Annotated in this window: 54 protein-coding genes and 1 pseudogene (1 of these 55 running past the window's edge); 8 read left to right on the top strand and 47 right to left on the bottom strand. The window is 69.1% G+C overall.

Annotated elements, in window-relative coordinates:
• The 7 genes from acs to DN771_RS23855 form a co-directional block, all read right to left on the bottom strand.
• On the bottom strand, positions 1-580 hold the 5' end (the start) of the coding sequence (acs, locus tag DN771_RS23885) for an acetate--CoA ligase (protein WP_117000087.1). It extends 1,391 nt beyond the left edge of the window; the window shows 580 of its 1,971 coding nt (coding positions 1-580); it begins with the start codon at positions 578-580; the stop codon falls past the left edge of the window.
• Between the two features lie 95 nt (positions 581-675).
• Complete coding sequence (locus DN771_RS23880; protein WP_162942341.1) at positions 676-1,737, bottom strand: SAM-dependent methyltransferase; 1,062 nt, start codon at positions 1,735-1,737, stop codon at positions 676-678.
• Positions 1,738-1,824: 87 nt separating this feature from the next.
• Positions 1,825-3,045, bottom strand: coding sequence for an ABC transporter substrate-binding protein (locus DN771_RS23875; protein ID WP_117000085.1), 1,221 nt, complete (start codon positions 3,043-3,045; stop codon positions 1,825-1,827).
• A 157-nt stretch (positions 3,046-3,202) separates the two neighbouring features.
• Complete coding sequence (locus DN771_RS23870) at positions 3,203-4,054, bottom strand: ABC transporter permease (RefSeq protein ID WP_117000084.1); 852 nt, start codon at positions 4,052-4,054, stop codon at positions 3,203-3,205.
• Positions 4,054-4,905, bottom strand: a complete 852-nt coding sequence (locus DN771_RS23865; protein WP_205528744.1) for an ABC transporter ATP-binding protein — start codon at positions 4,903-4,905, stop codon at positions 4,054-4,056. The genes DN771_RS23870 and DN771_RS23865 overlap by 1 nt, the downstream gene beginning before the upstream one ends.
• A complete protein-coding gene (locus tag DN771_RS23860; protein WP_117000082.1) occupies positions 4,905-5,873 on the bottom strand; it encodes an ROK family protein in 969 nt (322 codons plus the stop codon). Before DN771_RS23860 ends, DN771_RS23865 begins: the two co-directional genes overlap by 1 nt.
• A gap of 76 nt (positions 5,874-5,949) precedes the next feature.
• Positions 5,950-6,765, bottom strand: coding sequence for a phytanoyl-CoA dioxygenase family protein (locus DN771_RS23855; protein ID WP_117000081.1), 816 nt, complete (start codon positions 6,763-6,765; stop codon positions 5,950-5,952).
• A gap of 129 nt (positions 6,766-6,894) precedes the next feature.
• On the opposite strand from DN771_RS23855, the gene DN771_RS23850 reads away from it, so the two are divergent.
• Positions 6,895-7,299 carry an RpiB/LacA/LacB family sugar-phosphate isomerase gene (locus DN771_RS23850; RefSeq protein ID WP_117000080.1) on the top strand — a complete coding sequence of 135 codons (405 nt, stop codon included), beginning with the start codon at positions 6,895-6,897 and terminating at the stop codon, positions 7,297-7,299.
• A gap of 51 nt (positions 7,300-7,350) precedes the next feature.
• Here DN771_RS23850 and DN771_RS23845 read toward each other — a convergent pair whose 3' ends face one another.
• The 12 genes from DN771_RS23845 to DN771_RS23795 are packed head-to-tail and all read right to left on the bottom strand — an operon-like array spanning position 7,351 to position 18,423.
• A complete protein-coding gene (locus DN771_RS23845; protein ID WP_117000079.1) occupies positions 7,351-8,895 on the bottom strand; it encodes an NADH-quinone oxidoreductase subunit N in 1,545 nt (514 codons plus the stop codon).
• Complete coding sequence (locus DN771_RS23840; RefSeq protein WP_117000078.1) at positions 8,895-10,535, bottom strand: complex I subunit 4 family protein; 1,641 nt, start codon at positions 10,533-10,535, stop codon at positions 8,895-8,897. The genes DN771_RS23845 and DN771_RS23840 overlap by 1 nt, the downstream gene beginning before the upstream one ends.
• A gap of 13 nt (positions 10,536-10,548) precedes the next feature.
• Entirely contained in the window at positions 10,549-12,966 is a 2,418-nt protein-coding gene (locus DN771_RS23835) for an NADH-quinone oxidoreductase subunit 5 family protein (protein WP_117000077.1), read from the bottom strand.
• A 4-nt stretch (positions 12,967-12,970) separates the two neighbouring features.
• Positions 12,971-13,270: an NADH-quinone oxidoreductase subunit NuoK gene (gene nuoK / locus DN771_RS23830; protein WP_117000076.1), complete on the bottom strand. Its 300-nt coding sequence runs from the start codon at positions 13,268-13,270 to the stop codon at positions 12,971-12,973.
• A 3-nt stretch (positions 13,271-13,273) separates the two neighbouring features.
• Positions 13,274-13,804 (bottom strand): NADH-quinone oxidoreductase subunit J family protein, encoded by a 531-nt coding sequence (locus DN771_RS23825; RefSeq protein ID WP_117000075.1) that lies wholly within the window; start codon positions 13,802-13,804, stop codon positions 13,274-13,276.
• A complete protein-coding gene (locus DN771_RS30750) occupies positions 13,801-13,935 on the bottom strand; it encodes a hypothetical protein (protein ID WP_276113998.1) in 135 nt (44 codons plus the stop codon). The genes DN771_RS23825 and DN771_RS30750 overlap by 4 nt, the downstream gene beginning before the upstream one ends.
• Positions 13,935-14,429 (bottom strand): NuoI/complex I 23 kDa subunit family protein, encoded by a 495-nt coding sequence (locus tag DN771_RS23820; RefSeq protein WP_117000074.1) that lies wholly within the window; start codon positions 14,427-14,429, stop codon positions 13,935-13,937. The genes DN771_RS30750 and DN771_RS23820 overlap by 1 nt, the downstream gene beginning before the upstream one ends.
• A 2-nt stretch (positions 14,430-14,431) precedes the next feature.
• Complete coding sequence (locus DN771_RS23815; RefSeq protein WP_227462461.1) at positions 14,432-15,469, bottom strand: complex I subunit 1/NuoH family protein; 1,038 nt, start codon at positions 15,467-15,469, stop codon at positions 14,432-14,434.
• 17 nt (positions 15,470-15,486) lie between these two features.
• Positions 15,487-16,662 carry an NADH-quinone oxidoreductase subunit D gene (locus DN771_RS23810; RefSeq protein ID WP_117000072.1) on the bottom strand — a complete coding sequence of 392 codons (1,176 nt, stop codon included), beginning with the start codon at positions 16,660-16,662 and terminating at the stop codon, positions 15,487-15,489.
• Positions 16,659-17,516 (bottom strand): NADH-quinone oxidoreductase subunit C, encoded by an 858-nt coding sequence (locus tag DN771_RS23805; protein WP_117000071.1) that lies wholly within the window; start codon positions 17,514-17,516, stop codon positions 16,659-16,661. Before DN771_RS23805 ends, DN771_RS23810 begins: the two co-directional genes overlap by 4 nt.
• Positions 17,513-18,043 (bottom strand): NADH-quinone oxidoreductase subunit B, encoded by a 531-nt coding sequence (locus DN771_RS23800; RefSeq protein ID WP_117000070.1) that lies wholly within the window; start codon positions 18,041-18,043, stop codon positions 17,513-17,515. Before DN771_RS23800 ends, DN771_RS23805 begins: the two co-directional genes overlap by 4 nt.
• A gap of 14 nt (positions 18,044-18,057) precedes the next feature.
• Positions 18,058-18,423, bottom strand: a complete 366-nt coding sequence (locus DN771_RS23795) for an NADH-quinone oxidoreductase subunit A (protein WP_117000069.1) — start codon at positions 18,421-18,423, stop codon at positions 18,058-18,060.
• Positions 18,424-18,583: 160 nt separating this feature from the next.
• Between DN771_RS23795 and DN771_RS23790 the strand changes: the two genes are divergently transcribed.
• Positions 18,584-19,810 carry a threonine ammonia-lyase gene (locus DN771_RS23790; protein WP_117000068.1) on the top strand — a complete coding sequence of 409 codons (1,227 nt, stop codon included), beginning with the start codon at positions 18,584-18,586 and terminating at the stop codon, positions 19,808-19,810.
• A 57-nt stretch (positions 19,811-19,867) separates the two neighbouring features.
• Complete coding sequence (locus DN771_RS23785) at positions 19,868-20,794, top strand: acyl-ACP desaturase (protein WP_117000067.1); 927 nt, start codon at positions 19,868-19,870, stop codon at positions 20,792-20,794.
• 51 nt (positions 20,795-20,845) lie between these two features.
• Here the strand turns inward: DN771_RS23785 and DN771_RS23780 are convergent, their stop codons facing one another.
• Together DN771_RS23780 and DN771_RS23775 are read right to left on the bottom strand one after the other, a co-directional pair.
• On the bottom strand, positions 20,846-23,443 hold the full coding sequence (locus DN771_RS23780) for a glycoside hydrolase family 65 protein (RefSeq protein WP_117000066.1): 2,598 nt from the start codon (positions 23,441-23,443) through the stop codon (positions 20,846-20,848).
• Positions 23,440-24,252 (bottom strand): HAD-IA family hydrolase, encoded by an 813-nt coding sequence (locus tag DN771_RS23775; protein ID WP_117000065.1) that lies wholly within the window; start codon positions 24,250-24,252, stop codon positions 23,440-23,442. The genes DN771_RS23780 and DN771_RS23775 overlap by 4 nt, the downstream gene beginning before the upstream one ends.
• Positions 24,253-24,387: 135 nt before the next feature.
• On the opposite strand from DN771_RS23775, the gene DN771_RS23770 reads away from it, so the two are divergent.
• Positions 24,388-26,262: a hypothetical protein gene (locus DN771_RS23770; RefSeq protein ID WP_117000064.1), complete on the top strand. Its 1,875-nt coding sequence runs from the start codon at positions 24,388-24,390 to the stop codon at positions 26,260-26,262.
• Between the two features lie 63 nt (positions 26,263-26,325).
• Here the strand turns inward: DN771_RS23770 and DN771_RS23765 are convergent, their stop codons facing one another.
• Positions 26,326-26,631, bottom strand: coding sequence for a winged helix-turn-helix transcriptional regulator (locus DN771_RS23765; RefSeq protein ID WP_205528745.1), 306 nt, complete (start codon positions 26,629-26,631; stop codon positions 26,326-26,328).
• A 191-nt stretch (positions 26,632-26,822) separates the two neighbouring features.
• Between DN771_RS23765 and DN771_RS23760 the strand changes: the two genes are divergently transcribed.
• Positions 26,823-27,701 (top strand): NAD(P)-dependent oxidoreductase, encoded by an 879-nt coding sequence (locus tag DN771_RS23760; protein ID WP_117000062.1) that lies wholly within the window; start codon positions 26,823-26,825, stop codon positions 27,699-27,701.
• Between the two features lie 17 nt (positions 27,702-27,718).
• Entirely contained in the window at positions 27,719-28,612 is an 894-nt protein-coding gene (locus tag DN771_RS23755) for an NAD(P)-dependent oxidoreductase (RefSeq protein WP_117000061.1), read from the top strand.
• Between the two features lie 39 nt (positions 28,613-28,651).
• Here the strand turns inward: DN771_RS23755 and deoC are convergent, their stop codons facing one another.
• The 3 genes from deoC to DN771_RS29795 are packed head-to-tail and all read right to left on the bottom strand — an operon-like array spanning position 28,652 to position 30,860.
• Positions 28,652-29,383 carry a deoxyribose-phosphate aldolase gene (deoC, locus tag DN771_RS23750; RefSeq protein WP_117000060.1) on the bottom strand — a complete coding sequence of 244 codons (732 nt, stop codon included), beginning with the start codon at positions 29,381-29,383 and terminating at the stop codon, positions 28,652-28,654.
• Positions 29,384-29,400: 17 nt separating this feature from the next.
• Complete coding sequence (locus DN771_RS23745) at positions 29,401-30,666, bottom strand: DUF445 domain-containing protein (RefSeq protein WP_117000059.1); 1,266 nt, start codon at positions 30,664-30,666, stop codon at positions 29,401-29,403.
• 44 nt (positions 30,667-30,710) lie between these two features.
• Positions 30,711-30,860, bottom strand: coding sequence for a hypothetical protein (locus DN771_RS29795; protein WP_162942340.1), 150 nt, complete (start codon positions 30,858-30,860; stop codon positions 30,711-30,713).
• A 287-nt stretch (positions 30,861-31,147) separates the two neighbouring features.
• Between DN771_RS29795 and DN771_RS23740 the strand changes: the two genes are divergently transcribed.
• Together DN771_RS23740 and DN771_RS23735 are read left to right on the top strand one after the other, a co-directional pair.
• Entirely contained in the window at positions 31,148-31,780 is a 633-nt protein-coding gene (locus DN771_RS23740; RefSeq protein WP_117000058.1) for a hypothetical protein, read from the top strand.
• Positions 31,781-31,885: 105 nt separating this feature from the next.
• Positions 31,886-32,998, top strand: a complete 1,113-nt coding sequence (locus DN771_RS23735) for a hypothetical protein (RefSeq protein ID WP_117000057.1) — start codon at positions 31,886-31,888, stop codon at positions 32,996-32,998.
• A gap of 26 nt (positions 32,999-33,024) precedes the next feature.
• Here the strand turns inward: DN771_RS23735 and DN771_RS23730 are convergent, their stop codons facing one another.
• The 22 genes and pseudogenes from DN771_RS23730 to DN771_RS23625 form a co-directional block, all read right to left on the bottom strand.
• Positions 33,025-34,554: an NADH-quinone oxidoreductase subunit N gene (locus DN771_RS23730; RefSeq protein WP_117000056.1), complete on the bottom strand. Its 1,530-nt coding sequence runs from the start codon at positions 34,552-34,554 to the stop codon at positions 33,025-33,027.
• On the bottom strand, positions 34,554-36,170 hold the full coding sequence (locus DN771_RS23725) for an NADH-quinone oxidoreductase subunit M (RefSeq protein ID WP_117000055.1): 1,617 nt from the start codon (positions 36,168-36,170) through the stop codon (positions 34,554-34,556). The genes DN771_RS23730 and DN771_RS23725 overlap by 1 nt, the downstream gene beginning before the upstream one ends.
• Before the next feature lie 172 nt (positions 36,171-36,342).
• On the bottom strand, positions 36,343-38,376 hold the full coding sequence (gene nuoL, locus DN771_RS23720; RefSeq protein WP_117000054.1) for an NADH-quinone oxidoreductase subunit L: 2,034 nt from the start codon (positions 38,374-38,376) through the stop codon (positions 36,343-36,345).
• Between the two features lie 207 nt (positions 38,377-38,583).
• Positions 38,584-38,922 carry an NADH-quinone oxidoreductase subunit NuoK gene (gene nuoK, locus DN771_RS23715; protein ID WP_117000053.1) on the bottom strand — a complete coding sequence of 113 codons (339 nt, stop codon included), beginning with the start codon at positions 38,920-38,922 and terminating at the stop codon, positions 38,584-38,586.
• The gene (locus tag DN771_RS23710; protein ID WP_117000052.1) at positions 38,919-39,509 is read right to left on the bottom strand and encodes an NADH-quinone oxidoreductase subunit J family protein; all 591 of its coding nucleotides are present in this window, start codon (positions 39,507-39,509) and stop codon (positions 38,919-38,921) included. The genes nuoK (DN771_RS23715) and DN771_RS23710 overlap by 4 nt, the downstream gene beginning before the upstream one ends.
• Positions 39,506-40,177 (bottom strand): NuoI/complex I 23 kDa subunit family protein, encoded by a 672-nt coding sequence (locus tag DN771_RS23705; RefSeq protein WP_117000051.1) that lies wholly within the window; start codon positions 40,175-40,177, stop codon positions 39,506-39,508. Before DN771_RS23705 ends, DN771_RS23710 begins: the two co-directional genes overlap by 4 nt.
• A 136-nt stretch (positions 40,178-40,313) precedes the next feature.
• Positions 40,314-41,528 carry an NADH-quinone oxidoreductase subunit NuoH gene (gene nuoH, locus DN771_RS23700; protein WP_117000050.1) on the bottom strand — a complete coding sequence of 405 codons (1,215 nt, stop codon included), beginning with the start codon at positions 41,526-41,528 and terminating at the stop codon, positions 40,314-40,316.
• A gap of 85 nt (positions 41,529-41,613) precedes the next feature.
• The gene (gene nuoG / locus DN771_RS23695; protein ID WP_162942339.1) at positions 41,614-44,034 is read right to left on the bottom strand and encodes an NADH-quinone oxidoreductase subunit NuoG; all 2,421 of its coding nucleotides are present in this window, start codon (positions 44,032-44,034) and stop codon (positions 41,614-41,616) included.
• Entirely contained in the window at positions 44,031-45,455 is a 1,425-nt protein-coding gene (locus tag DN771_RS23690; RefSeq protein WP_117000048.1) for a complex I 51 kDa subunit family protein, read from the bottom strand. The genes nuoG and DN771_RS23690 overlap by 4 nt, the downstream gene beginning before the upstream one ends.
• Positions 45,456-45,537: 82 nt before the next feature.
• A complete protein-coding gene (locus tag DN771_RS23685; RefSeq protein ID WP_117000047.1) occupies positions 45,538-46,161 on the bottom strand; it encodes an NADH-quinone oxidoreductase subunit NuoE family protein in 624 nt (207 codons plus the stop codon).
• Positions 46,158-47,435, bottom strand: coding sequence for a hypothetical protein (locus tag DN771_RS29790; RefSeq protein ID WP_162942338.1), 1,278 nt, complete (start codon positions 47,433-47,435; stop codon positions 46,158-46,160). Before DN771_RS29790 ends, DN771_RS23685 begins: the two co-directional genes overlap by 4 nt.
• Complete coding sequence (gene nuoD / locus DN771_RS23675; RefSeq protein WP_117000046.1) at positions 47,432-48,769, bottom strand: NADH dehydrogenase (quinone) subunit D; 1,338 nt, start codon at positions 48,767-48,769, stop codon at positions 47,432-47,434. The genes DN771_RS29790 and nuoD overlap by 4 nt, the downstream gene beginning before the upstream one ends.
• Positions 48,769-49,308 carry an NADH-quinone oxidoreductase subunit C gene (locus tag DN771_RS30745; protein WP_117000045.1) on the bottom strand — a complete coding sequence of 180 codons (540 nt, stop codon included), beginning with the start codon at positions 49,306-49,308 and terminating at the stop codon, positions 48,769-48,771. Before DN771_RS30745 ends, nuoD begins: the two co-directional genes overlap by 1 nt.
• A gap of 216 nt (positions 49,309-49,524) precedes the next feature.
• Positions 49,525-49,957, bottom strand: a pseudogene (locus DN771_RS23665) (NADH-quinone oxidoreductase subunit B); the annotation flags it as partial.
• 47 nt (positions 49,958-50,004) lie between these two features.
• Positions 50,005-50,469 (bottom strand): NADH-quinone oxidoreductase subunit A, encoded by a 465-nt coding sequence (locus DN771_RS23660; RefSeq protein WP_193615407.1) that lies wholly within the window; start codon positions 50,467-50,469, stop codon positions 50,005-50,007.
• Positions 50,470-50,477: 8 nt separating this feature from the next.
• Positions 50,478-51,299 carry a hypothetical protein gene (locus tag DN771_RS23655; protein ID WP_117000043.1) on the bottom strand — a complete coding sequence of 274 codons (822 nt, stop codon included), beginning with the start codon at positions 51,297-51,299 and terminating at the stop codon, positions 50,478-50,480.
• On the bottom strand, positions 51,299-52,360 hold the full coding sequence (locus DN771_RS23650) for a c-type cytochrome (RefSeq protein WP_162942336.1): 1,062 nt from the start codon (positions 52,358-52,360) through the stop codon (positions 51,299-51,301). The genes DN771_RS23655 and DN771_RS23650 overlap by 1 nt, the downstream gene beginning before the upstream one ends.
• A 225-nt stretch (positions 52,361-52,585) precedes the next feature.
• Positions 52,586-53,497 (bottom strand): Rieske (2Fe-2S) protein, encoded by a 912-nt coding sequence (locus tag DN771_RS30170; RefSeq protein WP_205528743.1) that lies wholly within the window; start codon positions 53,495-53,497, stop codon positions 52,586-52,588.
• A gap of 21 nt (positions 53,498-53,518) precedes the next feature.
• Entirely contained in the window at positions 53,519-54,346 is an 828-nt protein-coding gene (locus DN771_RS23640) for a cytochrome b family protein (protein WP_117000041.1), read from the bottom strand.
• Positions 54,347-54,365: 19 nt separating this feature from the next.
• Positions 54,366-55,094, bottom strand: a complete 729-nt coding sequence (gene extP / locus DN771_RS23635; RefSeq protein ID WP_420810937.1) for a selenite/tellurite reduction operon b-type cytochrome ExtP — start codon at positions 55,092-55,094, stop codon at positions 54,366-54,368.
• A 62-nt stretch (positions 55,095-55,156) separates the two neighbouring features.
• Entirely contained in the window at positions 55,157-55,570 is a 414-nt protein-coding gene (locus DN771_RS23630; protein ID WP_117000039.1) for a 4Fe-4S binding protein, read from the bottom strand.
• A gap of 130 nt (positions 55,571-55,700) precedes the next feature.
• Positions 55,701-56,183: a hypothetical protein gene (locus tag DN771_RS23625; protein WP_162942335.1), complete on the bottom strand. Its 483-nt coding sequence runs from the start codon at positions 56,181-56,183 to the stop codon at positions 55,701-55,703.
• Positions 56,184-56,897: the final 714 nt, after the last annotated feature.

Genomic DNA, 56,897 nt, shown 5'->3' with positions numbered 1-56,897 from the left:
CGGCGGTGATCAGCACCTTGGCCTCGGCGTCGTCGATGCGATCGGCGAGCGCCTGCGACGAGAAGCCGCCGAACACCACGCTGTGCGGTGCACCGATCCGGGCGCAGGCGAGCATGGCGATGGCCGCCTCGGGAATCATCGGCAGGTAGATGTTGACCCGGTCACCCTTCTCGACACCGAGCCCCTTCAGGGCGTTGGCGAAACGCTGCACCTCGGCCAGCAGGTCTGCGTACGTGATCGTCCGGGTGTCGCCCGGCTCGCCCTCGAAATGGATGGCCACGCGATCGCCGAGACCGGCCGCGACGTGACGGTCGAGGCAGTTGGCCGCAACGTTGAGCTTTCCGCCGACGAACCACTTGGCGTAGGGCAACTGCCAGTCGAGGACCGTGGTCCACTCGGTGTCCCAATCCAACAGCTCGGCAGCCTGGCGAGCCCAGAACGCCTCGTCGTCCTCGGCGGCCTCGTCGTACAGCGACGTGTCGACGGTGAGCGCGTCGGCCTTGATCCGCTCGGTGGGCGGAAACGTCCTGCGCTCGTCGGCGAGTGCGTGGAGTGTCTGTCCCGTGCTGTCGTCGGCCATGGGGCGATCGTAGATCGTGCCGATGCGCCCTTCCCCACCTGACCCCGACCCGACCTGACGGTTGTTGCCTTGGCACCAGCCGTCAGGTCGGGGCGTCAGCGATGGGAGGACCACTCGAGGACGAGGAAGCCGCCGAGGCCGGCGGGGTCGAGGAGGGCCTCGGCCTCGCGGACCCGGCTGCGCATGCGGAGGGCGGCGAGCCCACCCGTCGCCGCGTCGGCCTGCCACTCCGCCCGCCCTTCGGCGACGAGATCGTCGATGCCGTGGAGCTGGAGGAACTGCGACTGGGTACGCACGACGTCGGGCTCGGGAAGCTGATCGACGGCCACGTCGGACGTGATGTCCTGGCTGCCCGGCTGGGCCAGGTAGTGGCCGCCACGGTCGTGGCCGCGGTACGTGCGCAGCCAGTCCCGCCACGGGAGCAGGGCCAGCTCGGCCGTCGTCGAACGGGCGTAGTCGATGGCGAGCACGGAGCCTCTGATCAGCTGCCGCGCCGAGTCGATCCACGCCCGGGCGTCGTCCTGCAACGGGGCCCGTGCACCGTGAGTCGGGTGGGCGGGCAGGACGGTCGGCACGGGATCGAGCGGCGCCGACAGCACCTCCACGAACGCCGGGCCGGCATCGGCGCCCGTGCCGGCACTGAGGGCGACGAACGCCTCCCGCCAGGCGCCGTCGAACACGACGAGGCGGATCGGGAGGTTGTCGAGCAGTTCGTTGGCGATGACGACGCCGTCGACCCGGCCGTCCGGGAGGGCGGCGACGGACTCGACGCCGTCGGGGTGGAGGGCCCGCTGCGACGACGACACCTCCACGGCGACGTAGCGCAGGGCGGCCGCGCACGCGGGTGCGGCGGCGAGGATGGAGCGGGCGAGGGTACCCGGCCCGGCGCCGGCCTCGATCACGGTGAACGGGTCGGGGGTCCCGAGCGCCCGCCACTGGGCGTCGATCCAGCGGGCGACAACGGCACCGAACAACGGCCCGACCTCGGGCGAGGTGATGAAGTCGCCGCGCCGCCCGGCCCGCCCCTCGCCGTCGTAGAAGCCTCCCGGCCCGTAGAGCGCGAGGCGTTGGAACTCGGAGAACGGGATCGCCCCGCCGGCGTCGGCGATCGCGTCGGCGATCACGGCCGTCGCGCCGTTGGTGCTGGCCGCCTGCATCCCCGGCGACGGTAGCGGGGCGGCCGGGCAGCGGCGCGATGCGCCTGGACCGCACATCGCGCGGTCCAGGCTCATCGAGGGCTCACGTCAGTCGGGCCAGACGACCTCACCGTTCTCGTCGTAGAGCGAGGCGGCGAGCTCGGCGTCGAAGTACTCGCCGAACTCGGGGGCGCCGTCGGGCCACACACCGGCGTCCACGTAGGCGTCGTACTCGGCCTGGAACAGGTCGGGGTCGATGAGGCCGATCGGGTCGCCCTCGGGCGTGCCGGCGATGACCTCGGCACTCTCGGCCTGCCAGCGGAACGTCTCGCCTTCGAGGACGAGGTAGTTCTGGTTGCCGGCCGCCTCGATCGCCTCGAAGGCGACCTGCGCCGCGGCCTCGGGATCGGCGATGGCGTCGGCCATACCCTGCAGGCTGGCCCGGATGAAGTCCTCGACGGCCGTCGGGTGCTCCTCGGCGAACGAGGCCGAGGTGTAGAGGATGCCGAACGTGCCGGGGATGTCGAAGTCGACCGGGTCGAAGATGTTGTAGGCGATGCCCTGGGCGTCGAGCTGGCCGGGCTCGTTCGACTTGTACACGGGCAGGGCGTCGATGCCGCTTTCGAGATGCACCACGGGGTCGAAGCCGTCGAGCAGCACCTCGTCGTAGTCGCTGCCCCGCTCGAGGCCGGCACCGGCGAGCATCGCCACCACCGACGGGGGCAGGTCGCCCTTGACGCCGACGGTGCTGCCCTCGAGCTCTTCGAGGGTGGTGGCGCCGCCGTCGGGGGTGATCAACGCCTCGATCGGCGTCTTGCCGTAGTCGACGAGGGCGAGGAACTCGGCGCCCTCTGCGGTGTTGTTGAGGATCTCCGTGTAGCTCCCGGCGGCCGAGAACTGCCCCTCACCGGCGGCGATCAGGGTGTAGTTGGCGGTGGAGAAGCTGGGCACCATGTCGACGTCGAGGCAGAGCGCCTCGAAGTAGCCGTTGGCGTCGGCGACGACCACATCGACGATGCCGGCCGCGGCGGCGAAGTCGAAGCTCGACAGGTACGTGATCGTCCCGGCGGCCTCGTTCTCGGCGCACCGCTCGTCGGAGATCGTGATGCCGGAGGCACCGGACGTGCCGTCGGGACCCGACCCCTCCGCCGACACGGTGGCGTCGGACACGGTGGCGTCGGACACGGTGGCGTCGGACGCGGTGGCGTCGGACACGGTGTCGGGTGGCGCCGACGCCGCTGCGGTGCCGGCCGCGGTCGTGGCGACGGCCACGCCGGCAATGGCGAGACGGGCGGCAAGCTTGCGGCGCCCGACGTGCTGCTTGGTCATTCGATGCTCCTGCTGGTGACGGCGGCCGGGCCGCTGGCTGGGTGGCTGGGCTGGGTGGCTGGGGTGGGTGGCTGGGGTGGGTGGATGGATGGATGGGCGCTGGGATGGTGGGCTGGCGAGAAGATCTGACAGTAAACGGTGACCGCCGGGCGGCGCGTCAGCGACGCTGACTGGCGTGCCAGTGCAGCGCCGCCCGTTCGGCGACGGACAGGAGGAACGTGGCGACGGCGCCGATGAAGGCGAGGACGAAGACGCACCCCCACACCTGGTCGATGCCGCGGAATCCGCGGGACTGGGCGGTCTTGAGGGCGAAGCCGAGGCCGCCCTTGACCAGTCCGAAGAACTCGCCGAGCACGGCGCCGATGAGGGCCAGGCCGACCGAGATGCGGGCGGCGGCGAACAGGTTGGGCAGGGCCGACGGCACACGGAGGCGCCAGAACACCTCGCTCCTGCCGGCGTCCACGGAGTGGGCGAGCTCGAGCAGCAGCGGGTCGACCGAACGCAGGCCCGACACGAGGTTGACGAGGAACGGCACGAAGCACACGACCGTGGTGATGACGATGATCGAGCGGAACCCGGTGCCGACCCACAGGACCACCGCCGGCGCGTAGGCGATGATCGGCGTCACCTGGATCAGCACGGCGATGGGCATGACGGCGCGGTCGATGAAGCGGGACAGCGCCATCGCCGTGGCCAGCGGTATGGCGAGGAGCATCGCCAGCATGAACCCGACGAACGCCTCCCACAGCGTGGTACGCGAATGCCGGGCGTAGAACCCGGGGTCGCTGGCGATGTGGCGCAGGATCCGCCACGGCGCCGGCAACTTGTAGGCCTCGATCGAGAAGATCTCGACCACCAACTGCCACGCCCCGAGGAACACGACGAGACCGACGAGCGGGGCGATCCCCAAGATGATGCTCGCCCGCGACATCCGCGACGGCCCGCGGCGCACGGTGATCTCGTCGATCGCGTCGTCCTCGAGCGCCGGCACGACCGGCTCGTCCACCATCACGTCGGACGATCCTCGATCGCCGGACCATCCCGCCTCCCCGCCGGCGCGTGGGCGCCGCGCAGCTCGGCGCGCAGCTCGCTGACGTAGTGGTGGAACGCGTCGGTGTCTTCGATCGCGGGTACCCGCGGCCGCGGCAGGTCGATGTCGTGGACCGCCTGAATGCGACCCGGGTGGGCGGCCATCACCACGACGCGGTCGCTGAGGATGACTGCCTCGGTCACGCTGTGGGTGACGAACACGACCGTGCCCCGGCGCTGCGTCCAGAGATCGAGCAGGAGGTACCGCATGTCGGCCCGGGTGATCTCGTCGAGCGCGGCGAACGGCTCGTCCATGAGCAGGATCGGCGCACCGAGGGCGAACGCTCGCACCAGCGACGCTCGCTGCTGCATGCCGCCCGACATCTCGTGCGGGTACGCGTGCACGAACCGGTCGAGACCGACGGTGTGGATGAGGGCCTCGATCTCGGCGTCGGGCATCGGTGGCGGGCCGGCACGGCGATGCATGTCGGAGAGGAACCGGACGTTGGCCTTGAGCGTCTTCCAGGGCACGAGGGCCGGGGCCTGGGGCACGAGTCCGAACGTCTTGGTGCCGCGGGCGGCCGCCGGCGTGGTGCCGCCGATGGTGACCGTGCCTCCGCTGACGTCGTGGAGACCGCCGATGATGCGCAGCAGCGTGCTCTTGCCGCAGCCGCTCGGGCCGAGCAGGCTGACGAACTCGCCGTCGGCGATGTCGAGCGAAACGCCGCGCAGCGCCTCGATCTCCTGCCCGCGGCGGCTGAAGGTCTTGTCGACATCGGTGACGCGGATCATCTCCGTCCGCGCCTCCGCCCACTCCGCCGATGCTTGCACTAGCCCCTACTCTCCCATGGCTGGGGCGTGACCGCCACGGAAACTCCGGGCGACGCCGACGGCACGTGAGCGGCGGATTGGGCGACGGCGACCGTCCCCAGGGGCCCGGCGTCGTGGCCGAGGGCGGCGGGGCGGACGAGGCTGGCGATGCCGTCGTCGTCGAGACCGGCGACGTATCCGGCGAGGTTGCGGGCCACGGCGTCGCGGATGCCCTCGACGAGGTCGGCCCGGCCGGCGCCGACGCCACCACCCAGGACGATCCGCTGCGGCGAGACCGTCAGCGTCAGGGACGTGACGAGCTCGCCGAGCTCGGCGACGACGTCGCGCCAGACGGGGTGGTCGGGCGCGAGCGCTTCGGCCGGCGTGCCGGTCCTCGCCGCGATGGCCGGCCCCGATGCCAGCCCTTCGATGCAGTCGCCGTGGTACGGACACGTGCCGGAGAACGTGTCGTCCCCGCGTCGCCGCACCCGGAGGTGACCGGCTTCGGGATGCACCAGCCCGTGCACAGGCCGGCCGCCGGCGACGATGCCGACGCCGACGCCCGTGCCGATGGTGATGTACACGTGGTCGGTGCATCCCCGGGAGGCCCCCCACCGGCCCTCGGCGAGGGCCGCGGCGGCGACGTCCGTCTCGAACGCGACCGGCACACCGAAGCCGGAGAATGGTCCCACGACGTCGACGTCGGACCAGCCGGCCTTCGGGGTCGTGGTGACGTGGCCGTAGTCGTCCCGGCCGGGGTCCAGCCCGACCGGTCCGAAGCTGCCGATGCCGATCGCCTCCGGCGCCCGGTCGGCGGCGAACCATCCGGTGACGCGCTCGACGAGGGCGCCGAGCGTGGACCCGGGTTCGGTGGTGGGAACTCGCAGGCGATCGAGGATGCGGTCACCGCGGGCGAGCACGGCGATCGCTTTGGTCCCTCCCAGCTCCACACCGACCACGGTGGGGCCGGTCTCGGCGTCATCGTTCACGCCGGTAGTACATCACGCCCGGGCGGCGTTGCGACACGCCACCGATCCGGGCACCGTTCGGCGAGTACGTCCGGAGTCAGGTGGTCTGGCCGTCCACGCCGACCGTGTCGAGCACGTCGGCGGCGTCGTTGTGGCTGTGAGTGAAGCCGAGCTGCCGTTCGATGGCCACCGTCTCGGTGGAACGGCAGGCGACGATGTACGCCCGCCGGTAGCCGGCGGTGTGGTTGCCGCCGGATCCGTGCATGACCCGCTCGTTGTGCACGGTGCAATCACCGCGCCTGATCGGCACCGGCACGACGACGTCGTCGGCGCGCAGCGTGGTGCCGAGGGCGTGCGATTCGGCCCGGCCGGCGCGCACGGGCTCGTGCCGCCGCAGCGAGGGCTCGTGGTTCGTCGCCGGCACGAACCGCATGCAGCCGTTGGCCTCGGTCGAGTCGTCGACCGCCAACCAGATCGTCGCCGTCCTCGTGTCGGGGGTGTCGGGCCAGTACGCCATGTCCTGATGCCAGGCGAACACGGCGTCGTCCTTGTACGGCTGCTTGGCGAGCAGCTGGTCGTAGTCGATCTCCATGCCTGGCCCCTGGAGCTGCTCGGCCACCTGCAGGGAGCGCTGTTCGAGGACGTTGCCCTGCCAGTCCGGGTGGTAGCGACGGGGCAGCATGACGTTGACGATGGAGTAGTCCTCCGGCGCCCGCCCATAGTCCCCCGCCATGTCGCAGTAGTCCTTGCCCGGCACCTCGATCTCGCGTCGGAGGAATCGGTCGTAGACGACCGCGATCTCGGCCACCTCGTCCTCGGTGAGCAGCCCGACGAGGTGCACGTAGCCGTCGCGGCGGAAACGCTCACGCTCCTGGTCGGAGACGATGTACCGACCCTCCACCAACTCGCCCATGTGCACCTCTCTGTGACGGACCGGAGCGTGAGATTACCGCCACCGGTCGAGAGCGGTCATCCGCGCTCTCCGTGTGCCGGCCGAGGTTCGACGACGTTCGGCGAGCGCCGGCGGCGCGAGACTGAGGCCGTGCGCATCGCCTTCGGGACCGACGAGTCGACGGAGTTGACGGCCGAGATCATCGGCAGCCTGGCCACGCAGGGTCACGATGTCGCCGTGCTCGCCGACGGCGACAGCTGGCCAGATGTCGGGCGACGCGTCGGCGAGTCGGTGGCGGCGGGCTCGGCCGACGTCGGCATCGTGTGCTGCTACACCGGCACCGGGGTGTCGATCGCCGCCAACAAGGTGCCCGGCGTGCGTGCCGCGCTGTGCGGTGACGCCGAGACGGCCCGCGGCGCTCGGCTCTGGAACGACGCCAACGTGCTCGCCCTCAGCCTGCGCCTCACGTCGTCACAGGTGGCGAAGGAGATCCTCGAGGCGTTCCTCACCACGCCCGTCGACGACGACGAGCGCGCCACCATCGACCGGGTCTGAGCGCTGTCGCAGGGGTAACAGATGGTGCCTGGCACCATCTGTTACCGGGACTCAGGGGGTGATGGCGGCGAGGGCGCCGGTGAGGTCGTCGAGATCGGCGAAGCGCATCACCAGGCCGGGCAGCACACCGAGCAGCAGCGTGCCGATGCCGCAGATCGCCAGCGCCGCGCCCACCGGGGCCGGCGTGCGGATCGGCGTCGTGTCGCCGTCGGGGACCGGCGCCATCCAGATCTGCCGCATCACCCGCAGGTAGTACGCGGCGGCGATCGCCGTGTTGACGGCGGCGATGGCCGCCATCGCGTACGCCGAGCCGGTGTCGGCGTCGATGACGGCGCGGAAGGCGTTGAACTTGGCGATCCAGCCGCCCATCGGCGGGATGCCGGTGAGCGAGGCGAGGAAGATCGTCATCGCCACGGCGAGGCCGGGGGCGTAGCCGATCAGCCCGCCGTAGGACGAGATCTCGCCGCTGCGGGTCTTGCGGGCGACGGCGATGACCACGGCGAAGGCGCCGAGGTTCGTGAAGCCGTAGATCAGCAGGTAGACGACGACGGCCTTCATGACCGACTCGCCGGCGTCGCCCGAGTTGGCGAATGCCAGGGGCATGAGGATGAACCCGCCCTGGCTGACGCTGGAGTAGGCGAGCATGCGGACGATGTTCGTCTGGCGCAGGGCGACGAGGTTGCCGATCGTCATCGTGAGCGCGGCCATCACCCAGATGAGCGGCCCGTACACGCCGTCGGCCGTGGGGAAGGCGATGAAGATCACCAGCAGCAGGGCCACGAAGCCGGCCGCCTTCGAGGACACCGACAGGAACGCTGTGACAGGGGTCGGCGCGCCCTCGTAGGTATCGGGGGCCCAGGTGTGGAACGGCACGGCAGAGACCTTGAAGGCGAAGCCGGCGACGACGAAGGCGACGGCGATCACCTGGAGGCCGTTGATGCCGCCGCTGGCGTCGGCGAGGGACTGGCCGATGTCGACGAGCCGGGTCGACCCGGTGGTGCCGTAGAGCAGGCTCATGCCGTAGAGCAGCACGCCCGACGCGAACACGCCGAGTAGGTAGTACTTCACGCCGGCCTCGTTGCTCTTGACATCGCGCTTGCGCCACGCCGCCAGCATGTAGGCCGGGATCGACAGCAGTTCGAGGGCGATGAACACGCTGACGAGGTCTCGGCTCGACGTCATCATCACCATGCCGAGCACGCTGCACAGCAACAGCACGTAGTACTCGCCCTGGTAGTAGCCCCCTTCCTCGAGCTCGTTCTGGCTGAGCAGGACGACCACGTAGGCGGCGAGGAGGAACAGTGCCTTGAGGATGAGGCTGAAGTCGTCGATGACGTAGCGGCCGTCGAACAGCGCCCGGGCCCCCTCGTCGCTCACGGCGAGCGTGACGAGCGGGATCGCCGCGCCGAGCAGGACGAAACCGGTGAGGCTGGCCGTCGCCCACTTGCGGGCCTCGTCGACGAGGAGATCGCTCGCCAGCACGATGTTGATGCCGACGATCAGGACGATCTCGGGCGCGATGGCGTGCCAATCGACGGGTGGCGACTTCCAGTCGCCGCCCGCGGCCAGCAGTGAGGACAGGACGGAGGCGGACATCAGCGGCTCAGGAAGTAGTCCTTGAGGTGGCCGACGATGTTCTCGCTGGCGGGATCGAAGAGCTTGAACAGCGCCTGCGGGTAGACGCCGAACGCCACGATGAGGGCGAGCACCGGCAGCCAGGCGATCCACTCGACGACCGTGACGTCGCCGATCTCCTCGTCGTCGTGGCCGTGCGCGGCGGGGTCGGCGTCGACGGCAGGGTTGACGGCGGCGCCGACGGCGTGGGTGACGTGCGGCGTGCCGTGCGCATCGGCGTGACCGTCACCGTCGGGCTCGCCGAAGTAGGCCCGCTGGTAGAGCCACAGCAGGTAGGCGGCGGCGAACACCGTGCCGAGGGCAGCGACGATCATCAGCGACCGGAACAAGGCCTTGGACAGATCGGCTTCGGCCAGTGGGTTGTACGTCGACAGGATCGCCGGGAACTCACCCCAGAAGCCGGCCAGGCCGGGCAGGCCGAGGCTCGCCATGGCGCAGAAGCCGGCGATCCAGCCGAGCTGTGGCCGGGCCTTGAGGATGCCCCTGAGCTTGGCGATCTCGTAGGTGTGGTACCGGTGCTTCACGGCGCCGCAGAGGAAGAAGAGCATGCCGGTGATGAGACCGTGGGCGACCATGCCGAACATCGCGGCGTTGATGCCGAATGTGGTGAGCGTGGAGATGCCGAGCATCGTGAAGCCCATGTGGGCGACCGACGAGAAGGCGATGAGTCGCTTCATGTCGGTCTGGGCCAGACAGCAGAAGGCGCCGTAGATGATGCCGATCACGGCGAGGATGCCGAGCACCGGCGCGAACGCCTTGGCTCCCTCGGGCAGCATCGGGATGGCGATGCGCACGAAGCCGTAGGTGCCGAGCTTCAGCAGGATGGCGGCCAGGATGACCGAGCCCTGCGTCGGCGCCTGGGTGTGGGCGTCGGGCAGCCACGTGTGGAACGGGAACATCGGCACCTTCACGGCGAAGCCGACGAACATCCCGGCGAAGATCCAGATCTGCACGTTGCGGCCGATCTCGCCGCCGTGCTCGGCGAGGTACTGGAACGAGAAGCTCTCCGAGCCGGTGCGGATGAAGATCGCCACGAAGGCGACGAGCATCAGGGCCGACCCGAACATCGTGTAGAGGAAGAACTTCAGGGAGGCGTACTGGCGGCGCTCGCCACCCCACACACCGATGAGGAAGTACATCGGCAGCAGGACGATCTCGAAGAAGACGAAGAAGAGGATCAGGTCCTGGGCGATGAACGTGCCGGCCATGCCGACCTGGAGGATCAGCAGCAGGGCGATGAACGCCTTGGGGTTGCCCGCCTCGGGCACGTTCTCCCACGTGTAGATCATCACGACGAACGTGATGAAGCTCGAGAGCACGAACAGCGGCAGGCTGATGCCGTCGAGGCCGATCGTGTAGTTCGAGTGGAGGAACTTGATCCATTCGGCGTCGGCGAAGAACTGCAACGTGCCGGCGTTGCCGTGATCGAACGTGAACAGCACGGCCAGCCCGAGCCCGAACGTCAGGGCCGCCGTGAGGATGCCGATCATCTTGATGCCGCGCTCGTCGTCCCTCGGCCAGAAGATGAGGCAGAGGACGCCCACCAGTGGGGCGAACGTGGCGATGGAGAGCAGCGCCGTGTTGTCGGTGATGGGGTTCATGAGCGGTGCGTCCTCATACGTTGATGATCACGAGCACGATGGCTCCGACGGCGGCGGCGCCGAACAGCAAGCCGCCGTACTGACTGACCCGACCCGACTGTAGGGGCCGGAGACCTTCGCCGGTTTCCTCGGCCAGCCAACCGGAGCCGTTGACGGCGCCGTCGACCAGGGTCTGGTCGACGCTGCGGTAGACCATCTCGCCGACCTCCTTGCCGGCCCGGCCGGTGCCGTTGACGATGCCGTCGATGACGTTCTGGTTGACCCAGTTGGCCGCCTTGGCGATGGGGTGGGCGACGGCCTTGACGATGACGTTCTCGTAGAGAGCGTCGAGGTAGTACTTGTTCGCCAGGAAGGTGTAGCCCCACCGCAGGGGTGCGACCCGCTCGGTGAGCCCGACCAGGCGGCGGTCCTTACGGCCGTAGAGGGCCGCGCAGACAGCGAACGACACGACGATGGCCGCGGCGACGATGGCGAGCGACGTCAGGGCGTTGGGCACCCACTTGAACTCGGCATGGCTGACCGTCGGGAACTCGGCGTCGTGCTCCTCGGTGGCCGCCGCGTCACCGGTGGCGTGCTCCTCGGTCGCCGCAGCCTCCTCGGTGGCGTGCTCCTCGGTCGCCGCAGCCTCCTCGGTGGCGTGCTCCTCGGTCGCCGCAGCCTCCTCGGTGGCGTGCTCCTCGGTCGCCGCAGCCTCCTCGGTGGCGTGCTCCTCGGTGGCCGCGGCCTCCTCGCCGTGGTCCTCCCCTGCCGCCTCCTCGGCGTGTTCCTCGCCGTGGGCCACGTGAGGCTCCACGTACTGGGCGAAGTTGTGCCAGCTCTCGCCGGCCATCGCCGGATTGGTCCAGCCCGACCCGAGGGCGAGCACGGCCAAGATTGCGATCGGAACGAGGATGAGCTTCGGCGACTCCCTGGGCCCGTGGCTGTCGTGGGCATCGTGGACGCTCTCGAGGGCCGGTTCGCTGTCGACGTCGTGGGCGTCGCCCGTGTGCACAGCGTGGACGTCATGGTGCTCGCCGGCGGCCGCACCGCGCGGCTGGCCGAGGAACGTGAGGTACGTCGCGCGGACCGTGTACATGGCCGTGAGCGCGGCGCCGACGAGGGCGATCCACTTGAACACCGCGTAGCCGTTGTGGCCGACGTTGTCGATGATCTCGTCCTTGGAGAAGAACCCGGCGAACGGGAACATGCCGACGAGGGCGAGCGACGAGACGATCCACGCCCCGAACGTGATCGGCATCGCCTTGCGTAGGCCGCCCATGTCCTTCTTCATGTCGAAGCTGTGATGCGAGCCGGAGTGGCTCACCGAGCCGGCGCAGAGGAACAGGCAGCACTTGAAGAAGGCGTGCGTGAAGATGTGGAACACCGCGGGCATCCACGCGCCGGCGCCTAGGCCGAGCATCATGTAGCCGAGCTGACCCACCGTCGAGTACGCCAGCACCTTCTTGATGTCGTCCTGCACGAAGGCCAGCAGGCCCGAGATCAGGATCGTGATGCCGGCGATGACCACGATGAGGTTGACGCTCGAGTCAGGGATCGAGAAGCCCTCCCAGAACACCGGGTAGAGCCGGGCCACCAGGAACACACCGGCGACGACCATCGTCGACGAGTGGAGCAGCGACGACACCGGCGTGGGACCGGCCATGGCGTCGGGCAACCAGGTGTGGAGCGGGAACTGGCCGCTCTTGCCGATGCACGCGATGAACAGGGCGACCGCGGTCCACAGCAGTAGCTGATGGCTGCCGTCGCCCGACAGCGCCCACGCCGAGATGCCGCGGATGCTGAAGCCCGAGCCGTAGCCGTGCTCGACGGCCCAGTCGTTGGAGCCGAAGTACAGCATCGTCACGCCCACGAGCAGGCCGACGTCGCCGACGCGCACCGTGAAGAAGGCCTTGAGGGCCGCCCGGCTGTTGGCCTCGTCCTCCCACCAGTGGCCGATCAGCATGAACGAGCAGAGGCCCATGATCTCCCAGCCGAGGATCAGCTGGACGGTGTTCTCGGCGAGGACCATGACGAGCATGCCGGCCGAGAAGAGCGTCAGGGCGGCGAAGAAGTGGGTGTAGCGCCGGTCGCCGCGCACGTACTCGAGCGAGAAGATCTGCACGAGCAGCGAGATGAACGTGACGAGGAACAGCAGCATCACCGACAGGCCGTCGATGTGCTGGCCGATCGAGAGCTCGATGCCCGCGTTCTGCCACCACGTCCACTTGCGCACGACCGGCTCGACGAATCCCTCGCCGGCGTCGTTGGTGCGCTGGATCCACTGCACGGCGGTACCGACGGCGAGCACGAGCGACGCGGCCATCGAGGCCAGGCCGACCTCGGCGCCCTTCATCGGCAGGCGCTTGCCGAGGAGGATGATGACGAAGAAGGCGACCCCCGGGATCAGCGGGATCAACCAGGCGTTGTCGAGGAACCAAGCGGTTGCGAGCACAGCGCTATCCCTTCATCTCGCTGAGCTCGTCGAGAGCGATCGACTTGCGGTTGCGGTACACGAGCAGCACCATCGCCAAGCCGACACCGACCTCGGCCGCAGCGACGCCGATGATGTACAGGGCGAAGACGTGGCCGTCGATCGAGTCGTTCATCAGCGAGAAGGCGATGAAGTTGAGGTTGACGGCGTTGAGGATCAGCTCGATCGACATCAGCACCATCACCGCGTTCTTGCGGGCGATGACGCCGTACACGCCGAAGCAGAACAGCACGGCGCCGAGGAGCAGAAAGTTGGCGACGAGCACGGATCAGTCCTTGCGGGCCAGGACGATGGCGCCGATGGCGGCGGCGAGGAGGATGAACGACAGGGCGAGGAAGGGCACGAGGTAGTCGGACAACACGTTGTCGGCGATGTCACGCGCCGGGAACGAGCCGTCGTCGCGCTGGGGCACCTTGTCGTCGCCGTAGGCGTCGAGAATGCCCCAGGTGAGCAGCCCGAGGAGGGCGAGGGCCACGGGGATGCCGACCGCCCAGTTGCGGTTGTTGAGGTTGGACTCGGCCCCGATCTGAGCGCGGGTGAGCATGATGCCGAAGAGGAACAGCACCATCACGGCGCCGACGTAGACGAGCACCTGTGACACGGCCACGAACTCGGCGGCGGCGAGGATGTACTGCGCGGCGACACCCGCCAGCACCACCACCAGCCACAGCGCGGCGTGCACGACGTTGTTGGACGTGACGACGCGGAAGGCGCCGACGATCATCATCGCGGCGATGATCCCGAAGCCGATGTTCTGCGGGACGTTGATGTCGCTGGCCGCGAGCAGCATGCCGATCATCGGTCACCTCCGCCGGCGAGCACCAGCGAGCTGGCCCGGACGATCGTCGAGCGAAGCGAGCTTGATCGGCCGGAACGGCGGACGGTGCGGCGCAGCCGCTCCTCGAAGCAGCGAGCGTCAGCGAGCTGCATCACTTCTTCTTCTCCGCGCCGGCCTCGAGCTCGGGTGCCTCGGGCACGGTCTCCATCCACTCGCCGAGCTTCTCCTTGTCGTGGAGGAGGTCGGCGATGCGGGGTTCGGAGTACTCGTACTCTGGGCTCCAGAACAGGGCGTCGAAGGGGCACACCTCGACGCAGATGCCGCAGTACATGCACAGGGCGAAGTCGATGTCGAAGCGGTCGAGGTTGCTGACCGAGCGCGGTTTGCCGCCGGCGCGTCGGGGCGGGGCGAGCTGCTTGTGGCCCTCGATGTAGATGCACCAGTCGGGGCACGAGCGGGCGCACAGCATGCACACGGTGCAATTGTCCTCGCGAAGGGCGATGACGCCGCGAGCGCGGGTGGGCGGCGCCTCCTTCTCCCGCGGGTACTGCACGGTGTCGGCACCGTGGCGCAGCGTCTTGCCGAGCGTCTTCAGGGTGACGCCCATGCCCTTCGCCAGGCCCGGCATCTTCGGCTTGATCGGCATGGTCAGACTGCAACCTTCAGGATGGCGGTGACGACGATGTTGGCGATCGACACGGGGATCAACACCTTCCAGGCGAAGCGCTGCAGCTGGTCCTCACGGAACCGGGGGAAGCTGAAGCGCACCCACATGATGATGAAGCTGAGCAGGATCATCTTGGTGAAGAGGATCAGCGGCCCGGCGACGTTCATCCAGTCGGCGACGTCGTCGAGTCCGGCCCAGTCGAACCACGAGAACGGGATGCCCCAGCCGCCGAGGAACAGCACCGATGCGATCAGCGAGAACACGCCGACGGTGGCGAACTCGGCGATGAAGAAGATGAGGAAGCGGAAGCCCGAGTACTCGGTCATGTAGCCCGACACGAGCTCGGACTCGGCGATCGGCATGTCGAACGGCGGCTGCGTCAGCTCGGCCTGGATGGCGATCATGAACACCACGAAGCCGATGAACTGGGTGAGGACGTAGGGGTTGGCGATGAGCGACAGGCCGAAGATCTCGCCCGTGTTCTGGGCGACGACGATGTCCTGCATGTTCATCGAGCCGGCCTGGATGACCACGCCGATCACGGCGAGCACCATCGGCAGCTCGTAGGCGATCAGCTGACCGGCGGCACGCAGACCGCCGAGCAGCGAGTACTTGTTGGCGCTCGCCCAGCCGGCGACGAGGATGCCGAGCACGCTGATCGACGACACGGCGAGGGCGTAGAACACGCCGGCCTCGAAGTTCGTGAGCCACGCATCAGGGCCGAACGGGATGGCGGCGACGAGGAGGAACGTCGACACCAGCACGATGAGCGGCGCCATCTTGAAGATGCGGTGGTCGGCCTTCTCCGGCGCGAGGTCTTCCTTCTGCAGCCACTTGCCGACCTCGGCGAAGAGCTGCATCGAGCCGTAGGGGCCGGCTTCCATCGGCCCGAGGCGGCTCTGCATGAACGACATCATCTTGAAGAGGAAGAGGTAGACGATGGTGCCGGCCGGCAGGAGCACGGCGACGATGCCACCGAGGACGCGCAGCAGCGACTGCCCCCAGTAGGGGATGCTCACGGACAGGACGCTCGAGATCATCTGTCGATGTCACCCAGGATGAAGTAGAGGCTGGCGAGGATGGCGATCACGTCGGGAACGTAGACGCCGCGCAGCACCCACGAGGCGATGGAGACGTTGTTGAAGCTGGCCGAGCGGATCTTGACACGGAACGGGCCGAGGTCACCCTTGGAGACGACGTAGTAGCCCATCTCCCCCAACGGGTTCTCGGTGGACACCCAGGCCTCGCCCTCGGGCACCTTGATGATGCGGGGCACCTTGGCCATGATCGGCCCGGCCGGCAGCGTGTCGAGCAGCTGGTCGACGATCTTGGTGGCCTCGCGGGTCTCCTGGAGGCGGACCCAGCAGCGGGCGAAGCTGTCGCCGTCGGGATGCGTCCACACCTTCCAGTCGACCTTGTCCCACGCCATCGGCAGCTTCTGGTCCCGGCGCAGGTCCCAGTCGACGCCGCTGGCCCGCAGGTTGGGGCCGGAGAGGCCGTACTGCAGGGCGATGTCGCGCGGGATGATGCCGACGCCACGGGTGCGGGCCTGAAAGATCTCGTTGCCGATGAGGAGATCCTCGTTCTCGTCGCAGAACTGGCGGATCTTCTTCATCACCTGGCGGGTCTCCTCGACGAAGCCCTTGGGCAGGTCGTCCTTGAGGCCGCCGATGCGGTCGAAGTTGGGGTGGAACCGGCCGCCGGTCGCCGACTCGATGAGGTTGAGCACGTGCTCGCGGTCACGGAAGGCGAAGAACGCCGGCGTGACGGCGCCGAGCTGCACGCCGAGGTCGCCGAGGAACAGGACGATGTTGGCGATGCGGCTGAGCTCGAAGAGGATCGTGCGGATGTGCTGGGCGCGCGGCGGCGCCTCGACCTCCATCAGCTTCTCAGCGGCGAGGATGAACGGCACCTCGTTGGCGAAGCTGCCGAGCCAGTCGATGCGGTTCACCAGCGTGGTGACCTGCGGGTAGGTCCGCACCTCGGTGAGCTTCTCGTAGCCGCGGTGCATGTAGCCGGCCGACGGCTCGGCCCACACCACCTGCTCGCCGTCGAGGCGCACGATGATGCGCAGCGTGCCGTGCGTGGCCGGGTGCTGCGGCCCGATGTTGAGGGTCATGCCCTCGGTCTCGAGCTCGACGTTGAGGCGGGCGTCGGCCGCTTGGGCGGCGATGTAGTTGAGCTGCTCGCGCTGCGACAACAGGTCGGTCACGACTCACCTTCCTCGGGAGCGGGAGCCGGTTCGGGGTCGGGGGCGTCCGCCGCGGTCTCGGCGGTGGCATCGGCCGGATCGGCGGCCTGCTCGGGCGCCTCGGCCGCCTCCGGCAGGGGGGCCGCTTCGGGCGCCGTCTCGGCAGGTGCGCCCTCGGCAGGTGCGCCCTCGGCAGTCGCGGCCTCGGCCGCCGGCGCCTCCTCGGCCGCCGGCGCCTCCTCGGGCTCCTCGGCCGGCATCGGCTCGACGTCGACGATGCCCGGCCACGGCTTCACGTGCCGGGCCAGCAGCGGGAAGTCCTTGCGCAACGGATAGCCCTCGAAGCCGGTCGGCAGGTACATGTTGCGTAGGTCGGGGTGGCCGTCGAACGAGATGCCGAACATCTCGTGCGTCTCGCGCTCGTGCCAGTTGGCGCCGAGGTAGACGGCGTGCCACGAGGCGATCGAGAGCGCATCGTCGGGGACGTCGGCCTTCAGCGTGACGCCCACGTGACGCCGGGGATCGACCACGCGGGCGAGCACCTGGAAGCGCGTCTCGCCGCCGGCGTAGCCCTGCTTGATCTCGGTGGACCGTTCCGGCGGTGGCTCCGTCGGATCTTCCTCCCCACGTCCCCAGGGCGACGGCTTCCAGTCGATCGCCGACAGGTAGCAGAAGTACTCGAAACCCATCGACCGCAGGGCCCGGCCGGTGGCCTCCCACGCGTCGGTGCGCACGCGGATCCACAGGTCGTCTTGGGGCTTGAGGACGTGGTCGACGAGGGCGTCGCCGATCTGCCGGCGCAGTTCGTCGACGATGCCCTCACGCAGCCCGTCGCCGGGGAGCTCGGCCACCGGGGAGTCGGTGGTCTCGCTCATCGGATGTCACCACCACCGACGACGATCGGCTCGCGTTTGGGGATGACGTCGTCGCGACCCGGTGACGCCGCTTGCCGCCACTTGGCGGCGACGTCCTCGTTCTTGATCTTCTGCTGGAGCAGGACGATGCCCTCGAGCAGTGCCTCGGGCCGGGGCGGGCAGCCGGGGACGTAGATGTCGACGGGGATCAGCTGGTCGACGCCCTTGGTGACCGAGTAGCTGTCCCAGTACGGGCCGCCGCAGTTGGCGCACGAACCCATCGAGATGACGTACTTCGGCTCCGGCATCTGCTCGTAGAGGCGCAGGATGGCCGGGGCCATCTTGTCGGTGACCGTGCCCGAGATGACCACGAAGTCGGCCTGGCGGGGGCTGGCCGGCAGCGGGATGACCCCGAGGCGCATGACGTCGTAGCGCGGCGAGGCGAACGCCGCGCCCATCTCGATGGCGCAGCAGGCGAGACCCCACTGGTAGACCCACATCGAATAGGAGCGGCCGATGTTCATCAGCTTGGTGATGGCGCCGGGCATCCGCCCGCGATCGACTAGACCCACCGCAGCAACCCTCGCTTCCAGGCGTAGAGCAGTCCGTCGAGGAGCAGCACGATGAAGGCGACCATGACGATCAGCCCGAACGTGCCGTAGCGCTCGATGTTGGCGGCCCAGGGGAAGATGAACACCGCCTCGACGTCGAAGATGACGAAGAGCAGCGCGAACACGTAGTAGCGGATCTGGCTCTGCGACCACCCAATGCCGACGGGGTCGACACCGCTCTCGTAGGCGATCAGCTTGGCCGGCGTCGGCTTGAACGGTCGGACGATCGACGCGATGCCGAGAAGCAGCCCGCCGAGCACGAGCGCGGCGGTGCCGAACCAGATGACGGTGAGATAGTCCCGCAAGAACGACGACATGCGGCCAGGACGCTACCAACCTTCCCGAATGCCCTCCCAACCAGTGGGCGCGGAAAGTCCGCGGTCGCCGTCGACGAACGTACTGCGGCGGGACCGCGCAGTTGCGTCGCGGTTGCGTCGCGGGCGCCGACCGAGGCCCCGACGTCTACTGTGCGAGCCGATGAACGACAGCGGGGCGGACGGCCCGGGCGTCTCACCCGAGGACATCACGGCGGCACGCGACGTGGTGGGCGCGGTCATACGCCACACACCCGTGGTGGCGTCGGCTGCGCTGTCCGGCCAGTACGACCGGCCGGTGGTGCTCAAGGCCGAGAGCCTGCAGCGGACGGGCGCCTTCAAGATCCGCGGGGCGATGAACAAGCTGGCGACGCTCGGCGGCGAGGCCCGCTTCGGTGTGACGGCCGGAAGCGCCGGGAATCACGCCCAGGCCGTGGCGTTCGCCGCCCAGTACTTCGGTGTGCCGTGTGACATCTTCGTACCCGCCGGCGCGCCGATCACCAAGATCGAGGCCTGCCAGACCTACGGCGCCAGGGTGGTGGAAGGAGGCGAGTCGCTCGACGAGGCCGTCGCCGCGGCGAAGGCGATGGCCGACCGTGAGGGCCGGGCGTTCTGTCACCCCTACGACGATCCGGCGGTGGTGGCCGGTCAGGGCACGCTCGGCCTCGAGTTGATCGACGATCTCGACGACCTGGCGACGGTCGTCGTGCCGCTCGGTGGCGGGGGCCTCGCCGCAGGCGTGGCGATCGCCGTCAAGTCACGGCGTCCCGACGTCCGCGTGGTCGGGGTGCAGGCGTCGGTGTGTGCGCCGTACGCAGGGGGGACGCTGGCCACCGGCCCGGTCGCCACGCTCGCCGACGGCATCGCTGTTAAGCGGCCAGGGGTGATCACCCGCCCGCTCGTCGAGCGCTGGCTCGACGACATCGTGACGGTCGCCGAGGACGCCATCGCCGACGCCATGGTGATGCTGATGGAGCGTTCGAAGCTCTACGTCGAGGGGGCGGGCGCCGTCGGTGTGGCCGCGCTCCAGGCCGGTGTGGTCCGTCCGGCGGCGTCGGGCACGACGTGTGTGGTGCTGTCGGGCGGCAACGTCGACCTCGGGGTGGTGCCCGGCCTGATCCGGCGGCACGAGAACGCCGCCGGCCGGCGTCTCGTGATCTTCGCCCGCATCGACGACCGCCCGGGCAGCCTGGTGCGCTTCCTCGCCGCCTTCGCCAAGGCCGGCGCCAACCTGATCGAGGTGCAGCACCAGCGTGAGGGCCTCGATCTCAGTGTCCGCAAGACCGGCGTGCACGCGACGTTCGAGGTCCGCGGTCCCGACCACGCGCAGGCCGTGATCGCCGCTGCCGCAGCCGCCGGCTTCGCCGACCTCGTGGTCGAGACGCTCTGACACCATTCACAGGGGCGCGCCTGGCGCGTCTACCTACTGGTAGGTAGGCTGACGGTCATGGACGACGCCGAACTGCTTCGCGAACTCGAACCGACGGTCGCGTCGCTGCTCGAACGCCACCTCACCACCACCAAGGAGTGGTTCCCCCACGAGACGATCCCCTACTCGCGCGGGCGGGACTTCGCCCCCGACGAGGTCTGGTCGGAGGCCGACGCCGACCTGGGGGGCGCCCGGCTCGACGACGCGGCGCGCAGCTCACTGATCGTCAACCTCCTCACCGAGGACAACCTGCCGTATTACTTCCGCTCGGTCGAGCGGATGTTCGGTACGGATGGAGCGTGGGGCACCTGGTCGAAGCGCTGGACGGCCGAAGAAGGCCGCCATTCGATGGCGATCTACGGCTATCTCATGACCACGCGTGCCGTCGATCCGATCGAGCTCGAGCGTTCCCGGATGGCCCAGGTCTCGGGCGGCATCACGCCCGATCCCGATTCCACCGTCGAGGGGTTCGTGTACCTCACCCTCCAGGAGCTCGCCACGCGCATCGCCCACCGCAACACCGGCAAGATGCTCGGCGACCCGGTCGGGTACAACGTGATGATGCGGGTGGCGGCCGACGAGAACCTCCACCACCTCTTCTATCGGGACCTCGCCACGGCGGCCATCGAGATGAGCCCGAATACCCTCGTGCCGGCCATCGAGAAGCAGGTCTGCGGATTCGCCATGCCCGGCCTGGGCATTCCCGGGTTCGCCGGCCACGCCGCGGCGATCGCCAAGGCCGGCGTGTACGACCTGGTGATCCACCATGAGCAGATCCTCGTGCCGATGATCATCCGCCACTGGCAGGTCGATCGCCTCGAGGGCCTCGACGCCGAGGCCGAGCAGTCGCGCGAGCGGCTGATGGCGCGCATGACCAAGAGCGAGCGCGTCGCCAAGCGCCTGTCCGAGCGCCGCGAGGAAGCCGTCGCCGTCGCCGGCGCCTGACCCTGCCAGGCCGTAACAGATGGTGCCTGGCACCATCTGTGACGCGCCGGGTTACGGAGGGGTGAGGGTCGGCTTGGTGCCGGCGATGTAGATCGACTGGCCGGCCTCGACGAGCACGACGCGGTCGGAGTCGTCGTCGTTGACGACGAGCGACCCGTCCGCAGCGAGCGCCTCCTCGGCCGCCGCCGCCAGGGCGGCGATCTCCTCCGGACCCGACGGCTCGGGCGACAGACCGGTGAACCCGGCCGTGACGTGGATCGGCACGGGATGCCCGTCGACCACGGTGACCGTGCAGCCGTCGGGGTCGAGATCGACGCGGAGTCGCGAGCCGTGGCGCTGGATGCGGAACGTCAGGCCGTCCCAGGTGGGAGGGAGGATGGGGTCGAAGCTCAGCGCGGTGCCCGTCTCGAACAGCCCGGCAAAGCCGAACGCCACCGTGCCCCACACCCCGCCGCACGATGCCACGTGCACGCCGTCGCGGGTGTTGCCGTGAAGGTCGGCGAGATCGACGTACAGCGCCTCGCGGAAGTACCGGACGGCGAGGTCCTCGTAGCCGATCTGCGCCGCGGCCATCGCCTGCACACACGCCGACAGGGACGAGTCACCGGTGGTGATCGGGTCGTAGTAGTCGAAGTTGCGCCGCCGGACGTCGGCGGAGAACTGGTCGTTGCGCAGGGCGACCGCCAGCACGACGTCGGCCTGCTTGAGCACCTGGTGGCGGTAGATGACGAGCGGGTGGAAGTGCAGCAGCAGGGGGTACTTGTCGGGCGGCGTGTTGGCGAAGTCCCAGGGCTCGCGCTCGAGGAAGTCGGAGTCCTGCGGGTGGATGCCGAGCTCGGCGTCGTAGGGCAGGTACATCGATTCGGCCGCTTCGATCCACTCGTCGGTCTCGCCGTCGGCGAGGTCGACGCGGCGCCGCACGGCGGCCAACGCGTCGGGCGCCACCTCGCCGAGCAGCTCCAGCACGCGAGCGGCGTACCGGAGATTGAAGCGGGCCATGACGTTCGTGTAGAGGTTGTCGTTGACGACCGCCGTGTACTCGTCGGGCCCGGTGACGCCGTGGATGCGGAACACGCGCTTGGCCCGGCCGTGGCCGTTGAGCCGGCTCGTGTAGAAGCCGAGATCGTTCCACAGCCGGGCCGTCTCGACGAGCACCTCGGCACCGTCACCGGCGAGGAACCCGACGTCGCCGCTCGCGTCGACGTAGCGCTTGACGGCGAAGGCGACCGCGGCGTTGATGTGGTACTGGGCCGTGCCCGCGGCGTAGTAGGCCGACGCCTCCTCGCCGTTGATGGTGCGCCACGGGTACAACGCGCCGACCTGGTTGAGTGCCGTGGCCCGTTGCCGCGCCACCGGAAGCATGCGCCACCGGAAGCGCAGGAGCTGCCTCGCCTTCTCGGGCGCCGTGTACGACAGGAACGGCGCGACGTACATCTCGGTGTCCCAGAAGTAGTGGCCCTCGTAGCCGCCACCGGTCACCCCCTTGGCGGCGATGCCGTGCTCGCCGCTCTGGGCCGATGCCTGGGCGAGCTGGAAGAGGTTCCAGCGCAGCGCCTGCTGGTCGGAGACGATCTGGGTGGCGGCGGCCGGTCCGGCGGCGTGGAGCTTGACGTCGGTCGCGTCCCAGAACGTGTCGAGCCAGTCGCTCTGTTCGCTCACCAGCGCGTCGAAGCCCTGGTGCTCGACTCGATCGAGGCTGCGATTGCACCGGACGACGAGCTCGTCGGCGTCGTCGAGCACCTCGGCGTCCCGGCCGGGGGCGTAGCGGGACGTGTGGTAGGCGACGAACTTGGTGATGCGCAACGATTCGCCGGCGCCGAGCGTGCCGGTCACGATGAGGGCGGCGTCGGACGGGGCGACCTCGACATCCGTGTCGAGGTCGGCGTCCGACTCCACCTCGTGACGGGCGGCGCACGCGATCGACATCTGGCTGTTGGTGCACTGGTACCCCAGTGTCAGCTGACGTTCGGTGCCGCTGAACACCCGCGACTGGAGCACCCGGTGGTTGAACGTGCGGTGACGGCGCGGATCGCGCTCGGGCCGGTCGGTGCCCATCCCTTCGGTGAAGGCGCCGGGATCGGCGTCGAACTCGGCGTCCTGGCGGTTGAGCAGGCGCGACGTCACCAGCACGGGTGCCGAGCCGTGCAGCATCGTCACCTCGAAGCGGATGGCGGCGATGTGCCGATGGGCCAGCGAGACGAGCCGTTCGGACCGGACGCGGATCAACTTGCCCGACGAGGTCCGCCACGTGACGTCACGGACGAGCGTGCCGGCGCGGAGATCGAGCACACGCTCGTAGTGCTCGAGGTCGGCGAAGGCGAGATCGAAGGGCTCGTCGTCGACGTACAGCGACATGATCTTCGCGTCGGGGACGTTGACGATCGTCTGGCCGGTGGTGGCGAAGCCGAAGGCGTCCTCGGCGTGATGGATGCTCCACGTCTCGTGGAAACCGTTCACGTAGGTGCCGGGGTCGTTGGCGTCGCGCCCCTCCTCGTGATCGCCGCGAAGACCGAGATAGCCGTTGCCGAGCGCGAACAGGGTGGCGGTCAACGGGAGCTGGGACTCGTCGTACTCCCGCTCGATGAAGCGCCACTCGTCGACGGGAAAGCGGTGCTGAGGCAGCTGGTCGGGGACGGATCGCGGCGTCATGGGGTCCTCTCGATCGACGAGGGGGAGGTCGGCGCCGGGTTCGACGGCGACACCGGCAGGAGCTCGACGAGGTCGGTGACCACGACATCGGCCCCGGCTGCCAGCAAGGCGTCGTGGCCGGCGCCCCGGTCGACCCCGACGACGGCGCCGAACGCGCCCGCTCGGCCGGCGGCGACGCCGGACAAGGCGTCCTCGACCACGACGGATCGGTCGACGACGACACCGAGGTGCCCGGCTGCCGCGACGAACGTGTCGGGCTGCGGCTTGCCAGCGAGGCCTTCGGCGGCGGCCACGGCCCCGTCGATCACGACGGCGAACCGATCGCTGAGATGGGCGGCGGCGAGAACCTCGGGGGCATTGCGCGACGACGAGACGACGGCGACGGCCTTTCCGGCCGCCACGGCCTCGTCGAGGAAGCGCAACGATCCGGGATAGGCGGCGATGCCGTCGCTGCGCAACACGTGCTGGAACGCCGCGTTCTTGGAGTTCCCGAGCGCGCAGATGGTGTCGTCGCCCGGTGGATCGTCGAGCGAGCCCTCGGGCAACTCGATGCCTCGCGACTCGACGAACGACCTCACGCCGTCGAACCGGGGCTTGCCGTCGACGTAGGCGAGATAATCGTCGGCGCTGAACGGCGCCAGTGGTTCGCCGGTGGCCGCGGCCCGCCGCGACAGGAAGCCGTTGAACATCTCGGCCCACGCTCGCTCGTGGATGACAGCGGTCGGCGTGAGGACTCCGTCGAGGTCGAACAGGATGGCGTCGAGACGCGTCCAGTCGACGTGACCGTTGGGTGGGGGGGTGACAGCCATCGCGGTCGCGAATGTACTGCCGTGGCCGGGCGTGAGTGCCGTGCGATGGGGCGCGTGGATCCCATCCCAGTACGCGGTTAGGGTCGACCGCGCGGCCGAGGGCCGGTGGAATCCCTGACGAAAGGCACAGCCTCCATGCGACACACGCGCGCCCTGACCCTGCTCGTCGGATCGATCGTGGTGGGCGGTCCGACCGCAGTCGCCGCGACGACCACACCATCGCCGCCGTCTACGGCACCGGCCACGTCGGCCGCCACCACCGCGCCGGCGGTGACGACGGCCGCCGCTCCCACTGCGCCGCCGACCTCGGGGCCGGCCGCGACCACCGCAGCGGGCGCGACCACGGCCCCCGCGCCGGCGCCCTCCCTGGCCGGCGGCGCCGCCGTCCAGGACTTCCAGGCCGCGGCAGAGGCGATCATCGGCCCGACGGACGATGCGTTCGGCCGCCTCGCCGGGCTCGCCCCGTTCTCGGTCGCCATGCCCACGCCCGCCGGGTCCTTCCTCGAGTCGTTCGACATCCAGTACTTCGACGACGACTACGTCGCATCGATCGAGCTCCAGCTCGCCGTTCCGGCCGCCGACGCCGTCGCCACGTGGCAAGCGGCAGCGACCGCCGCCGGCCTCCAGCTCGACTCGGACACCACGGCGTCCAACGGCGAGATCAGCGAGCGCGATCTCACGTTCCGGAGTCCTGCCGACGACTCCGACGTCTACTTGTCGTTGACCGTGACCGACCGTCGCGACGTCGACACGGCACGCATCCACTTCGAGGACGCGATCGCTCTCGAAGCGAGCGAGTTCACGCGCACGTGGGCGACGGTCGTCTCGGTCCCCACCGGCGGCGAGTTCTCGTACGGCACGTTCCGTTACGACACCGAGTGGGGGTCCGGTTCGATCGGTGTGTCGTATGACTTCCCGGGCGGCGATGCCGCGGCGATGCGCGAGCAGATGGTCGCCACGATGCCGGCCAACGGCTTCACGTTCGACTCCGCCGAGAACACCGACCCCCAGTACGTGTACCTCGACGCCGATCCGGCGGCCGGCGGCTACACCGACGCCGACCTCTCGTTCCGCCAGGTCGACGACCTCGCCATGGTCTCGGCGACGGCCACGTTCTCGGCCGACACGCCGCCGATTCCCGAGCCCGCCGCACCCGATCCGTCGGCCACCACCGCCGCGCCGGCCACCACGGCCCCGGCCGGACCGACGACCCCGGTGTCGACCGCTGCGCCGATCTTCGCACCCGCCGTGCCGGCGGGGGCGACGATGGCCCAGATCGGCGAGTTGATCCGCGGCATCTTCGGTCCCACCACCGATGCCCCGGCCGAGCTGAGCCCGTTCATCCCCGTCCTGTCGGGCATCCCCACGCCGCCCGATGCGGTCGTCGAAGCGTTCGACATGGACACGCTCGACCTCAGCGCCGGCACGGTCGCCACGGGCCGGATCCTGTTCACCACGGCCACGCCGCCCGCCGAGTCGCTCGCCCTCTACGCCAACGCCGCGGCTGCGCTCGGCATGGTGGAGACGGCCAACGCGACGACCACCGAGGACGGTGAGGTGACGACGGCGGTGGCCTACGAAGTGCCCGACGCCGAACGGTCCACCGGGTTCGACGTCCACGTGGTGGACGGCGAGACCGATTACGTCCAGCTGACGATCAACACGCCGACCGACGCCCCCGTCGGCGTGGAGATCAACGCCGCCGTCGTGGCCGCTGTCGGGCTGCCTGCCGGCGGTGAGGTCTCCCCGGCGCTGTCGATCAGCCTCGGCTGGTTCAGCGACGACGTCAACTTCATGATCCGGGTCGGTTATCCCGGCGACGAGGCGACGGTGAAGGCGTCGGTCGACGCCGCCGTCCTCGCCGCCGGGGCCACGCTCGACGCCGAGGGCAGCTCGGACAGCTACCAGTACTACGACACCGCCGACGGCGGGAGCGTGCAGGTGAGCTACTACGAGGGCAGCGACGGCTCCACCGACGTCTCGATCATCTACTCCCTCCCCCTCGGCTAACACCGCCCGAGATAGTGCCAGGCACTATCTCGGGCCTGACGGGATGTGCCTGGGCACATCCCGTCAGGCGAGGGGCACGCGCTCGGCACCGATGCGCTCGATGCGGGCGGTGCCCCACGCGCCGAGCGGGGAGAGCGCCTCGTTCAGTGAGCGGCCGTCGTCGGTGAGCGAGTACTCCACCTTCGGCGGCACCTCCCGATAGACCTCGCGATGGACCAGGCCGTCGGCCTCCATCTCGCGTAGGTGTTGGATCAGCATCTTCTCGCTGACCCCCGGCAGGCCGCGCCGCAACTCGCCGAAGCGCCGGGTGCCGTGGGCGTGGAGCTCCCACAGGATCAGGCACTTCCACTTGCCGGTCACCACGTCCATCGCTGCGTCGAGGCCGCAGATGTACGGTCCGCACCGCTTGGGATCGGCGGGCGGAGCGGGCGTAGGGGGCGATGTAACGGACGTCACAGGCGACTCCTTCTCCAGCATCGGTCCAATACTGAGCTGTTGGTAAGTATCAGACCGAAAGGTAGGTACTTGTCAACTGCGCAGCACCGCCTGACGATGGCGGCATGAACTCGGAACCACTCACGTCGGTGACGGTGCTCGGTCTCGGGGCCATGGGCGGGGTGCTGGCCAAGACCTTGCTGCGTGCCCACCATCCCGTCACCGTCTGGAACCGCACGCCCGGACGAGCCGGCGATCTGGCCGCAGCCGGGGCGTTCGTCGCCCCCGACGTGGCGACCGCCGTCGCCGCAGGCGACTCGCTGATCGTGGCCTGCCTGCTCGACGCCGACTCGGTGCACGAAACGCTCGACCCGGTGATCGGGTCGATGCGCGGGGGATCGCTCCTCAACCTCACGACGACGACCCCGAACCAGGCCAGGGAGCTCTCCTCGTGGGCGGGCCACCACGGCGTTCGCTTCCTCGACGGGGGCATCATGGCCACTCCGCCGATGATCGGTGGGCCCGGAGCGGCGATCCTCTACAGCGGCGACGAAGGGCTCTTCGGGCGGTCTCGCCCTGTGCTCGACCGATGGGGCGAATCGTCGTTCCATGGGTCGGATGCCGGCCGGGCGTCGTTGCTCGACATGGCGATGCTCGCCGGCATGTACATCATGTTCGGCGGGTTCCTCCACGGGGCGGCGATGGTGGAGACATCGGGCATCACGGCCACCGAGTTCGCCGCCAGAGCCCAGCCGTTCCTCGCCGCGATGACGGAGAGCTTCAGCACCACAGCCGAGATCGTCGACGCCCGTGACTACGAGCGGCCAGGGCTGCAGAGCCTCGAGTTCTCCGACCTCGGCGGGATCGTCCGAGCCACCAGCGAGCAGGGTGTGCCCACCGGGCTGCTCGACGCGGTCCAGACCCTGATCCGCAACCAGATCGACGCCGGCTACGGCCGCCACGGCTTCGATCGAATCTTCGAAGAACTGCGCGTCGCGCGCTGAACCGAAACGGAGGACTCATGACCGCATCCCCCACCCCCACCCGGCTCCCCGTGGCCGTGATCGGCCTCGGCCCGATGGGCCAGGCGATGGTCCGCGCCCTGCTGCGCTCCGATCATCCCGTGGCCGTCTGGAACCGGACCGAATCGCGAGCCGCCGACGTCGTGGCCGCCGGTGCCTCGCTGGCCGCGACGCCCGACGACGCACTCCGGTCCGCGGACGTCGTGGTCCTCAGTCTCACGCGCTACGGCGCGATGTACGACATCCTCGGCGACCACACCGCCGCGCTCGCCGGAACGACGATCGTCAATCTCAGCTCGGACACGCCCGACGAGTCGCGCCGTGCAGCCGAGTGGGCCGAGTCCCACGGGGCGACGCTGCTGACCGGCGGCGTCATGGTGCCCCCGCCCATGATCGGGACCGACGACGCCTACCTGTATGTCAGTGGACCTCGAGAGGCCTTCGACCGCTTCTCCTCGATGCTGTCGGTGATCGGGGCGACGAGATACGTCGGGGCCGACCCGGGGCTCGCCCAGCTCCTGTACCAGGCGCACCTCGACGTCTTCTTGACCACGCTCTCGTCCCTCCTCCACGCCACGGCGCTCGTCACGTCCGCCGGGATGAGCGCCGCGGACTTCGTCCCCGAGGTGCTGCCGACGCTCACGTCGACCGCCGAGATGATCGGCGGCGGCGAGGCGCTCGCCCACTCACTCGACACCGGCGACCATCCGGGGGACCTGAGCACGGTGCTCATGATGGGCGCGACCGCCGACCACATCGTGGCGACGAGCGAGGCCCTCGGGGTGGACAGCGGGCTGCCGCGGGCGGTCAAGTCGCACTACGACCGGGCGATCGCCGCCGGCTACGGCAGCGCGAACTGGACGAGCCTCTACGAGGTCGTCAAGGCCTCGTGACGGATCTCGAGTCCGACGGGGTGCGCCTGGCAGATCCCGTCAGCGGACGGATTGGAGGGCGTCGAGCAGACCGCTGGCGCCGAAGCGGAACGTGGCCGGAGTCGCCCAGCCCTCCCCCATCACGCGCTCGGCGATCTCGAGGTACGTGCGGGCATCGGCGAGCGTGCGGATGCCGCCCGACGCCTTGAACCCGACCGCACCGCCCGCCGCGCGGATCGCCTCGAGGATCGTCTCGGCCGCGTCCGGGGTGGCTGACACCGGAGTCTTGCCGGTGGACGTCTTCACGAAGTCGGCGCCGTGGGCGATGGCGAACTGGGCGGCGTCGGCGACGGCGGCGAGGTCGGGCAGCTCGCCCGACTCGATGATGACCTTCATGTGGGCGCCGGCATCGGTGACCAGCCCGCACACGGCGTCGAGGACATCTGCCGCGGCGGCCGTGTCGCCGGCCAAGAGGGCCCGGTAGGGCAGGACGACGTCGATCTCGTTGGCACCGTCGCGGAGGGCGCCAGCGGTCTGCTCGACGACGTCGTCGAGCGGCTCGGCGCCGGACGGGAAGTCGACCACGGTGGCGACGCGCACCGGCGTCCCGTCGAGTGCGGCCACACAACCGGGCACGAACCTCGGCCACACGCACACCGCGGCGACGGACGCGGCGCGGGCTCGCTCGCAGAGGACGGCCGCCGCCTCGGCGGTCGTGTCGTCGCCGAGGTCGGTGAGGTCGAGCACGGAGATCGCCAGCCGGGCCACGTCGAGGTCGCTACCGAGCGTCATCGCCCCGACCGTACCGGCTACAGGACCGAACCGATGGCGTGGATGGCGATGCCGGCCAGACCGCCGACGACCGTGCCGTTGATCCGGATGAACTGCAGGTCCCGTCCGACCTGCAGTTCGATGCGGCGGCTGGTCTCGTCGGCGTCCCAGCGCTCGACCGTGGAGCTGATCAGGTCGGCGACCTCGCTCTTGTAGTTGTCGACGACGTGGACGACCAGTCGCTCGATCCACCCGTCGATCTTCGCCTGGAGCTCGGCGTCGTCGGCGAGCCGGGCACCGGCCCGCCCGATGCCATCGGCGAGGCGGCGGCGCAGCTCGCTCTGCGGATCACCAGCCGCGGCGAGCATCGACCCCTTGACCTCCCCCCAGAGCGAGTGGATCCACGCTTGCACCTCGTGGTGGGCGATGAGCTCGCGCTTGATCTCGTCGCACTTGGCGATCAGCGCCGGGTCGTCACGGAGGCGGTGAGCGAGCGCCGCAACCCGCTCGTCGACGGACCGGCGCACCTCGTGTCGGGGATCCGCCGTGACGTCGGCGAGGAAGCTCTGCACGGCGGTGAAGATCTTGTCGAAGACCCGGTCGTCGATGGACTCCGGCACCCACCAGGGCGACTCCCGGTCGAGACGATCGCGCAACACGCGACGGTTGTCGGTGAGGAAGCCGGCGACGCCGCGCATCGCCGCGTCGAGGAGCCGTTGGTGGTGACCGCCCTCGACGGCGACGTCGACCGCCTTCGCCAGGAGGGGGGCGACGTCGGTGGCGGCGAGACGCCGCTCGACGGCCGAGCCGACGGCCTCTTGAACGTCGCGGTCGTCGAGCACTTCGAGCACACCGCCGGCGGCGTCGCCGATCGCGGCAGCCGCCCGCTCGGCATGAGCCGGGGTGGCGAGCCAGGCACCGACGCGACGACCGACGCCGACGCCGTCCAGCCGCTCGGTGATCAGCTCGCGCGTCAGGAAGTTGCCCTCGACGAACTCGCCAAGGCTGCGGCCGATGTCGTCCTTGCGCTTCTTGATGATGGCGGTGTGCGGGATCGGCAGCCGCAGCGGATGCCGGAACAGCGCCGTCACGGCGAACCAGTCGGCGAGGGCGCCCACCATGGCGGCCTCCGCCCCGGCCCGGACGTAACCGAGCCATCCCTGCCCGGCCTCACCGTCGGTGGTCGACCGGGCGGCGACGAAGACCACGGCGGCCACGACGAACAGGCCCGTCGCGGTGACCTTCATCCGGCGCAGCTGCCTGGCGCGGACCGCGTCGGCGCTGGAACTGGGTTCGCCCGGCATCGTCCGGACCCTACCGGGGAGCGGGTGTTAGTGGTCTGTCGCCACTAGCGGCAGGCGAGGATCGCGAGGCGCAGCGCGACGGCGCCCCCGGTGACGAGCGCGACGGGCCACGCCACCGCCAGGGCAGCCCTGCGGGCTGGGTCCCACACCGCGATCGCGGCGATGATCGCCCAACAGCACGCCCCGAGCGCCATGGCGATGACGAACCCAGCGGCGTGGCGTCGACCGGTAGGGGGTTCCGGTCGACGCCACGTCGTGACGACACGATGCCGCCGATCGAAGGCGGCGGCATGGTCGATGGCAGGGCGATCAGTCAGGCGTAGAGAGAGCACCACCCACCAGGAGTCCCACGGAGCGGGTTTCTTACGCGATCGACAAAAGATTTCTCGGGCGCCGCCACCACGTCACGACCCACAGCACGCCGCACCGTGATGTCCGAGGGCCGCCGGATCGACGGGCGCGAGCAGGGGAGACTGGATCGATGACCCGCCAGAACCGCGTCGATCCGTGGGGGAACCTCGTCGCGACGGATGCCCGCGGGCTGTTCACCGGCAACCGTGGCTGCCTCGTCGACCAGCGCGGAGCGCTTGTCCGCCACCATCGAGGTTCGCTGTGGATCACGTGCGTCCTCTGTTTCGGCGAGCGACGTCACCCGCTCGCCGCGCCTGGGATCTGGACCCCGGTGTTCTTCCTCGACGACGCCGTGGCGCTGGCCGCCGGCCACCGGCCGTGTGGCGAATGCCGCCGCCACTCCTACCGGGCGTACCAGGCCGCCGTGTCCCTGGCGACCGGCGCGGACGAACGGCTCGGCGCCGGCGAGCTCAACCGGCGTCTCGCGGCCGAGCGCCTGCGGCGCGGCTCGGGCCTCGACCGGGCCGCAGACCGGCGGCTGTGGACGGCCGACGTGGCGACGCTGCCGCCGGGAACGGTGGTCGTCCTCGACGGGGACGCCCACCTCCTGGGGGGTGGGCACGTGCAGCGCTTCTCCTTCGCCGGGTGGGGCCAGCCGACGGAACTGCCCACGGGCCCGGTCGACGTCCTCACCCCGCCGACATCGGTCCTCGCTCTGGGCCATGGCTTCGTTCCGACCCTCCACGCCACGGCGATCCGCTGAGTGAGGCGTCGGACGTCCGGAGCCGACCGAGCAGCCGACTGAGCAGCCGACTCAGCAGCCGCCGGATCGGACATCCATCGGACACCCGATCCGTACGTTCGCCCCATGACCACATCGAGCGCCCACCGTTCATCCGTGCCGCGTCGTCGCCGCCCCTGGTGGCTCACGGGCATCGTCGTCGCTGCAGCGCTGTCCGGCATCGCCCTCCACTCCACCGACGCCGCCGCCGCACGACCCGCCGATGCCGCCCAGCACGGCGCCGCTCCCGAGCAGACGGTCGTCGACCGGCGCATCGAGTTCACGCCGGGCACGAACAACGCGTGGCGGGAGAGCAACATCACGCCGGGCGTCACGGACCGATGGGTGCTGGCCGCGGGAGCTGGCCAGTCCTTCGCCATCACGATCGACTCGGCGGACAACAACCACGTGTTCTCGGTGTTCGCCCCCGACCGTACGTTGCTCACCAACGTGTCGGCCTCGGCTGACCAGCCGACCACGTTCTGGTCCGGTGTGCTTCCCGCCGACGGCGACTACAGCGTGGAGGTCACCTCGCTCGGCAACCCCGCCTACTACCAGCTCAAGGTGTGGATCGATGCTCCGTCGATGGACCCGCTCGGCCTCGTCCAGCGGCTCCCGCTCCGCAACGGTCGGGGAACGGCCCGCGGCGCCGTGCTGCGCGCCAGCAGCGACTCGTGGCTGGTCGCGGCGGCGGCCGGGCGACCGCTCAGCGTCACGGTCACGCCGTCCGCCGGTGCCGCCCCGACCACGTTCGACGTGTACGGACCCGACGGTGTGCTGATGACCGCTCCTGGCCCGCGCACCGAGTGGAGCATGACGGTCGCCCTCACCGGCGACTATCGGATCGCCGTGACGCCACAGATCGGCAACGCCGAGTACTCGATCAGCGCGTCGAACGGAGCACCGGCAGCACCGCCACAGGGCAACGACGAATGCGACTCGGAGATCGAGTGCCCGCCCGGACCCGACGACTGGCCCGAGTACGAGGGCCAGGCCGACTACTGCCAGATCTACGAATGCGGTGACGGGGTCTTCGACGATCCCAACTACTGCCAGGTGTACGACTGCGACAACCTGTACTGGGACGACGATCCCGGCTATTGCGACCAGTACGGGTGCGGTGACCCCGTCTACGAGCCCGAGTCCGATCCCGGTTATTGCGACCAGTACGGGTGCGGTGACCCCATCTACGAAGGCTGACGGGCGGCTGCCGACCGCCGGCGGGATCAGCGAGCGAAGGCAACCGTGACGTCGGCGGCGTCGAGCAGCCAGCTGGGCAGGATGCCGACGAAGAGGGTGAACACGGCGGCCGCGCCGATGGCGATGCCGCTGGCCCACGGGATGGTGACCGGCTCGAGCTGGGCGATGGCCTCGTCCTCGTCCTGCATCCAGGCGCTGACCATGATCCGCAGGTACAGGAAGGCGCCGATGACCGACGCCACCATGGCGATGATGGCGATGGCGTAGCTCTCGGAATCCACGGCGGCGGCGATCACGCCGAACTTGGCGATGAACCCACTGGTGAACGGCACGCCGGCCTGAGCGACGAGGAACACGGTGAGGGCCAGAGCCAGCGCCGGGTGACGCTTGCCGAGCCCGCGGAACGAGTCGAGATCGGTGGCCCCGTCGCCACGCCGGGCCACGAGAGCGACGACGCCGAACGTTCCGGACACGATCACGGCGTAGGCGAGCAGGTAGAACGCGATGGCCGGCACGCCCGGTCCAAGGCGGTCACCACTCTCGCCGGCGTGATGCGCCGCCGCTTCGAGGCCGACGAGGATGTAGCCGGCGTGGGTGATCGACGAGTACGCCAGCATGCGCTTGACGTTGGTCTGGACGACGGCGAGCACCGAGCCGATCACCACCGATGCCACGGCGAGGACCCAGATGATCGGCCGCCAGTCGTCGCGGTAGTAGCCGAGGGCGACGACCAGCACGCGCACGAGGGCGGCCACAGCGGCGACCTTGCCGATCGAGGCCATCAACGCGGTCGACGGCGTGGGCGCGCCCTGATACACGTCGGGCGTCCACACGTGGAACGGCACGGCCGCCACCTTGAAGGCGAACCCCACGAGGAGCAGGGCGATCCCGGCCAGCAGCGTGGCGTCGCTGCCGTCGACGAGGACGAAGTCGTTGAAGTTGTCGACGATCTCGCCGATGTTCGTCGAGCCGACCGAGCCGTAAATGAGGGCGATGCCGTAGAGGAAGAACGCCGACGAGAAGCCGCCCAGGATGAAGTACTTGATGCCGGCTTCCTGGCTCGCCGTACGGCGCCGGTCGCTGGCGGCGAGCACGTAGAAGGCGAGCGAGAGCGTCTCGAGACCGAGGAACAGGACGATGAGGTCGTTGGCCGACGCCATCACCACGCCGCCTGCGGCGGCGACGAGGTAGAGGGCGTAGATCTCCGGGCTGTCGTTGCCCTCTCGGTGGAGGTGGTCGGACGTGATGAGCACCACGACGACGAGGGAGGCACAGATGGCGATCGTGACGAACTGGGCGAACGTGTCGAACGCCAGGGCCCGCCCGACGAGCGTGCTCGGCGCGCTGTCGGTGATGTCGTCCCACTGCAACATCGCCGCCCCGCCCGCCAGCACGGCGGTGGCGACCGCGACGGCGGCGTAGGCGTGCCGCGGCCACGGCGGCGTGAGGGCGCCGAACAGCAGCAGCACGAGCGAACCGGCGACGAGCACGATCAGCGGCGAGAGGGCGAACCAGGCGACGTCCGGCCCGACGAAGGTCGAGGTCTGGGCAATCATCAGTGGTCAGCCTCCGCGGGCACGGTGTCCGTCGAGTCGGTGGCGTGCTCCTCCTCGGTGGCGTGGTCCTCCTCGGCGGGGACGAACACGGTGGGTTCGGCGATGTCCACGCCGCGCTCTTCGAGGTGCGACAGGAGGGCGTCGACGCTGGGCTCGACCCGATCGATCAAGGGCTTGGGGTACACGCCTGTGAAGACGATGATGCCGATGAACACCGAGATCACCAGGGCTTCACGCAAGTTCAACTCGGCGAACGGCTTGGGCTTGCCGTCCTCGTCCTTGTCGGGCTCGCCGTGGAACACCCGCTGGTAGGCCCACAGCAGATAGAGGGCGGCGAGGATGACACCGGCGGCGGCGACCACCGTCCACCAACGGGCCGACACGAACGAGCCGATGAGCACCAGGTACTCGCCGACGAATCCGTTGAGCCCGGGCACACCGATCGACGACAGCATGACGACCGTGAAGGCGGCGGCGAAGATCGGGGCGACCTGCTGCAGACCCTTGAGCTCGGCGATCTCGCGGGTGTGGCGGCGCTCGTAGATCCAACCGACGAGGAGGAACAGCGCGCCGGTCGACACGCCGTGGTTGATCATCTGCAGCACGCTGCCGGTGATCGCCTCCGAGGTCATGGCGAACGTGCCCAGCACGATGAAGCCGAGGTGAGCCACCGACGAGTAGGCGACGAGGCGTTTGAGGTCCTTCTGCATCGTCGCCACGACGGCGCCGTAGAGGATGCCGATGACGGCGAGCGTGAGGAACAGCGGCCGGGCCCAGTCCGCCGCTTCCGGAAAGAGGTAGAGACCGAACCGCAGCAGGCCGTAGGTGCCGAGCTTCAGCATGACGCCGGCGAGGATGACCGAGCCGGCCGTCGGGGCCTGGGTGTGGGCGTCGGGTAGCCACGTGTGCAACGGGAAGATCGGCACCTTGACGGCGAAGGCGATGGCGAAGGCGAAGAACAGCCAGCGTGCGGTCGATGTGGCGAAGTCGCCCTCGTTGGCGATGCGCACGAGGTCGAACGTCGTCTCGCCGACGCTGTCGCGGGCGAGCACCACGGTGGCGATGATGCCCACGAGCATGAACGCCGAGCCGAACATCGTGAACAGGAAGAACTTCGTCGCCGCGTAGATGCGGTCGCCGTAACCCCAACCGCCGATGAGGAAGTACATCGGGACGAGGACGATCTCGAAGAAGATGAAGAACACGAAGAGGTCGAGGCTGAGGAACGACCCGAGGCAGCCGGCCTCGAGCAGCAGGAGCCAGCCGAGGTAGGCCTTCTCGTCGTGGTGAGCGTCGACGGCCACGATGGCGAGCGGGAAGAGCACGCCGGTGAGCAGCACGAGCAGCAACGAGATGCCGTCCACCCCGAGATGCCACGAGATGCCCCAGCGATCGATCCACTCGTGCTTCGACACGAACTGGAAGCCGGCTTCGCCCGTCTCGAACGAGGCGGTGAGCCACAGGGTCAGCGCTCCGGTGGCCACGGCCGAGACCAGCGCCACGAGCTTGACCAGTTCGGGCCGGCGCTTCGACACCAGCACGGTGGCGACGGCACCGAACACGGGGAGCAGCACGATCGCCGTGAGGATCGGGAAGTTCATCGTCGAGGCGTGCATCACAAGCTCCCGTTGGCGTTCAGCAAGCGCCAGCGAGCGTCCCGAAGTTCGAGCGGGTAGGCGACCGGAGCGCTAGCTGCCGAGGCTTCAGCCGAGCCGGCTTGTCGGGGAGCCGGCGCGGCGGCCTGCGTGGCCACTGAGCCTCGGCGAATCGCCTGTAGGGAACGCAGCATCACAGAATTCCTCGGACGAGGATGAACCACACGAACAGGGCGGCGACACCGAGGCCGAGGATGCCGGCGTAGGCGCGCACGTAGCCGCTCTGCACCTTGCGCACGAGCCCGGCCACCAGACCGATCTCCTTGGCGGTGCCCTTCACGGCCCCGTCGACGACGTTGCGGTCGACCCACGCGACGCCCTCGAACGCCTTGCGCCCGGGGCCGCCCATGAAGTCGCTGATCGACTTGTCGTAGTACCAGCCATTGGCGAGGATCTCGGGCTCGATCGCCTTCACCCGCTTGCGCTGGTACACGGCGACGGCGGCGATGATGCCGGCCAGGGCGACGGCGATGGCCACGAGCATCAGCCACGACTTGTTGTGATCGAGGTCGGCGTCGATGACCCGCTCACCGCCCTCGACGAGCGGATGGAGCCAGTCGGCGAGCTTGTGCACGATCCCGTCGGGGAGCCACGACACGCCGGGCAGCTGGATGACGCCACCGACGATCGACAGGCCGGCCAGCACCACCAGCGGGAAGAGCATGATCCACGGCGACTCGTGCGGTGTTGCGGCGTGGCCGTGTTGATCGCTCGCTTCGCTCGCGTCCGGCTGCGCTGTGTGATCGGCTGGCTGCTCGGCGAGGTCGTTGTGGTCGGCGGTGATCAGCTCGCCGTGGGCACCGTGCTCGGCGGCCTTGTCCTGCCACTTGGCCTCACCGAAGAACACCATGATGATCTGGCGGGTCATGTAATAGGCGGTGAGCAGCGCCGTCACGAGGCCGAGCACGTACAGCACCGGGCTCTTGTCGAAGGCGAACAGGAGGATCTCGTCCTTCGACCAGAAGCCGGCGAACGGCGGCACACCGGCGATGGCCAGCCAACCGATGAGGAACGTGGCCGCGGTGATGGGCATCCACTTGCGGAGCTGGCCCATCTTGCGCATGTCCTGCTCGTCGTGCATGCCGTGGATGACCGACCCCGAGCCGAGGAACAGCAGGGCCTTGAAGAAGGCGTGGGTGACCATGTGGAAGATCGCCGCCACGTAGGCGCCCGAGCCGACGGCGAGGAACATGTAGCCGAGCTGGCTGACGGTGGAGTAGGCGAGCACCTTCTTGATGTCGTTCTGGGCGACGGCGACGGTGGCCGCGAACAGCGCCGTACCGACGCCGATCCATGCGATGAGCGTGGGCACCCAGTCGGCCCCGGCGCTGAGCACCGGGTTCATGCGGGTCATCAAGAACACGCCGGCGGTGACCATCGTCGCGGCGTGGATGAGCGCCGACACCGGCGTCGGGCCTTCCATCGCGTCGGGGAGCCAGAAGTACAGGGGCAGCTGGGCGCTCTTGCCGACGGCGCCGACGAAGAGCATCGCGCCGATCGCCGTGGCCGTCGACTGGGCGAGCCCGCCCTGTTCGGCCGCCGCGTTGAGCCCCGTGTAGCTGAGCGTGCCGACGGCGCCGAAGGCGAGGAACATCGCCACCATGAAGCCCCAGTCACCCACGCGGTTGGTGACGAAGGCCTTCTTGCCCGCCGTGGCCGCCGACTCCCTGGTGTGCCAGAAGGAGATGAGCAGGTACGAGCACGTGCCCACGCCTTCCCAGCCGAGGAACGTCACGAGCAGGTTCTCGCCGAGCACGAGCATCAGCATCGAGAAGGCGAAGAGGTTCAGGTAGACGAAGAACTTCGAGAACTTCGGGTCGCCGTGCATGTAGCCGACCGCGTAGAGGTGGATCAGCGTGCCGATGCCCGTGACGAACAGGCACATCGTGATGCTCAGCTGGTCGGCCATCAGGGCCATGTCGATCTTCAGGTCGCCGACGGGCATCCACTCGAACAGCCGCACGATGTGGGTGCGGCCGCCCGCGCCGTGCCCGGCCTCCGTCGTGACCATGTCGATCCAGGCGATCGCCGTGACCACGAACGAAAGCCCGAGCATCGCCGTGGCGAACAACCCCGACTTGGGCTCGCCGAGCCGGCGTCCGAAGGCGACGTTGACGAGGAACCCGAACAGCGGGAACGCGGGGATCAGAAAGATTGCGTCGAACATGTCAACCCACCAGCCATTCGCGCCGGAGCTGGGTCCGGTCGGCGCCCGTGATCAGTACAACCTCCGTCGGGGGGTTCGGGGGGCGGTAGCCCCCCGATTCGGCGGGGCAAGGCGAGCTTGCTCGCCCCCGCCTGCAGTTGGGCGCGGCGAAGCCGCTCCGAATCAACTCGGGTGATGCGGCGAGCGAGCGCAGCGAGCGATGCCGCATCATCCCGACAACTCGCTGATGTCGTCGGCGGTGGCGCCGGACCGGCGTCGCAGGATCGACACGATGATGCCGAGGCCGACCACCACCTCGGCGGCGGCGACGACGAGCACGAAGAACACGGCCGTCTGCCCGTCGATGTTGTCGTTGCGCACCGAGAGGGCCACGAAGCTGAGGTTGACGGCGTTGAGCATCAGCTCGATGCACATGAAGAGCACGAGCGGGTTGCGTCGCACCATCACGCCGAACGCACCGATACCGAACAGCACGGCGCCGAGCACGAGGTACCACGTGGGCGTGGGCTGCGGCGCGGTGAGGGCGATGACGTTCACCGCGTTCATGACGGGCCTGCCTTGTCCCGCTTGTCCTTGCGAGTCATGACGACGGTGCCGGCGACGGCGACGATCAACAGCACCGACGTCAGCTCGAACGCCAGCACGTGGTCGCTGAAGAGGTTCTCGCCGAGCTGCTTGATGTTGGCGTCGGGTCCTGCGGCCCCGTTGACGCGGGGATCCTCGGCGCCGGGCGTGACGACCGGTTCACCGGTGATGTCGAGACCGATGCCGGCCTTCAGGGGCGGCGCCTCTCGTGCCTCGAAGATGCCGGCGACGAGCAGGCCGACGATGGCCAGGGAGGCCAGGGCGGCGAGAGGACGCTGGATCGGCAGTGGCTCGATCTTGAGGTTCTCGCTGCTGTCGACACCGAGCAGCATGATCACGAACAGGAACAGCACGACGATCGCGCCGGCGTAGACGATCACCTGCACAGCGGCGAGGAAGTGGGCCTCCATCGACACGAAGTGCACGGCGACGCCGAAGAGCGTGAGCACGAGGCTCAGCGCGGCGTGCACCGGGTGACGACGAACGATCACACCGACGGCGCCGCCGATCACCATCAGCGTCGCGATGACGAAAACAATGAAGTTCATGGGGTGGGAGAAGCCCCGTCGACATGCTCGTCGCGCGCTTCGGGGGCCCGAAGACCGTAGCCGAGCTCACCGCTCCAACCGGAAACTCCGACGAAGTCGGCGTCGCCGCCGGGCGACGTGGCGCGCATCCAACCGCTGGTGTGCTCGTCCTCCCCGTCGCGCCAGTCCTCCCACGGCAGCTGCTTCGGCTTGCCGTCGTCGCCGACGACCAGTTCGGCCTTGGTGTAGATGGCGTCCTGGCGGCTGGTGAAGGAGAACTCGAAGAGCTTCGACTCGGTGATCGCCTCGGTCGGGCAGGCCTCGACGCACAGGTCGCAGTGGATGCAGCGCAGGTAGTTGATCTCGTAGACGAAGCCGAAGCGTTCGCCCGGCGACGTCGGGTTGTCGGGATCGTTGTCGCGGCCGCGGACGTAGATGCACTTGGCGGGGCACACGCCGGCGCACAGCTCGCAGCCGATGCACTTCTCCATGCCGTCCTCGTAACGGTTGAGGACGTGCCGGCCGTGCAGCCGTTCGGGCTTGTCGGCCTTGGCATCTGGCGCGAAGTCGGGTGCGGTCTCGCCCTTCTTCTTGGCCATGCGGCCGCCGGAGTACTCGCGCGTCGGTCGCTCGCCCCCGAAGATCTTGTGCTGCTTCAGCGTGACCAGGAACCCGTCGAGATAGCCCATCAGACGACCTCTCCACTGGTGCGTTCCCCGGCCACGCAGGCCGCGTGAACGGCATGCTCCGCTAGCGCTCCGCATGCCTTCACCGCTCGAACTTCGGGACGCTCGCTGCGCTCGCTGAAATCCGGACGTTCGTGGCTCATGCCAGATCCTCCTGTTCGCGGTTGCGGCGGCTCACGTTGACGGCCAGCAGCATCAAAGCGCCGCACACGGCGAGGACCACGACTCCGGCGCCACCTGCCAGCAGGGTCTGCCAGAAGTCCCAGTCCTCGTCTCGGACGACACGCAGGCCAGCGAGCAGGAGGAACCAGCCGAGCGACGCCGGGATCAGCAGCTTCCAGCCGAGGTCCATCAGCTGGTCGTAGCGCAGGCGGGGCAGCGTGGCCCGGAACCAGACGAAGACGTAGAGGAAGACGAACAGCTTGGCGAGGAACCAGATCGTGCCCTCGATGGCGCCGGGTATGATCGGGATGTCGAAGAGGCCCTGCGGACCGCCGAGGAACAGCGTGACGATGATGCCGCTCATCGTGATCGTGTTCATGAACTCGGCGAGGAAGAAGAGGGCGAAGCTGAACGCCGAGTACTCGGTGTTGAAGCCACCGACGAGCTCCTGCTCGGCCTCGACGAGGTCGAACGGCGGGCGGTTGAGCTCGGCCGTGGCGGCGATGACGAAGATCACGAACGGCACGAACGCCGTGGCGACGATGCTCCAATCGACGAAGCGGTTCTGGGCGTCGACGATGCCGCTGGTCGTGAGCGTGCCCGCGGTGAGCAGCACGGCGGCGACGCTGAGACCCAGCGCCGCCTCGTAGCTGACCATCTGCGCCGAGGCGCGCACCGAGCCGAGCAGCGGGTACTTCGAACCGCTCGCCCAGCCGGCGAGCATGATGCCGTACACGGCGACCGACGACAGCGCGAGCACGAGCAGGATGCCGACGGGCGGGTCGGCGAGCTGGAGCCGCGTCACGTGTCCGAACAGCTCGACGGTGCCGTCCTTGCCGCCGCTGAAGTCACCGCCGAGGGGGATGACCGACCAGACGAGGAACGCCGGCACGAAGGCGAGAAACGGGGCGAGGCGATAGACGAAGCGGTCGGCCCGATCGGGGAGGAAGTCCTCCTTGAAGATCAGCTTCATGCCGTCGGCGAGCGTCTGCAGCAAGCCGAACGGACCGGCCTTGTTCGGGCCGAGGCGGTTCTGCAGGCGAGCGATCACCTTGCGCTCGAACCACACCATGAACATCGTGCCGACGAGGCCGACGGCGAAGACGACGACCACCTTGACGAGCACGAGGACGATCGGCGTCCACTTCAGCCCGCCGACGAGCAGCGGATCGAACCCGAGGAAGGAACTCACGCCGTCACCCCGAACCCCAAGTTCTTGTACTGATTTCTGGTCACCCGTGAGGTGAAATCAGTACAAGAAGTCTCAGGTGCGGCGTTCATTGGAGTGCCTCGATGCGGAGGTCGGTGACGTCGCTCTGGGCGTCGACCAGCGTGTTCACCGTGGAGCCGTGGTTGAACGGCACGAACACGGTGCCGCGTGGCACCGCGGCGTCGCCGACCACGTCGAGCACCACCTCACCACGGGGTCCCGACACCTTGGCCCGGCCACCCCCCGACACGCCGAGCTTGTCGGCGTCGGCCGGGTTGACCCGCGCCGACGCGGCCCCGGCGAGCGGGGCGAGCGACGGTGCGTGGGACGTGGCCACGGCCTGGTCGTAGAGCGTGCGGGCAACCACCAAGCGGTAGTCGTAGCTGTTGCGGGCGCCCACCGGAAAATTCTCCAAGGCGGTGATGTCGGCCGGCGTGCCGGTGCCGACGGCGAGGACGCCGTCGCGGTTGCCGTCGAGGGCCGCCGGGCTGGCGGCGGCGTAGGCGGGCACGGTGCCGGCGATCGCCGACGTGATCGACTCGACCGACGACAGCATCACGGCCAGGTCGTCGTGACCGAGCCGGTCGGCCAGCTCGGCGGCGACCATCCAGTCGGCCCGGGCGGTCCCGGCAGGCGTGACCCGCTGGCTGACCGTCGTCACCCGGCCTTCGAGGTTGGTGGTGGTGCCGGACTTCTCGGCGAACAGGGCGGCGGGGAGCACGACGTCGGCCAGCGACGACGAGTCGTTGAGGAAGCCGTCGAGGGCGATCACCACGCCGGCCTTCTCGACCGCGTTGCGGGCGAGGACCGGATCGGGGCAGTCGGACAGGGGATCGGCGCCGAGCAGCACGAGCACATCGACCTCGCCGGCCTGGGCGGCGGCGAGGATGCCGAGGGCGTCGAGAGAACCGTTGGCGGGGCGGAGGCCGAGTTGCAGGGCGCCGTGGACGTTGCCGCGGCGGAGGGCCGGGAGCACCTTGACGTCGGGCTGGACGGCGGCGACCGCCTCGTAGACGGCGCGTAGCGTGGCGGACGCCGACGCTGCGGACTCGGCGAGGTTGGCGCGCCCGGCCACGATGACGACCGGGCCCTTGGCGAGCTGGCCGGCGACGTCGTCGGCGCGCAGGGCGGCGACGGCCGTGGCCGCGGCGCCGGGCTCGACGCGGATGCTGCGCCACGCGTTGCGGGACAGCCCGGTGGCGGTGGGGGTGAGCTCGATGATGCGCGACGTGCGCTTCTCGGCGGTGTGCCGGAGGCGCAGGTACAGGACGCCGAGCTCCTCCTTGGGGTCGGGCCCGAGGAGGATGATGGTGGGCGCGGCCGTCGTCTCGTCGATCGTCGCCCGGGGAAGATCGAGCAGGGCTGCCGGCATCCCGTCGCCGAGTTGGGCGTCACGGTTGGCGATGCCGATGGAGTCGGCCAGCCGGGCCCAGGCGAAGGCGTCCTCGTTGGTGCCGCGGGCGCCGCCGAGGATGGCCACCCGCTTGGGGTCGGCGGCGGCGAGGGTGCTGGCCACGGCGGCGAGGGCGCCGCTCCACGTGGTCTCGGTGAGACCCGACTCGGTGCGCACCAGCGGCGTGGTGAGGCGCTCGTCGGAGTTGATCGTCTCGAAGCCGAAGCGTCCCTTGTCGCACAGCCAGCCCCAGTTGACGGGGTCGCTGTCGACGCCGAGGTAGCGGACCAGCTCGTCGCGGCTCGACTGCACGGTGATGCGGCAGCCGACCGAGCAGCCCATGCACGTGGACTCGGACTCGGCGAGGTCCCACGGGCGGGCCTTGAAGCGGTACGGGGTGGCGGTGAGGGCGCCGACCGGGCAGATCTGCACCGTGTTGCCCGAGAAGTAGGACGAGAACGGCTCGTCGGGGAACGTCATCACCTGCGTTTCGTTGCCGCGCTGGGTGAAGTGGATCAGGGCGTCGCCGGCCACCTCGTCGGCGAAGCGCGTGCAGCGATCGCAGAGGATGCAGCGCTCGCGGTCGAGCAGCACGAGGTCGCTGATCGGGATCGGCTTCTCGTAGTGGCGCTTCTCCTCGACGTAGCGGGACTCACCGGGACCATGGCTGAACGCCTGGTCCTGGAGCGGGCACTCGCCGCCCTTGTCGCAGACCGGGCAGTCGAGGGGATGGTTGGCGAGGAGCATCTCGATGATGCCCTCCTGCGCCCGCTTCGCTGCCGGCGACTCCGTCTCGACCTTCATGTCGGGCGCGACGGTCACCATGCACGACGGCTGCAGCTGCGGCCCGCGACCCGAGTCGATCTCGACGAGGCATTGCCGACACATCCCCACCGACGACATGCGGGGGTGATAGCAGAAGCGCGGGATGTACTCCCCCGCCCGATCGGCCGCGGCGATGACGTACTCGCCCTTGCGGGCCGTGACCGCCTTGCCGTTGATCGTGATCGACACGGCGTTCGGATCGGGCGGCGGTGCGTCGACCTCGGGAGCGTCGCCCTCGGTGGGGCTGTCCGTCTTGGCGGTGTCGCTCACGCGTGGGCTCCTACCGGCTGGGGTGCTGGGGCGTCGGCAGCAGTGACGGGGATCGTCGTGCGCTGCTTGATGCGCGCCTGGAACTCGTCGGGGAACAGCGTGAGCGCCGAGTGCACGGCTGTCCAGGCCGACGGTCCGACGAAGCAGATCGTCGTCATCTTGAAGGGGAACGGCACGGTGTCGATGCCGAGGCGCTCGCTTGCCGCATGGGGGAAGTCGCCCGGGCAGATCGTCTGGCCGATCTCGAGCAGCTGGTCGAGGTCGGCCTGGGTGGCCCGTCCCTGGACGACGCGCTCCATGATGCGCGACAACCACGTGCCGCCCTCGCGACACGGCGTGCACTTGCCGCACGATTCCTTGGCGTAGAAGCTGACCAGCGTCTGGGCGATCGCCGGGATGTCGGTGGTGGAGTCCATCACCATGATGGCTCCCGAGCCGAGCATCGAACCGGCGGCGCCGACGAGCTTCGATTCGAACGGCAGGTCGAGCTGGTCGGGCAGGAACCACGGGGCCGAACCGCCTCCGGGCACGAACGCCTTGAGCTCGTTGTCGTCGCGGATGCCCTGGCAGAACTCCTCGCCGTACAGCAGGTCGCGGAACGTCGTGGTGCCGTTGACGATCTCGTACACGCCAGGCCGCTTCACGTGACCGGACACGGCGACGATGCGGGTGCCGGGCGAGGTTTCGGTGCCGATGGCGGTGTAGGCGGCGGCGCCGTTGGCGAGCAGCCACGGCAGGTTGGACAGGGTCTCGACGTTGTTGACGATGGTCGGCTGGCCGTAGAGCCCGATGGCCGCCGGGAAGTACGGCGGCTTGAGCCGCGGCATGCCACGGTTGCCTTCGAGGCTCTCGATGAGGGCGGTCTCCTCGCCGACGACGTAGGCGCCGGCGCCCCAGGTGAGCACGACGTCGACCGACAAGTTGCTGCCGAGGATGTTCTTGCCGATGTAGCCGGCGGCGTACGCCTCGTTCAGCGCGGCGGCGACCCGCTCCTGGGCCAACGCCATCTCGCCGCGGATGTAGAGGAAGCACTGCGACAGGCCGGCGGCGTAGCAGGCGATGAGGCAGCCCTCGATGAGCTGGTGCGGGTCGCGCTCCATGAGGAGGCGGTCCTTGTAGGTGCCCGGCTCGCTCTCGTCGCCGTTGACGACGAGGTACCGCGGCCACACGTTGGGCGGGGTGAGGCCCCACTTCACGCCGGCCGGGAACCCGGCGCCGCCGCGACCGAGCACGACGGCGTCCTTCACGGCCTGGTGACCGTCGGCCGGCGACATCGCCAGCACCCGGCGGAGTCCCTCGTAGCCGCCGGTGGCGAGGTAGCGATCGAGCGTGTAGCCGTCCTCGTAGCGGAAGCGTGACGTGACGATCTTCGGCCGCTCGTCGCTCTCCACGTACCCGGGAGCCCACGGATAAGTGGTCACGAGTTACCTCCCTGCTGCGTTCCCCGGCCACGCAGGCCGCGTGAACGGCCGCTCGAACCCCGAGACGCTCGCTGAAGCGACATCACGCTCCTCCTGTCGGTTCGGGGGCGGGCATCCAGGGCGGCGGGCCATCGACGTCGTCGGGGTCGACGGCGCCGACACCGCGGTCGGCCGGGATGCGCTGGCGCACCTGGGCGAGCGTGCCGTGCGGGGGGATCTCGCCGTCGAGACTGCCGGCCTCGAGATCGTCGATGAGCGCCTCGAGCTGGTCGGGCGTGACCCGGAAGCGATAGCGGTAGTTCACCTGTAGGCACGGGGCCTCCGTGCACGCCGCCTGGCACTCGGCGTGATGCAGCGAGAACGTGCCGTCAGGGGTGGTGCCGCCGGCCTTGATGCCGAGACGGTGCTCGGCCCGGTGCATCAGCTCCTCGGCGCCGAGGAGGGCGCACGACATCGTGCCGCAGATGTTGATCAGGTACTTGCCCGTGGGCTCGAACTTGAACATCTCGTAGAACGTGGCCGTGCCGTACACCTCGGCCGGCGTGACGCCGACGAGCTCGGCGAGATGGGCCATCGCCTCGTTGGTGACGTAGCCGTCCTGTTCCTGGGCGAGGTGCAGCAGCGGGATGAGGGCGGACTTCGGCCGCGGGTACCGGGCGATGATCTCTCGCGCCAGCACCGTGTTCTCGACGGTCAAACGGCTCATGATGGTGCTCCGGTGAAGGTGAACGTCCCGAAGAACCCGGCGATCTCGGGATCGGTCGCGTCGACGGTCCCGAACGACAGGGCGAGGAGCTGGTGGACGTTGCTGCCGTCCGTGTAGATGCGGGACACCACGGTGGCCGGCTGGCCGTCCTGGATGAACGAGCCGACGAACTCGAGCCCGGTGCGTCCTGCCAGTTCGATCGGCACCGAGCTGACCAGCGTCGCCGAGAAGTCGCCCAGCGAGCCGTCGCGGCCGGCCTCGGCATCGAACGTGCCGCCCGCGGGCAGGGCGAAGTAGTTGACGGCGAACTCGCGATCGCCCCCACTGGCCCGCGTGGTGCTGAGGGGCAGCGAGCCACCGTCGCCCGTGGGCATCGGCTGGGAGGACGTCGTCGGCTCGGTGGGGAAGGCCACCGAGTAGCCGTCGGTGGGTGACGTGTAGAGCGTCCAGCCGGCGGGGACCGGCGCCGTCGTCGACCCGGCGACCGTCGGGACGGCCACGGTGGGCACAGCGATCGTCGGGACGGCGATCGTCGGCACCGCCACCGTGGGGGCGGCGACGGTGGGCACGGCAACCGTCGGCACCGCCACCGTCGGGACCGCGACGGTGGGCACGGGGATCGTCGGCACGGCCACCGTGGGGACGGCAGGCAGGGTGGTCGCCGCAGGGTCGATCGCCGCGGTCAGGTGGAACGAGTCGAAGAAGGCCACGACGATCGGATCCGCCGCAGTGAGCGTGCCGGCGTCGGTCGCGACGAGCTGGTACATCGCCGTGCCGGCATCGATGATGCGCTGGACGGCGGTGCCTCCTTGGACCGAGGCGACGAACTCGATGCCCGGGCGGCCGTCGACGGTGATCGCGACGCTCGAGATCAGCGTTCCACCCATCCCGGCGACGGCACCTTCGCACCCACCCTGCAGGTCGATCGACTGGCCGGCCCCCACCAGGGTGCGCGACACCAGGTAACCGGCCGTGCCGTCGATGACGCCCCACGTCGACGTCTCGGCACCGGTGCCCGGCACCGTCTGGGGCTCGGGCTGGCCGGGGAACGTCACGCTGAAGTCACCCTCGGGCGGGGTGAACACCACGGCACCGGCGGCCTGTGTGGTGGGCACGGCGGGCAGCGTGCTGACCGGCTCGGCGGTGGCGGGAGCCGTGGTCGGATCGATGCAGCCCGTGCCGGGAGGCGCGGGTGCGGCCATGACGGCTGCTCCCCCGGTGGCGACCGTACCGGCGACGACGGCCGCCAGGACGACCGCTCGCACCGGCCTCATCGGTCCACGTCCCCGAGCACCGGATCGACACTCGAGATGATCGCCACGGCGTCGGCCACGAGACGGCCTCGCATCATGTGGGGCAGCGTCTGGATGTTGACGAACGACGGCGCCCGCATGTGCATGCGGTAGGGGGTGGCCGAGCCGTCGCTGGCGATGTAGCAGCCGAGCTCACCGCGCGGGCTCTCGACGGCGACGTACACCTCGCCCTCGGGCACCTTGAAGCCCTCGGTGAACAGCTTGAAGTGGTGGATCAGGGCCTCCATCGACTCGTCGATGCGGGCCCGCGGTGGCGGCGTGACCTTCTTGTTCTGGATCCGGTAGTCGCCGGCCGGCATGCGGTCGAGGATCTGGCGCACAATCTTCATCGACTCGCGGACCTCGGCGATGCGGATGGCGTAGCGATCGAAGGCGTCACCGTACGAGCCGACGATCACGTCGAAGTCCATCTCGTCGTAGTGCATGTACGGCTCGTTGCGGCGGATGTCCCACTCGACGCCGGTCGACCGGAGCACGGGCCCGGTGGCGGCGAGGGCGATCGCTTCGGTGGGCGTGATCACGCCGACGCCCTGGAGGCGCTCGCGCCAGATCGGCTGGCCGGTCATCAGCACGTCGTACTCGTCGAGACGCGGCGGGATCAGGTCGAGGAGCCGCAGCACGTCGTCGCGCCAGCCGGGCGGCAAGTCGGCTGCCACGCCGCCGGGACGCACGTAGTTGTGGTTCATCCGCAGTCCGGTGACCTTCTGGAAGAACCGCAGCACCTCTTCGCGCTCGCGCCAGCCGTAGATCATCATCGACACGGCGCCGAGGTCCATGCCGTTGGTGGCGAGGAACAGCAGGTGGCTCGACATGCGGTTGAGCTCACTCATCAGCATGCGGATCCACACCGCCCGCTCCGGGATCTCCTCGTCGATCCCGAGCAGCTTCTCCGTGGCCAGCGAGAACACCAGCTCGTTGAAGAACGGGCTGAGGTAGTCCATGCGGGTGACGTTCGTGCCCCCCTGGAGGTACGTGAGCTGCTCGCCCGTCTTCTCCATGCCGGTGTGCAGGTAGCCGATGATCGGCTTGCAGCGCAGCACGGTCTCGCCCTGGAGCTCGAGCATCAACCGGAGCACGCCGTGCGTGCTGGGGTGCTGAGGCCCCATGTTGATGATCATCGTCTCGTCGGAATCGACGTCGAGATCGACATCGGAGATGTCGCCGAGCGCGGCGGCGTCCTTCTCCGACATACGCAGCACGGCGCCGACCTCGCGCATCAGCTCGACGGCGGTGAGCTCGCTGCGCGGGCGTAGCTCCTGGCCGGCCTCGGACGTCCTCGCGATCATCGAGCTCATCAGCGCTCCCCCACCTGCTTGAACTGCACGGGAATCGACCCGATCGCGTAGTCCTTACGCAAGGGGTGACCCACCCAGTCCTCGGGCATGAGGATGCGGGTGAGGTCGGGGTGGTCGGAGAAGACGATGCCGAACATGTCGAAGACCTCACGCTCCATCGCCTCGGTACCGGGATGGATGTGGAACAGCGAGGCCACTTCGGCGTCGTCGGCCGGGACCTGCACCCGCAGCCGGGCCCGGCGCGCACCAGCGCCAGGCGTGCCGACCATGTCGAGGAGGTTGACCACCAGCTCGAAGCGCTCCGCGGCAACCCCCTCGGGCAGGGCCCGGTTCGGGAGCTCGAGGTAGTCGACGGCCGTGAGGTCGACGCACATCGTGTAGCCGTCGTCGGCCATCGCCTTCACCGTGGCGAGATAGTTCTCGCGGGAGGGGTGCAGGACGGTCTGGCCACGGCTCTCACTGGTGATGCAGCCGTACAGCGTGACGGGTTCGGGAACCGTCGGAGCCTCGGGAGTGTCCTGGGCGGTGTCGTCAGCCATGCCTATACCCGTCCTTCCGGGGGCTGCGCCCCCCGACCCCATCGCATGCCGGCTCGCTGGCGCTCGCACGGCATGCCGGGCACGACCATGCTCCGAAGACTCCGCATGTTCATGCCCGTCCGAGCGAGACGGGGACCGGGCCCTGTGACGGGATCTCGGTCACGTGCACGTTGGCTCCCTCCCCCGGGGACCGTCGCTTGAGGATCTCGCCGGTCTCGATGAGGCCGTGCAGCGTCTCGATGGCGTGCAACAGCGTCTCCGGCGTGGGCGGGCAGCCCGGCGCGTAGACGTCGACGGGAACGATCTGGTCGACACCCTGGACGATCGCGTAGTTGTTGAACATCCCGCCGCTCGAGGCGCAGACGCCCATCGAGATGACCCACTTGGGCTCCATCATCTGGTCGTAGACCTGGCGGAGCACCGGCGCCATCTTCTGACTGACGCGGCCGGCGACGATCATGATGTCGGCCTGGCGCGGGGAGGCCCGGAAGACCTCCATGCCGAACCGGGCGAGGTCGTAGTGCGCACCGCCGGTGGCCATCATCTCGATGGCGCAGCAGGCGAGCCCGAAGTTGGCCGGCCACGAGCTGCGCGACCGGGCCCAGTTGATGAGCACTTCGAGCTTGCCGGTGATGACGTTGTGAGTCAGCCCGCCGAGCCCGTCCTCCTTGATGCTCGAAAGCAGTCCCGGCTCGCTCATGCCGCAGTCTCCCGTCCTTCCGTGCCCACACGGCGGATCGTCGTGTGCGTGGTCCGCTCGGCGGACAACATCGCCGCCTCGCCGTCGACCGGCTGCGCCGTCTGGCGCGGACCCCAGTCAAGTCCGCCGCGGGCCACCTCGTACACGAACGTGATGAAGAACAGTGCGGAGAAGATGAGGATCGCCACGAACCCGTACACGCCGAGCGCCGATCGCGACACCGCATACGGGTAGATGAAGATGATCTCGATGTCGAACATCACGAACAGCATCGCCACGATGTAGAAGCCGACCGGGAAGCGACGTGGGGGTTCCCGGGACGGCACGATGCCGCTCTCGTACGGCGCCTCTTTGGCGTCGGACGGGCGCTTCGGGGCGAGGAGCCAGGACGCGACGAGGGTGATGCCTCCGAAGATGACCGCGAGCACGGCCAGCACGACGACGGGCAGGTACTGCGACACGATGGGGCCTAACCCGCCGGCGCTGGTGCGGCGAGGTTGCGTTCGACGGTCTGGTCGCGGCGGTGGAGCAGCCAGCACAAGGCCCCAAAGATGAGGCCGGAGCCCACCGTGAGCACCTGGGCTGGCTGACGCCGGGCGCCGAGGTCACGGATCATGTAGACGAACTGGCGCTGACCGTCCTCCTGGATGATCGCGCTGGCCGGCGCCCGGCCGGCCTCGGTGCGGGTCGGCTCGGTGGGAGCCACCTCGACCACGACGTAGCGCGGATCGTGCATGAAGGCGAGGAAGTCGATCGACTCGCCGATCTTCGGCCAGCGCTCACCGCCGACGTCGTAGACGGCCGTCGCGACGTAGCCGCCAGCGGCGAGCGCCTCTTCTTCTTCGATGAACGTCTGGGCTGCGGCGAACGCCTGGCCGTACTCCGGCGAGGCGGCGTCGAGCGCCTCCCAGCCCTCGGCCTCGAACGCGGCCGAGATGATCTCGCCGCGCTCCTGGAACGACGCGCCTTCGGGGATCTCGATCGATCCGTCGAGCACCCCGGCCGTCGTCAAGGCGTCGGTGTCCTGGATGACCGTGCGACCTTCCATCGCCTTCCACGACGGCATCGGGCCTTGCATGCCGATGCCGTAGATCATCCAGATGATGCCCATCATCATCATCCAGCCGGCGAGGGCGGCGAGCGACACGAGGAACCCGAGGCGAGCACCGAGGTTGGTGCCGAGGATCAGGTAGACGGAGCCGCAGAGCACCGCCACCGAGATGATGACGATGAGGATGCCGCGGAGCTCGGGCTCCCAGTTGATGGCGAGGATGGAACCGAGCGCGCTCATCACAGGCCCCTCACGTACTCGACGATGGCTTGGATCTGCTCGTCGGTGAGCATCGAGCCGAAGGCCGGCATGCGGCCCGTGCCCTGCCCGCCGTTGCCGTAGCCGGCGCCCTGCGTGGTGCCGTCGGCGATGAACTGTTCCATGTCCTCGGCCAGCGGGAAGTGCTCGTTGGTGGAACCACCGGTGAGGTTCCAGCCGAGACGCCCGGCCCCGGGTGTCTGCGGATCGCCGTAGTTCCAACCCTCGGTGTGGCAGCGGGCGCAGCTGAACGCGCCGCCGGCCAGCTCGAGATTGAACAGCGCCTCGCCGAGAGTCTCGTACCGACCATCCTCGACCGCCGCCTCGGCGGCGTTCTGGATGTCCTGCTGGATGTCGGCCGGAAGGTGTCCGGTCGGGCAGAGCGGGTCGCCCTCCTCCTCGGCGCTGCAGTTCTCGCGGGGGATCTGGATCGATTGCATGTACATCACCAGCGTCTCGAGCTGCTGGGCGTTGAGCGGCCCGCCACCGTCGAGACCCCAGGCCGACATCGGCGTGCCGGGCCGGCCGTAGGTGAGGATGTAGGTGACCTCTTCCTCGTCGAAGCGGTAGAAGACGGTGTTGAGGGCGGGGGCGATGAAGTCGACCGACGAGACCTCGCCGGTGAGGGGATCGGTGACCGTGCCTTGGGCGACGCCTCCTGTGGCCTGCATCGTGCCATGGCAGCCGGCGCAGTTGAAGCCGCCGTTCTCGGTGGTCTCGAAGAGTCGAGCGCCCCAGCCGACCATCGTCGCGTTCTGCTGGGCGACGGCGCCGGCCTGACGATCGGGTTCGAGCACCCAGTAGAGCGGCAGGCCGACGACGATGACGGCGAGCAGGAGCACGCCGATGAACTGCACGAGCTCGAGGCGCTTGCCTTCGAGCTCCTCGTCGGAGTAGTAGGGCTTGCGGTTGGCCGCCAGCTCGATCTCGGAGCCGAGTTCGCGCCGGGCCGCACCCTGATTGAGCGCGGCGTACACGATCCAGCCGAGGACGACCACCACCGCGAGAATCCAAGCGACGGTCGTCGGAGCAATGGCGATCACGAACACACCGTCCCAGAGTTCACGCGGCGTGAGAACCGGTCTGCCACCATGTCGCGGTACAACCTCCGTCGGGGGTGTGCGAGGGGGCGGTAGCCCCCTCGCCAGGCGGCATCAGGCGAGCTTGCTCGCCGCCGCCGGCAAGTTGGGTGCGGCGAAGCCGCTCCGATTTCTCCTCGCACGCTGCAGCGAGCGAGCGAAGCGAGCGACGCGAAAGCGGACGACGCGTCAGTGGCCACCGCTACCTCCGCCGATGCAGTGTGGGCCTTCGGCTTCCTGGCCGGTCGTGTTGGTGCCGATCACGGCACCGTTGACCACGGTTCCCGTGGCGATGGTGACGTTGCCACCACCGTCGACCGAGATCGGGAAGTGGTCCATGCCCCGCGGCGCGGGGCCGGCCTTCTTCTCACCGACGCGGTTGTACTGCGAGCCGTGGCAGGGGCACTCGAACCAGCCGCTGGTGGCGCACTCGGGCACGCGGCAGCCGAGGTGCGGGCACTTCTGGTAGAGGGCGACGATGCCGTAGTTGGCCATGCCGGCGTAGATGTTGGTGGGGTACACCGCTTCGGCCTTGGGCAGGGCGTCGGACGGGTACTCGGTGATCCAGGCGCGAGCCGACGGGGCGTAGAAGAACCCGGCGTTGCTGCGGGCGCCGTCGATGATGTCCTGCAGCTTGCCCACGGTGACGTCCTGGCCGAAGCCGCCGGTGGCCGTCGGCCAGAGGAAGGCGACGAAGCCGGCCGCGGCGAAGGCCCCGATGCCAGTGGAGGTGAGCGTGATGGTCGCCTTGTTGAAGAACTGGCGGCGCGAGACGCCGATGAGCTCGGGGTCCGGCGGCACCCACGGCGCCGGAGCGGCGGAGGCCGCTGGGACCGGCAACGAGGGCTTGCGTGCCTCGCGTCCGGCCTGCTCGACCTCGGCGGCGGTGAGCCCGGTGGACGACGGGGCGTCGTCGGCCCGCGTGGTGGTGCCCTCGACGTCGGCCCGGGCGCGGCGAGCCGAGCGGTCCCGCTGACGGGTCTCGGCCGAGAGGGCTCCGGCGCCACGCACGTCGCTGCGACGGGCGGTGGTGATGAAGGCCAGGGCGCCGAGCACGACCGCGGCTCCGATGGCGATGGCGATGATGGCTGCGTTCGACATGATCAGTGGCTCCTTTCGCGCTCAGAGCTCGAAGAAGAGGCCGTCCCTCCAGGGCAGGGTGAAGTTGAAGCCGGGGCCGCGGAAGAACGAGCCGATGATGACGAGCACCGCCCAGAACATCAGGTGGATCGTCATCAGCGAGGTGGCGAACTTCCGGTCCTCGGGCTTGTTCGACGGGTTCTTGTCGATGTACGGGGCGAAGATCAGCACGATCAGGCCCACGCCGGGAATGGTCACGCCGGCCACCATCGGGTGGAACATCGTGAGCAGCTCCTGCAGACCGAGGAAGTACCACGGGGCCTTCGACGGGTTCGGCGTCTGGTTGGTGTTGGCCAACTGGAGCAGCGGGGCGTTGACGAAGATCGAGAAGACGAACGTGAACGCCAGGCAGGCCAGCGCGGCGACGAACTCGGCGGCGAGCAGGTGCGGCCAGGTGTGCACCTTGTCGACCGGCGACGCCTTGACCTCCTGGATCGATCCGCTCTTGACGACGGTGAGGAGACGCTGGGTGTGACCGCCGGGACCGGCGCCGATGGGCACGCCGCCGCCCGTGGGCGCCGCCGTGACGATGTCGCCGGGCCGTTCGGCCACGGCCACCGCGCCGCCGCTGGAGGGAGCGGCGGTGTCGCCGCCCTCGGCTCCTCCAGCCTTTTGGGCCTTCGCCGCGCGCGACCGCTCGAGCAGGTGCGCGGGGATGCGCGACTCGGCGTCGCTGGGCGCGGCGGCGGCCGCGTCGCCCGCCGGAGTGGAGTCGGCGGCCGCGCCACCGGCGCCTTCGGCGCGGTCGGCCTGGGCCTTGTCGCGTGCCGCTTGGGCCCGCTTCAGGAGGTGTTCCGGAATCTCAGTCATGTGGTACCTACCCGACGGCTCAGAGCGGGCCGGAGATGCCGCCGTCCTTGCGGACTCGCCAGAAGTGGATGGCCATGAAGATCACGATGATGAACGGGAACATGAGCACGTGCAGCACGTACCAGCGCAGCAGCGTCTCGGGCCCGATCTCGGCGCCGCCGAGCAGCACGAACCGTACGTCCTTACCGAAGACCGGCGTGTACCCCATCATGTTGGTGCCCACGGTGACGGCCCACAGGGCCAATTGGTCCCACGGCAGCAGATAGCCGGTGAACGACAGCAGCAGGGTGAGCGTGAGCAGGATGACGCCGATGACCCAGTTGAACTCGCGGGGGGCCTTGTAGGCGCCGTGGTAGAAGACGCGGGCCATGTGGAGGAACACCGACAGCACCATGAGGTGAGCACCCCATCGGTGCATGTTTCTCACCAACAGACCGAACGTCACCGACGTCTGCAGGTTGGAGATGTCGTTCCAGGCCGCCGTCGCCTCGGGCCGGTAGAAGAACATCAAGAAGATGCCCGTGACCGTCAGCAAGATGAAGAGGAAGAAGCTGAGGCCGCCGAGGCAGAGCGTGTAGCTCACCTTCACGGCGTGGCGCTTCACCTTCACCGGGTGCAGGTGGTACAGCACCGAGTTCATGATGACGTAGCTGCGGTTGCGCGGGCTGTCGGTGTAGCCCTTGCGGAAGATCGAGCCGGGGCGGAAGATGCTGCTCCAGACCTGGCTGCCCTGCACCCCGTCCTGCATCGCCTTGGCCCGCTCCTTGACGGTCGGGCGGGGCTTCTCGTCGATTACTTTCGCCATGATCCTTAGAACCTCATGCCGTAGGCGTAGCCGTGGCTGTTGGTGCGGGTGTGGGAGTCACCGGTGGCGGCGGGCTGGCCCACCTTGCCGAGGATGATGACGCCCGTCGGGCACCGATCGACACACAATGCGCAACGTGTGCAGATGTCGTCGTCGATGGTGAACACGACGTTGTCGGAGGGGTCCTCGCCGGGCTTTTCCGTGCCGACCGCCTCGACGATCGCCTCGGGCCGCACCATGTGGATGCACTTCCACGGGCAGATGTCGACGCAGCCCTCGCACATGATGCACTCGGTCTGGTCGATGTGGATGAACTGCTTCGGCTTGACGGCCTTGGTGAGGTAGTCGGCGTCGACCTCGACGAGCGTGTACTCGTCGGTGTACGGCATCATCGGCGGATTGGCGTCGGTCCTCGCCATCAGCTGCGTTCCCTACAAGCGATTCGCTGAAGCTCAATGGCCACGCAGGCCGCGTGGACGGCCGGCTCCGCTAGCGCTCCGCCGGCCTTGGCCGCGCGGACTTCGGGACGCTCGCTGAACCCGTTCATCGTCATGACTTCCTCACCAGCGGGCGACCGAAGGTGGAGGTTGCGACCTCGGTGCTGGGCTTGGTCTCGCCCCGCGACTGCCACCACTTCCAGATGAAGATGATCAGACCGAAGTAGACGACGTGGATGAGAACCACGACGATGTCGCGCACCGCTTCGTACTGCAGGGTGATCGGGTTCCAGAAGCCGCCGAGTGCGGTGGGCTTGAGGAAGCCGCCGGGCCCGTAGATGATCTTGTCCTTCGACCAGCCGAGGTTCTTGTCGGCGTGGTCGATCCACTGGTGCGGGGCGACGCCGAACGCCACGAACATCGTGAAGAAGGCGTAGGCGGCGCCGAGCATCGCTTCGCCCCACGAGACCGGCTTGCCGACCGGACGCCGCTTGCCGTACGGGATCACGGCCAGCGTCATGGCGATCGCGCCGAAGAACGACACCAAGAAGGCCATGTTCACGCCTGGCCACTCCAAGGGGTCGATGGCGATCATGCCGGTGCTTGCCTTTCTGCTTCGCTACAGCTGGGTGGGAGAGATTCGGGTGGAGGTTCGTCTGTCGGTCGACACCGATGGGCACATCGGCGGGACGCGACCCACAGCTCCGTCCGCAACCCTACTGTGACCGGCGTGTTGCCGACATGGTGGGCGGTTGGGACGAAGTCGTGGCGTTTGGCACCACAGTGTTTCCGGTCGCGTCCCGCCGGTCCAAATGCGGTTGTGATCGGCGCCGGACATCGGACACAGATCCCCGCCCCGGCCCGGTGGCGCTCTGTTCGCCAGTCCCGCGTTCGGCACCGGAGATTTCTGAGTTGCGCCACGCTCTCGCCTATCGTGTGCTCCCGACCGCGCCGCGACGGCCTGCCGTCCGGAGATCAGATCGCCCGCCCACCCGAACTTCGCATGGAACCGCAGAGCACGTGACCGAGATTCCCGAACCTTCAATTGCGTTCCCCACAGGCGGGTCGCCGAGGCTTAGTGCCCACGCAGGCCGCGGGTGGCCGCTCACTCGCTGGCGCTCGCTCGCTGGCACCGGTACCGACGTATGACTGAGATTCCCGAACACCTACTGAAGCGCTCGCGTGACCGGCGCTCCGCGCTCGGCCTCGGGGGCGAGGGCGACGCAGGAGGCGAGGCCGCGGCGCCCGCCGCCGGCGCGGCCACCCCGGCCACCTCCGCCCCCGCCGCCACGCCCGCAGCAGCGACCCC

The sequence above is a fragment of the Desertimonas flava genome (assembly GCF_003426815.1).
GTDB classification, from domain to species: Bacteria; Actinomycetota; Acidimicrobiia; order Acidimicrobiales; family Ilumatobacteraceae; genus Desertimonas; species Desertimonas flava.
This window is presented reverse-complemented; position numbering and strand designations above follow the sequence as displayed.

Excerpts from the sequence above, each read along its gene's own strand:
- DN771_RS23880 (WP_162942341.1), bottom strand. The coding sequence starts at position 1,737 with ATGCAGGCGGCCAGCACCAACGGCGCGACGGCCGTGATCGCCGACGCG.
- DN771_RS23875 (WP_117000085.1), bottom strand. The coding sequence starts at position 3,045 with ATGACCAAGCAGCACGTCGGGCGCCGCAAGCTTGCCGCCCGTCTCGCC.
- DN771_RS23870 (WP_117000084.1), bottom strand. The coding sequence starts at position 4,054 with ATGGTGGACGAGCCGGTCGTGCCGGCGCTCGAGGACGACGCGATCGAC.
- DN771_RS23855 (WP_117000081.1), bottom strand. The coding sequence starts at position 6,765 with ATGGGCGAGTTGGTGGAGGGTCGGTACATCGTCTCCGACCAGGAGCGT.
- DN771_RS23845 (WP_117000079.1), bottom strand. The coding sequence starts at position 8,895 with ATGTCCGCCTCCGTCCTGTCCTCACTGCTGGCCGCGGGCGGCGACTGG.
- DN771_RS23840 (WP_117000078.1), bottom strand. The coding sequence starts at position 10,535 with ATGAACCCCATCACCGACAACACGGCGCTGCTCTCCATCGCCACGTTC.
- DN771_RS23825 (WP_117000075.1), bottom strand. The coding sequence starts at position 13,804 with ATGATCGGCATGCTGCTCGCGGCCAGCGACATCAACGTCCCGCAGAAC.
- DN771_RS30750 (WP_276113998.1), bottom strand. The coding sequence starts at position 13,935 with ATGCAGCTCGCTGACGCTCGCTGCTTCGAGGAGCGGCTGCGCCGCACC.
- DN771_RS23820 (WP_117000074.1), bottom strand. The coding sequence starts at position 14,429 with ATGCCGATCAAGCCGAAGATGCCGGGCCTGGCGAAGGGCATGGGCGTC.
- DN771_RS23805 (WP_117000071.1), bottom strand. The coding sequence starts at position 17,516 with ATGAGCGAGACCACCGACTCCCCGGTGGCCGAGCTCCCCGGCGACGGG.
- DN771_RS23800 (WP_117000070.1), bottom strand. The coding sequence starts at position 18,043 with ATGCCCGGCGCCATCACCAAGCTGATGAACATCGGCCGCTCCTATTCG.
- DN771_RS23795 (WP_117000069.1), bottom strand. The coding sequence starts at position 18,423 with ATGTCGTCGTTCTTGCGGGACTATCTCACCGTCATCTGGTTCGGCACC.
- DN771_RS23790 (WP_117000068.1), top strand. The coding sequence starts at position 18,584 with ATGAACGACAGCGGGGCGGACGGCCCGGGCGTCTCACCCGAGGACATC.
- DN771_RS23785 (WP_117000067.1), top strand. The coding sequence starts at position 19,868 with ATGGACGACGCCGAACTGCTTCGCGAACTCGAACCGACGGTCGCGTCG.
- DN771_RS23780 (WP_117000066.1), bottom strand. The coding sequence starts at position 23,443 with ATGACGCCGCGATCCGTCCCCGACCAGCTGCCTCAGCACCGCTTTCCC.
- DN771_RS23775 (WP_117000065.1), bottom strand. The coding sequence starts at position 24,252 with ATGGCTGTCACCCCCCCACCCAACGGTCACGTCGACTGGACGCGTCTC.
- DN771_RS23770 (WP_117000064.1), top strand. The coding sequence starts at position 24,388 with ATGCGACACACGCGCGCCCTGACCCTGCTCGTCGGATCGATCGTGGTG.
- DN771_RS23765 (WP_205528745.1), bottom strand. The coding sequence starts at position 26,631 with ATGGACGTGGTGACCGGCAAGTGGAAGTGCCTGATCCTGTGGGAGCTC.
- DN771_RS23760 (WP_117000062.1), top strand. The coding sequence starts at position 26,823 with ATGAACTCGGAACCACTCACGTCGGTGACGGTGCTCGGTCTCGGGGCC.
- DN771_RS23755 (WP_117000061.1), top strand. The coding sequence starts at position 27,719 with ATGACCGCATCCCCCACCCCCACCCGGCTCCCCGTGGCCGTGATCGGC.
- deoC (WP_117000060.1), bottom strand. The coding sequence starts at position 29,383 with ATGACGCTCGGTAGCGACCTCGACGTGGCCCGGCTGGCGATCTCCGTG.
- DN771_RS23745 (WP_117000059.1), bottom strand. The coding sequence starts at position 30,666 with ATGCCGGGCGAACCCAGTTCCAGCGCCGACGCGGTCCGCGCCAGGCAG.
- DN771_RS29795 (WP_162942340.1), bottom strand. The coding sequence starts at position 30,860 with ATGGCGCTCGGGGCGTGCTGTTGGGCGATCATCGCCGCGATCGCGGTG.
- DN771_RS23740 (WP_117000058.1), top strand. The coding sequence starts at position 31,148 with ATGACCCGCCAGAACCGCGTCGATCCGTGGGGGAACCTCGTCGCGACG.
- DN771_RS23735 (WP_117000057.1), top strand. The coding sequence starts at position 31,886 with ATGACCACATCGAGCGCCCACCGTTCATCCGTGCCGCGTCGTCGCCGC.
- DN771_RS23730 (WP_117000056.1), bottom strand. The coding sequence starts at position 34,554 with ATGATTGCCCAGACCTCGACCTTCGTCGGGCCGGACGTCGCCTGGTTC.
- DN771_RS23725 (WP_117000055.1), bottom strand. The coding sequence starts at position 36,170 with ATGCACGCCTCGACGATGAACTTCCCGATCCTCACGGCGATCGTGCTG.
- nuoL (WP_117000054.1), bottom strand. The coding sequence starts at position 38,376 with ATGTTCGACGCAATCTTTCTGATCCCCGCGTTCCCGCTGTTCGGGTTC.
- nuoK (WP_117000053.1), bottom strand. The coding sequence starts at position 38,922 with ATGAACGCGGTGAACGTCATCGCCCTCACCGCGCCGCAGCCCACGCCC.
- DN771_RS23710 (WP_117000052.1), bottom strand. The coding sequence starts at position 39,509 with ATGAACTTCATTGTTTTCGTCATCGCGACGCTGATGGTGATCGGCGGC.
- DN771_RS23705 (WP_117000051.1), bottom strand. The coding sequence starts at position 40,177 with ATGGGCTATCTCGACGGGTTCCTGGTCACGCTGAAGCAGCACAAGATC.
- DN771_RS23685 (WP_117000047.1), bottom strand. The coding sequence starts at position 46,161 with ATGAGCCGTTTGACCGTCGAGAACACGGTGCTGGCGCGAGAGATCATC.
- DN771_RS29790 (WP_162942338.1), bottom strand. The coding sequence starts at position 47,435 with ATGAGGCCGGTGCGAGCGGTCGTCCTGGCGGCCGTCGTCGCCGGTACG.
- nuoD (WP_117000046.1), bottom strand. The coding sequence starts at position 48,769 with ATGAGCTCGATGATCGCGAGGACGTCCGAGGCCGGCCAGGAGCTACGC.
- DN771_RS30745 (WP_117000045.1), bottom strand. The coding sequence starts at position 49,308 with ATGGCTGACGACACCGCCCAGGACACTCCCGAGGCTCCGACGGTTCCC.
- DN771_RS23655 (WP_117000043.1), bottom strand. The coding sequence starts at position 51,299 with ATGAGCGCGCTCGGTTCCATCCTCGCCATCAACTGGGAGCCCGAGCTC.
- DN771_RS30170 (WP_205528743.1), bottom strand. The coding sequence starts at position 53,497 with ATGTCGAACGCAGCCATCATCGCCATCGCCATCGGAGCCGCGGTCGTG.
- DN771_RS23640 (WP_117000041.1), bottom strand. The coding sequence starts at position 54,346 with ATGACTGAGATTCCGGAACACCTCCTGAAGCGGGCCCAAGCGGCACGC.
- extP (WP_420810937.1), bottom strand. The coding sequence starts at position 55,094 with ATGCAGGACGGGGTGCAGGGCAGCCAGGTCTGGAGCAGCATCTTCCGC.
- DN771_RS23630 (WP_117000039.1), bottom strand. The coding sequence starts at position 55,570 with ATGGCGAGGACCGACGCCAATCCGCCGATGATGCCGTACACCGACGAG.
- DN771_RS23625 (WP_162942335.1), bottom strand. The coding sequence starts at position 56,183 with ATGATCGCCATCGACCCCTTGGAGTGGCCAGGCGTGAACATGGCCTTC.